The sequence below is a fragment of the Larkinella sp. C7 genome (assembly GCF_006149005.1).
Classification (GTDB): Bacteria; Bacteroidota; Bacteroidia; order Cytophagales; family Spirosomataceae; genus Larkinella.
Genome location: NZ_VBSL01000008.1, coordinates 230686 through 288356, shown reverse-complemented (window position 1 = coordinate 288356; position 57671 = coordinate 230686). Strand labels below are relative to the sequence as shown.

General features: G+C 52.1%; 45 protein-coding genes (2 of these 45 only partly in view). 33 read left to right on the top strand and 12 right to left on the bottom strand.

Annotation, left to right across the window (positions count from 1 at the left end; translation table 11 throughout):
• Nucleotides 1–790, bottom strand: partial view of a translocation/assembly module TamB domain-containing protein gene (locus FH871_RS21080; RefSeq protein WP_138993337.1) — the 5' portion only. 3854 nt of this gene lie to the left of the window's left edge; only the first 790 of its 4644 coding nucleotides appear in the window; the start codon lies at nucleotides 788–790; its stop codon lies off the left edge, out of view.
• A gap of 156 nt (nucleotides 791–946) precedes the next feature.
• On the opposite strand from FH871_RS21080, the gene tsaD reads away from it, so the two are divergent.
• Nucleotides 947–1942, top strand: coding sequence for a tRNA (adenosine(37)-N6)-threonylcarbamoyltransferase complex transferase subunit TsaD (gene tsaD, locus FH871_RS21075; protein ID WP_138993336.1), 996 nt, complete (start codon nucleotides 947–949; stop codon nucleotides 1940–1942).
• Between the two features lie 42 nt (nucleotides 1943–1984).
• Entirely contained in the window at nucleotides 1985–2824 is an 840-nt protein-coding gene (locus FH871_RS21070) for an MOSC domain-containing protein (protein ID WP_138993335.1), read from the top strand.
• An 18-nt stretch (nucleotides 2825–2842) separates the two neighbouring features.
• Here the strand turns inward: FH871_RS21070 and FH871_RS21065 are convergent, their stop codons facing one another.
• From FH871_RS21065 to FH871_RS21040, 6 genes are all read right to left on the bottom strand, one after another.
• The gene (locus FH871_RS21065; RefSeq protein WP_138993334.1) at nucleotides 2843–3649 is read right to left on the bottom strand and encodes an endonuclease/exonuclease/phosphatase family protein; all 807 of its coding nucleotides are present in this window, start codon (nucleotides 3647–3649) and stop codon (nucleotides 2843–2845) included.
• A 35-nt stretch (nucleotides 3650–3684) separates the two neighbouring features.
• Nucleotides 3685–4893 carry a metallophosphoesterase gene (locus FH871_RS21060; protein ID WP_229317450.1) on the bottom strand — a complete coding sequence of 403 codons (1209 nt, stop codon included), beginning with the start codon at nucleotides 4891–4893 and terminating at the stop codon, nucleotides 3685–3687.
• Nucleotides 4894–5044: 151 nt separating this feature from the next.
• Entirely contained in the window at nucleotides 5045–6775 is a 1731-nt protein-coding gene (locus FH871_RS21055; RefSeq protein WP_138993333.1) for a RagB/SusD family nutrient uptake outer membrane protein, read from the bottom strand.
• Between the two features lie 12 nt (nucleotides 6776–6787).
• Nucleotides 6788–10390: a TonB-dependent receptor gene (locus tag FH871_RS21050; RefSeq protein WP_138993332.1), complete on the bottom strand. Its 3603-nt coding sequence runs from the start codon at nucleotides 10388–10390 to the stop codon at nucleotides 6788–6790.
• 175 nt (nucleotides 10391–10565) lie between these two features.
• Nucleotides 10566–11609, bottom strand: coding sequence for a FecR family protein (locus FH871_RS21045; protein ID WP_138993331.1), 1044 nt, complete (start codon nucleotides 11607–11609; stop codon nucleotides 10566–10568).
• Nucleotides 11610–11680: 71 nt separating this feature from the next.
• Nucleotides 11681–12265: an RNA polymerase sigma-70 factor gene (locus FH871_RS21040; protein ID WP_138993330.1), complete on the bottom strand. Its 585-nt coding sequence runs from the start codon at nucleotides 12263–12265 to the stop codon at nucleotides 11681–11683.
• 366 nt (nucleotides 12266–12631) lie between these two features.
• Here FH871_RS21040 and FH871_RS21035 point away from each other — a divergent pair, with 366 nt between their 5' ends.
• From FH871_RS21035 to FH871_RS21000, 8 genes are all read left to right on the top strand, one after another.
• Nucleotides 12632–13486, top strand: a complete 855-nt coding sequence (locus FH871_RS21035; RefSeq protein ID WP_229317448.1) for a hypothetical protein — start codon at nucleotides 12632–12634, stop codon at nucleotides 13484–13486.
• A 39-nt stretch (nucleotides 13487–13525) separates the two neighbouring features.
• Entirely contained in the window at nucleotides 13526–14197 is a 672-nt protein-coding gene (locus FH871_RS21030) for a response regulator transcription factor (RefSeq protein WP_138993329.1), read from the top strand.
• Nucleotides 14198–14208: 11 nt separating this feature from the next.
• Nucleotides 14209–15564, top strand: coding sequence for an ATP-binding protein (locus FH871_RS21025; RefSeq protein WP_138993328.1), 1356 nt, complete (start codon nucleotides 14209–14211; stop codon nucleotides 15562–15564).
• A gap of 262 nt (nucleotides 15565–15826) precedes the next feature.
• Entirely contained in the window at nucleotides 15827–16132 is a 306-nt protein-coding gene (locus FH871_RS21020) for a hypothetical protein (protein ID WP_138993327.1), read from the top strand.
• Nucleotides 16133–16138: 6 nt separating this feature from the next.
• The gene (locus tag FH871_RS21015; protein WP_138993326.1) at nucleotides 16139–17221 is read left to right on the top strand and encodes an efflux RND transporter periplasmic adaptor subunit; all 1083 of its coding nucleotides are present in this window, start codon (nucleotides 16139–16141) and stop codon (nucleotides 17219–17221) included.
• Nucleotides 17222–17245: 24 nt separating this feature from the next.
• Entirely contained in the window at nucleotides 17246–20455 is a 3210-nt protein-coding gene (locus tag FH871_RS21010) for an efflux RND transporter permease subunit (protein WP_138993325.1), read from the top strand.
• Nucleotides 20445–21878 (top strand): TolC family protein, encoded by a 1434-nt coding sequence (locus tag FH871_RS21005; protein ID WP_138993324.1) that lies wholly within the window; start codon nucleotides 20445–20447, stop codon nucleotides 21876–21878. Before FH871_RS21010 ends, FH871_RS21005 begins: the two co-directional genes overlap by 11 nt.
• Nucleotides 21879–21999: 121 nt before the next feature.
• Nucleotides 22000–23757: a phospho-sugar mutase gene (locus FH871_RS21000; protein WP_138993323.1), complete on the top strand. Its 1758-nt coding sequence runs from the start codon at nucleotides 22000–22002 to the stop codon at nucleotides 23755–23757.
• Between the two features lie 100 nt (nucleotides 23758–23857).
• On the opposite strand, the gene FH871_RS20995 is transcribed toward FH871_RS21000, so the two are convergent.
• The gene (locus tag FH871_RS20995; RefSeq protein WP_138993322.1) at nucleotides 23858–24889 is read right to left on the bottom strand and encodes an oxidoreductase; all 1032 of its coding nucleotides are present in this window, start codon (nucleotides 24887–24889) and stop codon (nucleotides 23858–23860) included.
• A gap of 166 nt (nucleotides 24890–25055) precedes the next feature.
• On the opposite strand from FH871_RS20995, the gene tsaE reads away from it, so the two are divergent.
• The 3 genes from tsaE (at nucleotide 25056) to FH871_RS20980 (ending at nucleotide 27320) form a co-directional block, all read left to right on the top strand.
• Nucleotides 25056–25466 carry a tRNA (adenosine(37)-N6)-threonylcarbamoyltransferase complex ATPase subunit type 1 TsaE gene (tsaE, locus tag FH871_RS20990; protein WP_138993321.1) on the top strand — a complete coding sequence of 137 codons (411 nt, stop codon included), beginning with the start codon at nucleotides 25056–25058 and terminating at the stop codon, nucleotides 25464–25466.
• 115 nt (nucleotides 25467–25581) lie between these two features.
• Nucleotides 25582–26793: an alanine dehydrogenase gene (locus FH871_RS20985; RefSeq protein ID WP_138993320.1), complete on the top strand. Its 1212-nt coding sequence runs from the start codon at nucleotides 25582–25584 to the stop codon at nucleotides 26791–26793.
• Between the two features lie 119 nt (nucleotides 26794–26912).
• Complete coding sequence (locus tag FH871_RS20980) at nucleotides 26913–27320, top strand: hypothetical protein (protein ID WP_114409096.1); 408 nt, start codon at nucleotides 26913–26915, stop codon at nucleotides 27318–27320.
• A 79-nt stretch (nucleotides 27321–27399) separates the two neighbouring features.
• Here FH871_RS20980 and FH871_RS20975 read toward each other — a convergent pair whose 3' ends face one another.
• From FH871_RS20975 to thrA, 3 genes are all read right to left on the bottom strand, one after another.
• The gene (locus FH871_RS20975) at nucleotides 27400–28911 is read right to left on the bottom strand and encodes a capsule assembly Wzi family protein (RefSeq protein ID WP_138993319.1); all 1512 of its coding nucleotides are present in this window, start codon (nucleotides 28909–28911) and stop codon (nucleotides 27400–27402) included.
• Between the two features lie 206 nt (nucleotides 28912–29117).
• Nucleotides 29118–30047: a homoserine kinase gene (locus tag FH871_RS20970; protein WP_138993318.1), complete on the bottom strand. Its 930-nt coding sequence runs from the start codon at nucleotides 30045–30047 to the stop codon at nucleotides 29118–29120.
• 69 nt (nucleotides 30048–30116) lie between these two features.
• Complete coding sequence (gene thrA / locus FH871_RS20965; RefSeq protein WP_138993317.1) at nucleotides 30117–32579, bottom strand: bifunctional aspartate kinase/homoserine dehydrogenase I; 2463 nt, start codon at nucleotides 32577–32579, stop codon at nucleotides 30117–30119.
• 305 nt (nucleotides 32580–32884) lie between these two features.
• Here thrA and FH871_RS20960 point away from each other — a divergent pair, with 305 nt between their 5' ends.
• From FH871_RS20960 to FH871_RS20940, 5 genes are all read left to right on the top strand, one after another.
• Nucleotides 32885–33988, top strand: a complete 1104-nt coding sequence (locus FH871_RS20960; RefSeq protein ID WP_138993316.1) for a VWA domain-containing protein — start codon at nucleotides 32885–32887, stop codon at nucleotides 33986–33988.
• 15 nt (nucleotides 33989–34003) lie between these two features.
• On the top strand, nucleotides 34004–34228 hold the full coding sequence (locus tag FH871_RS20955; RefSeq protein WP_138993315.1) for a hypothetical protein: 225 nt from the start codon (nucleotides 34004–34006) through the stop codon (nucleotides 34226–34228).
• Nucleotides 34225–34554: a type II toxin-antitoxin system death-on-curing family toxin gene (locus FH871_RS20950; protein WP_138993314.1), complete on the top strand. Its 330-nt coding sequence runs from the start codon at nucleotides 34225–34227 to the stop codon at nucleotides 34552–34554. Before FH871_RS20955 ends, FH871_RS20950 begins: the two co-directional genes overlap by 4 nt.
• Nucleotides 34555–34667: 113 nt before the next feature.
• Entirely contained in the window at nucleotides 34668–36200 is a 1533-nt protein-coding gene (locus FH871_RS20945) for a magnesium chelatase (protein WP_138993313.1), read from the top strand.
• Between the two features lie 286 nt (nucleotides 36201–36486).
• On the top strand, nucleotides 36487–37533 hold the full coding sequence (locus FH871_RS20940) for a porin family protein (RefSeq protein ID WP_138993312.1): 1047 nt from the start codon (nucleotides 36487–36489) through the stop codon (nucleotides 37531–37533).
• Nucleotides 37534–37542: 9 nt separating this feature from the next.
• On the opposite strand, the gene FH871_RS20935 is transcribed toward FH871_RS20940, so the two are convergent.
• Nucleotides 37543–37863 carry a heavy metal-binding domain-containing protein gene (locus FH871_RS20935; RefSeq protein ID WP_138993311.1) on the bottom strand — a complete coding sequence of 107 codons (321 nt, stop codon included), beginning with the start codon at nucleotides 37861–37863 and terminating at the stop codon, nucleotides 37543–37545.
• A 365-nt stretch (nucleotides 37864–38228) separates the two neighbouring features.
• Here FH871_RS20935 and FH871_RS20930 point away from each other — a divergent pair, with 365 nt between their 5' ends.
• The 15 genes from FH871_RS20930 to FH871_RS20860 all read left to right on the top strand — a co-directional run.
• Complete coding sequence (locus tag FH871_RS20930; RefSeq protein ID WP_138993310.1) at nucleotides 38229–38783, top strand: lipocalin family protein; 555 nt, start codon at nucleotides 38229–38231, stop codon at nucleotides 38781–38783.
• A gap of 562 nt (nucleotides 38784–39345) precedes the next feature.
• Nucleotides 39346–40179, top strand: a complete 834-nt coding sequence (locus FH871_RS20925; protein ID WP_138993309.1) for a hypothetical protein — start codon at nucleotides 39346–39348, stop codon at nucleotides 40177–40179.
• Between the two features lie 551 nt (nucleotides 40180–40730).
• Nucleotides 40731–43823, top strand: a complete 3093-nt coding sequence (locus FH871_RS34125; protein WP_306439247.1) for an RICIN domain-containing protein — start codon at nucleotides 40731–40733, stop codon at nucleotides 43821–43823.
• A gap of 199 nt (nucleotides 43824–44022) precedes the next feature.
• Nucleotides 44023–44403: a glycine cleavage system protein GcvH gene (gene gcvH, locus FH871_RS20915; RefSeq protein ID WP_138993307.1), complete on the top strand. Its 381-nt coding sequence runs from the start codon at nucleotides 44023–44025 to the stop codon at nucleotides 44401–44403.
• A 51-nt stretch (nucleotides 44404–44454) separates the two neighbouring features.
• Complete coding sequence (locus FH871_RS20910; protein ID WP_138993306.1) at nucleotides 44455–45750, top strand: dihydroorotase family protein; 1296 nt, start codon at nucleotides 44455–44457, stop codon at nucleotides 45748–45750.
• A 6-nt stretch (nucleotides 45751–45756) separates the two neighbouring features.
• On the top strand, nucleotides 45757–46353 hold the full coding sequence (locus FH871_RS20905; protein ID WP_138993305.1) for a DUF4199 domain-containing protein: 597 nt from the start codon (nucleotides 45757–45759) through the stop codon (nucleotides 46351–46353).
• A 15-nt stretch (nucleotides 46354–46368) separates the two neighbouring features.
• Entirely contained in the window at nucleotides 46369–46896 is a 528-nt protein-coding gene (locus FH871_RS20900) for a DUF4199 domain-containing protein (protein ID WP_138993304.1), read from the top strand.
• 106 nt (nucleotides 46897–47002) lie between these two features.
• A complete protein-coding gene (gene gldF / locus FH871_RS20895) occupies nucleotides 47003–47731 on the top strand; it encodes a gliding motility-associated ABC transporter permease subunit GldF (protein ID WP_138993303.1) in 729 nt (242 codons plus the stop codon).
• Between the two features lies 1 nt (nucleotide 47732).
• Complete coding sequence (locus tag FH871_RS20890; RefSeq protein WP_138993302.1) at nucleotides 47733–48080, top strand: VanZ family protein; 348 nt, start codon at nucleotides 47733–47735, stop codon at nucleotides 48078–48080.
• 109 nt (nucleotides 48081–48189) lie between these two features.
• On the top strand, nucleotides 48190–49317 hold the full coding sequence (locus tag FH871_RS20885) for a mandelate racemase/muconate lactonizing enzyme family protein (RefSeq protein ID WP_138993301.1): 1128 nt from the start codon (nucleotides 48190–48192) through the stop codon (nucleotides 49315–49317).
• A 170-nt stretch (nucleotides 49318–49487) separates the two neighbouring features.
• Nucleotides 49488–52838 (top strand): SusC/RagA family TonB-linked outer membrane protein, encoded by a 3351-nt coding sequence (locus tag FH871_RS20880; RefSeq protein WP_138993300.1) that lies wholly within the window; start codon nucleotides 49488–49490, stop codon nucleotides 52836–52838.
• A 23-nt stretch (nucleotides 52839–52861) separates the two neighbouring features.
• Nucleotides 52862–54310, top strand: coding sequence for a RagB/SusD family nutrient uptake outer membrane protein (locus FH871_RS20875; protein WP_138993299.1), 1449 nt, complete (start codon nucleotides 52862–52864; stop codon nucleotides 54308–54310).
• 46 nt (nucleotides 54311–54356) lie between these two features.
• On the top strand, nucleotides 54357–55589 hold the full coding sequence (locus tag FH871_RS20870) for an exo-alpha-sialidase (protein ID WP_138993298.1): 1233 nt from the start codon (nucleotides 54357–54359) through the stop codon (nucleotides 55587–55589).
• Nucleotides 55590–55594: 5 nt separating this feature from the next.
• A complete protein-coding gene (locus FH871_RS20865) occupies nucleotides 55595–56716 on the top strand; it encodes a sialidase family protein (protein WP_138993297.1) in 1122 nt (373 codons plus the stop codon).
• A gap of 31 nt (nucleotides 56717–56747) precedes the next feature.
• On the top strand, nucleotides 56748–57671 hold the 5' portion of the coding sequence (locus tag FH871_RS20860; RefSeq protein ID WP_138993296.1) for a dihydrodipicolinate synthase family protein. Its footprint extends 45 nt past the window's final position; 924 of the gene's 969 nt are visible here — the first part of the coding sequence; its start codon is at nucleotides 56748–56750; its stop codon lies off the right edge, out of view.

Genomic DNA, 57671 nt, shown 5'->3' with positions numbered 1-57671 from the left:
GGCGATTGCGAACCGTTGACCCGTTGATGCGGGCAAACAAACTGTCCAGCCGCATTTCTTTGGCGCAATACAGGAACTTCGTATCGAGCCGGTGAATCCGTAGATTCGCCTGTTTTTCGAAGCCTTTCATGCGGCCGATGTTGACGGCAATGGTATCGCCCAGCAGCAGAAAACTGTTCAGGTTGGCGCTTAACCCACTGACCAGAAAATGATTGTAATCAAAAAGTCGTCCGCCCATCGTCGGTTTCCGCATGTCGTGGTACGTAAACTTTCCATCGACCAGGGTGGCTTTCCCGATGGTAAACGGGATATTCTGATTGGCGATGGACGGTTTGGTCGTATCGCGGGTCATCTCGTTGATCCGTTCCAGAAAGTCATCGATGTTCAGATTGCCGGTTTTGGCGTCTTTCACCAGATCGACCTGGGGCTGGTAGAGCAGCACTTCATCCAGGTGAATGTCGGTGGAGGAGTTGTTGATCAGCGTTTCGAGGGCGAGGGTAACTTCGAGTCGGCCAACGCGGATCATCGGTTTCAGATCGCGGTTACGGATCGTGACTTCCTCCAGCGTCACCGAATTGACCCAGACGTTGGGGAACGAAAAATTAATATCTATTTTTTGAATATCGACCGGGAACAGTAGCTTTTCGGAAACCCGTTGGGCTGCGTAGCGCACCAGTTTCGTCTGCACTGCCGGTATCTGCAGACTGACTCCCACAATTCCGACCACCAGCAATACGACCAGAACGGTGTAGAGCAGGGTTTTGAGAAGTATGGTGAAAAATGAACGCATTGGCTCTCAATGAACAATGAAAAATGAACAATGAATATTACCTACCGGTTCAGACATCCTGATTCTGGGTTTGATCAATCGAAATGAAAGACGGTTTCCCTATTCATTATACATTGTTCATTTTTCATTGCTTCTAATATTCAGTAATTTTGAAAAATGACAATTTTGGCAATTGAATCTTCGTGCGACGAGACGTCGGCTGCTGTATGTGTTAACGGAAAAATACAATCCAATGTTGTAGCCACGCAGTTAATCCACGAACAGTATGGCGGAGTCGTCCCCGAACTGGCTTCGCGCGTGCATCAACAACGGATTGTACCGGTCGTCGAACGCGCGCTGCATGAAGCAAATATAGAGAAAAACGCGCTAAATGCGGTAGCTTTTACACGGGGTCCGGGTTTATTAGGGTCACTTTTGGTCGGCACATCGTTTGCCAAAGCCCTGGCCCTGGCGCTGAACATTCCGCTCATCGAAGTCCACCACATGCAGGCCCACGTTCTGGCCCATTTCATTGACGAACAGACCATTCCGCAGTTTCCGTTCCTGTGTCTGACCGTCAGTGGTGGCCACACGCAAATTGTACTCATCCGGGATCATCTGGATATGGAAATTATCGGCCAGACCCAGGACGATGCCGTGGGGGAAGCCTTCGATAAAACCGCTAAACTGCTCAACTTGCCCTATCCGGGTGGTCCGCTCATCGACCGGTATGCACAGCAGGGCAATCCGCTGGCCTACCCGTTTCCGGAGGTTGAAATGCCGGGACTGGATTTTTCGTTTAGTGGCATCAAAACCGCTTTTCTGTACTTCCTGCGCGACCGCGTGAAGGCCAATCCGGATTTTATCGAACAGAATCTGCCGGATATTTGCGCCAGCATTCAGCACACGCTCATCAAAATTCTGCTGACCAAATTGCGGAAAGCCGCCCGGCAAACCGGCATTCGGGAAATTGCGCTGGCGGGTGGCGTTTCGGCCAATTCCGGCCTGCGGGCATCGCTGGCTGAACTGGGGCAGCAGGAGGGCTGGAACGTCTACATTCCGAAGTTCGAATACTGTACCGATAATGCGGCCATGATTGCGATGGCGGCCCATTTCAAGTATTTGAAAGGCGAATTTACATCGCAGGAAGTGAGTCCGCTGCCGCGTTGGTAAAACGGTTTTGCTACCCATCGAACACCGCCTTACCTTTGACGCATGAACACACCTGTTTTAAAAGAAATCCGGATTTATCCCATCAAATCGCTGGGCGGTATTTCGCTTTCCGAAGCGGTGGTCGAACCCAAAGGCTTTCGCTACGACCGGCGGTGGATGCTGGTGAAACCCGACGGAACGTTTTTGACGCAGCGGGAAAATGCCGTTATGGCGCTGGTCGAGGTCGAACTGACCGACCGGAATCTGCGGGTTTACCACCGCCATCGACCGGATGACGTGCTGGAAATTCCCCTGGAAAAAACGACGGCTGAGTCCCTGACGGCGTATGTGTGGGATAATCAGGCGGTTGATTCCCTGGTCGTTAGTCCGGAAGCGGACGATTGGTTTAGTCGGCTGCTCGGTTTTCCGTGCCGCCTGGTCTACATGCCCGATGAGTCGCTGCGGCCGGTCGATCCGAAATACGCCCAACCCGACGATGTGGTCAGTTTTGCCGACGGTTTTCCATATCTGGTCATTAGCACGGATTCGCTCAATGAACTGAACCGCCGGGTGGAACAACCGCTCGAGATGGTTCGTTTTCGGCCCAATCTGGTGGTGGAGGGCGTTTGGCCCCACGACGAAGATACCTGGTACCACTTCAAAATTGGCGAACTGACCTTCTTTGGCGTGAAACCCTGCGCCCGCTGTGTGCTGACAACCATCGACCCCGAATCGGGCCAAAAGGGGAAAGAACCGCTCAAAACACTGGCGACCTACCGGAAGCTGGACCACAAAATCCTGTTCGGCCAGAATGTGCTGGCTGAAACCACGGGACTTCTGCGCGTTGGCGACCCGGTGACGATCCTTGAACAACGACCGGCCCGACTGCCATTTTCCCGTTAACAATGGTCAGAATTCTGCTTATTTTACCTGTAACTTCACGATAACCGGTAAATGGTCGGAGGCATATTGTTCATCGATTACCGTCGTTGATACGGTTTTAAAAGCGCTTTCCGGTTTAAACAGAATAAAGTCGATGGCCCGGTTTGGATTTTTTACCGGAATCGTCGGTGCGCAATCCTGACAGCTCCGAACGAAATTCTGGTCCAGAAACCGGATTACTTTGCTGTCGGACAAGGCATTAAAATCACCACCCAGAATCAGGGGAAGACTGGATTTTTCGAAATGCCGGACAATCAGTTCCGATTGAGTAAGGCGGTTGGCTTCCTTCAAATCCAGGTGCGTACTGGCAAAGATGATTTTTTTTCCTTTCGCGATTTCTACCGTAACGGCTGCCAGGGTTCGGGGTTCTCCGCCAATGGTGGCATCAACCGGTAAGTCAAACCGGGTGGAGTCCAGAATTGGAAACCGGGAAAGAACCGCGACACCATAATCACCGCCCTGGTGGTCGATGGCCTTGGAAAAAAAGAAATTCATTCCGGTTAGCCGGGCTAACTCGCGGGCCTGGTTCAGGCCTTTCCCGGACCGTTCGGTATTGACATCGACTTCCTGCAGGGCAACGAAATCCGGTTTTTCCTTTTTGATCACGTTGGCGATGGCCTCCACATCGATTTTTGTCCCGGCGGAGGGGGGATTGCAGTGGTGAATGTTGTACGTCATTACCGTGAGGTTTTTGATCTTTTTCGCCGGTCGGTCTGCCGGTTTCACGGCACCTTCGTTGGCGTAAGCGGTAAGGGAAATGAAAACTAAGAACAGAAGGTTTTTCATGCAAGTGGTTTTACGAATGGATGCGTTTTACGGTTTTAGGTTCGGGCCTTTTTCGGAATGGTGTATTTGCCCACCACTTCACCGTCGTCACGAATCATTTTCAGGTTCAGCTCTTTCGACGTCGCGTGTAATTTGATCAGCGTGCGGTTTCCTTCCAGCGGTCCACCCCCGATAACGATGGGGTAATTGTGGCTGGCATCGGCGTCGTGGGTGCCATAGCGGTGTGTGTGTCCCGAAAGCTGAAGATCGATTTTGGCTTTATTCAGTAGCGGCCCAAAAACTTGCTGCCCATGCATCGGGCCGTGCCAGTCGCCCGAATGATAGGGCGAAATATGAATCAGCACAATCCGGAAAGGCGCTTTTTTAAACTCGGGGCTTTCAATTTCCTTTGCCAGCCATTGGGCCTGCGTTTCCCGGTAGCGATCAAAAGCCGACAAACCACCATATTCAACGCTGTCGTCGGTTTTGTCCTCGCCCGAATCCAGCACGACAAATCGTACCGGGCCGCGGGTGAAGGCATAGTAATATTTCCCGTCGGGATAGGCGTAATAATGGGGAATATGGCGGGAAAAACTGCCCCGGCACTCGTGATTTCCCTGCGTCAGAATGAAGGGGATTTCGGCCGCAAAAATATCGACTGCCGGTTTGATCAGGTGATCGATCATCTGCTGTTCTTCCGTCACCCAATCGAAGCAGTCACCGTTGAAAACCACAAAATCGTAATCGCGTTTATTGCCCGTATAGCCGTGCCGGTACAGAAGTTGCGGAATAATCTGCGGACGGTCGTGAATGTCGTTGAACACCACCATCCTGAATTCCTCTTCATTTTCCGGCGGGGTTTTAAAACCGTACAGTGGACTGCTGATGGTTTCGCCAAACTCTACCTTTGCGCCTTTATACCCCAGAATTTCGGTGGAGACGATCTTGTATTTGTGTTCCGTTCCCGGTTTGAGGCTGGTCAGCGTAATTTTATTGATGCGATTGTTGGCTTCGATCAAGCCGTTGGTATAGCCAAATTCCCGTTTGCTGGTGTAGGTTCCGGCACCGTATTCCACCCAGCTAAAACAGTTTTTGTGGGTAATCCACATGATGGTTACCTCGTGGTTGCCCAGGTTTTGCAGGTATGGGCCAGCCACAAAGTGATTTTTCTCCCCGCCTGGAGCGGCCACCGAGATGCCGGGCAACAAGCCCAGCACCCCGATCTGTGACATTTTTTCCAGAAACGAACGTCGGTCTGCAAGCATTTTTTGTGTCAAAATGTAGGAATAGACAAGGGTTATAATTTAAAATGTAAAATTTTAAATGTCGAATGTAAAAGTGAGGTGTCCGACCGAATCAGCCGTTCTACTTGTACATTCAGCATTTAGAATTTTACATTTTACATTCAATCGGGACTTACTCCCAATTCGGGTTTTGCGTTAGATTGGTGTTCAGCAATCGTTCCTGTTTGGGGATGGGGTAGAGGTAATCCCGGCTTTCGTTGAACTTCTTATTGATGTGGCCGTTGATCACGATGTTGCCGCCCTTGTTGCCGTTTTCAAGCAGGATTTCGCTGCCCAACTTCAGCAACTGCGCCCCCGGCACGGTCGGTTTGGTGCCTTCATAAATGACCAGATCGACTTTTCCGTTTTTGTCGAGATCATAACTACCCGGTCCTGGAAAATACATGCCCTTGTATTGCTTCGTGAGGGCTTGCCCTTCTTTCCAGCGAATGAGGTCGTCCCAGCGGAAAAAGTTCTCCATCACCAGCTCGATGCGCCGTTCGCGCCGGATTTCCAGCAATACGCCCGTATTCGCTCCTTTCAGTTGCGTGTACTGCTGCGCCTGGTAGGGGTCGGGTTTGGCGTTGGCGGCCGCGAGGTTGATGGTTGGCATACCCACCCGGTCGCGGATCAGCTTGATGGAAGCATCCAGATCGGCCTGGGTCAGCGTGCCGCGCTCGGCTTTGGCTTCGGCATAGTTCAGCAATACCTCGGCGTAGCGGAAAATCGGCATGTCGGTGATGTCCTTGTTGAACGTATCCCATTTCGGGGCCGAAACAAACTTGATCAACTGGTATCCCGTCACGGTTGCGCCGAATTCGGGCACCAGCGGGTTGTTTTCACCAATGCGGGTGTAGCCCGGCGTCCGGATGGTCTGGGCCAAACGCGGATCGCGGTTTTGTACTTCCTCCGCAAACTGCTTGGTTTCGTAGCCTTTGATATCCGTAAATGGCGTTCCATCGGCCATTAAATAACTGTTAACCAACCGCTTTTCCAACCCCGGCCGGCCATACGAAGCCGTCATCGTGTAGTAGTTCAGGTTGTGGTATACCTGGAGTTCGTCGCTGAAATCCCGGGCCAGAATCACCTCGTCGGGGATGGCGTTGTCCGACGAAAACAAACGGAGGTAAGCCGTTGTGGGCGTGGCTTTATAGATGGTATAGCCGCTGCTTTTCATCAGCTCCTCCGACGCCGTGATGCACTCATCGAGCCATTTGTCCGAATTGGGCAGGTTGAATTCCGTATGGTATTTCCGGAAGGTGCCTTCGTACAGTGCCATGCGTGATTTCAGGGCCAGCGCCGTCCACTTGGTCACGGTGTTCAGTTGACGGGAAGCGTCCAGGTTGGCGATGGCGTAGTTGAGGTCGGCCAACACCGAGTCCATCACCATCGCACGTGGGTCGCGGGCTTTGGTCAGAAGGTCCTGGTCCGTGGTTTCGATGGTGTGCGAATACCAGGGCACGTCGCCAAACCGTTTCACCATGCCATAGTAGAAATACGCCCGGAAAAACCGCGCCAGCCCATTGTATTTGGCCACGGCCCGTTTGTCGGGACACTTGTTGGAATTGGCCAGAAAATAATTGATGTTCCGCAGGTTGGTCCAGGTCCAGCCGCCCCCGCTCGTGGGCACCACGCGCGTCCCCTGCAACTCGTCGCGCAGGCTGTTTTTTACCACATTATCCACGTCCTCGTTGTACACGTCCTCGGCCGACGGCAGGGCGTTGTAAAACGAATTGGTATACAGCAGCAAATCGTTTTCGGTATTGAAAAATGTCTCGGGCGAGATGGCGTCCTGCGGCAGCAGGTCAAGATCGCAGGAACTCAGGCCCACGGCCAGAGCGATCAGACTGATTATTTTTTTCATCGAAAGTCGTGATTAGAAAGTAATGTTCAGACCGGCGGATACGGTTTTGGACAGCGGATACGTCCGGCCGTTCGTTGCGTCGCCGTCAAATTGTTCCGGGTCGATGTACTTGGTCCGCAGGGGCGTGTAGGTCAGCAGGTTTTCACCACTGACGTAAACCCGCGCCCGGGGGATCCGGATTTTACGCGTCAGCAGTTCCGGGATGGTGTAGCCGATGACCACGTTTTTCAGCCGCAGATAGCCGACGTTCTGAATGTAGCGGTCGTTGGGCAGTCGCAAATCATTGCCGTCGTCAAGAGCGGTATATCCTCTTAATAAAGGGAAATAGGCATCCGGGTTTTCGGGCGTCCAGACATCCTTTTCGAAGTCCTTCGGAATGAAGGAGTAATACGGACGTGAATACGGTCCCCAGAATTTGTCGGCATTGTTACCCGGGTACCAGTGTTTCCGCAGAATGCCCTGCGCCAGCATCGACAGGTCAAAACCGTTCCAGGACGCGCCGAGGTTAATTCCGTAGCGGTACCGCGCCCGGCTGTTACCGACGATTTTCAGATCTCCGTGATCGGCCAGCGTATTGGCACCCTGGTCAATCTTCCCGTTGCCGTCCAGATCGATGAATTTAATGTCGCCAGCCTGCAATTTACTCCAGTTGCCGGGGGCACTCAGGCGTCGCTTATTTACTTGTGACTGATCGACCGTATACGCCTGGGCTTCTTCGTCGGTTTTAAAGAAACCGTCGATGGAATACCCCCAGATTTCACCAATCACCTGGCCTACGTAACGGCTCGACAGAATCTTGTTCGGGTTGTCGAATTTCGTAATCGTTGATTTTGAATCGGACACAATAAAGGAAGCATTGTACGACAGCGTCTTGCCACCCACCTTAAACTGATCCCGCCAGCCCAGCGACAGCTCGAAGCCTTTGGTCTGCAAATCCCCGGCATTCTGGGTTGGCACGGTCGCGCCATATACCGCCGGAAGGACCTGACCCGGCACTAGCATATCCGTGGTGTTCCGGATGTAGGCATCGAACGTCAGATTCAGGCGGTTTTTCAATAGATCGGCATCCAGGCCGAGGTTCGAGGTGGTTGCTTTTTCCCAGGTCAGATCAGCCGAAATCGGGTTCGGACTATCGACGTAGTACAGTTTCTGGCCGTTGTTGATCCAACTCGACTGCGCCGTTGGCATGATCGACACATACGGATAAAAACTGGCCGACGCGGTATTGGACGGCAACTGGTTCCCCAGGGTTCCGTACGAAGCCCGGATTTTGAGGTTGTTCACCACGTTCCGCACGGGCTCGAAAAAGGATTCCTCGCTGATCCGCCAGCCCGCCGACACCGACGGGAAGAAACCGTACCGGCGACCTTCACCAAACCGGGAGGTTCCGTCGTAGCGCCCGTTTACTTCCAGCAGATACTTGCCCACGTAATCATAGTTCAGCCGGAAAAAAGCCCCGAACAGCGAATACCGGTACGAATCACCGGCCGATAATTGCTCGCCGGTTCCGAGATTCAGGTCGTTCAGGCTTTCGGAGAGCAGGTTTTTTCGCGCACCGAATAACCGCTGGTGTTTTTTCGATTCGTAGTTGATCCCGGCCGTTGCCGCCACGTAATGCTTGCCAATGGTGTGGTTAAAAGACGAATACAGGTTCGTGACATTCATCGGATCGAACCACATGGTTTGCCGGTATTGGTCGGTGTTGTAGTTCGGCACCGTGGTCAGTATACCGGGCTGGATCGAGTATTGCGCCACGGCAGAACGGTACCAGTCATCGGCGATATAGAACGAGTAAGAGTGGTTGGCGACCAGGTTCCAGGTTTTGGTGAAGTCAATCGTGACCGAGTTGATCGTCGTCAGTTCGTGGACCCCTTTTTTTCCGCCCGCAACCCCTTTCAGCAGGTTGGCAAACAAACCGTCACCAATGGAGTAATTGTTTTTCAGCGTGTTGTAGGTCGCCGTACCGTCCGGGTTGCGGGGCGCATAGGCCGGTAACGCATGTACCGTGATGGCGACGAAGTTGGCGTTGGCGCCCCCTTCCAGACCCGGATAGGTGTATTTTGAATCGAAATACTGCGTATTGTTGCTCACCCGCAGCCAGGGCGTCAGTTGGGCGTTGATCTTGCTGCGCAGCGTATACGAGGTAAACTTGTCAGTGTTGGTCCGCATGATCCCGTCTTTCTGAAAAATTGAGCCCGACAGGTAATAATTGATTTTGTCAGTACCACCCGACAGGTTCAGGTTATGCTGGGCAGACGGCTGCGACATGTTAAACACCGTGTTCCACCAGTCGTAGTTGCCGTAGTAATTGTAAATATCTTTTCCGTTGACGTTTTTGACGACGGTCCAGGGCCGGGCCGGATTTTCGGTTTTGTCGTACCGGCGCGCTTCCAGTTCCTTATAGTCTTCTTCCGAATACCGGGTATAGCTGTTGCCCGTCGCCCGGATAAACGCTTCGTCGTTCAGCCGGGTGTGTTCGTACCCGTTCGTCAGGAAGTCGGTGCTCACCGTGGGTTTCGACCAGCCAAAATTGTTGCTGTACGAAATGCTCGTTTTGCCATTTTTGGCGGTTTTGGTGGTCACCAGCACCACCCCGAACGCACCCCGCGCGCCATAAATCGCCGACGCTGCGGCATCTTTCAGCACCGACACCGATTCCACATCGTTCGGGTTGATGCGGTTGATGTCGCCCGGCACCCCGTCGATGAGCACCAGCGGCCCACCGCCGTTGATGGAGGTTTCTCCGCGCACGTTCAGGCTGCCGCCCTGCCCCGGCTGACCGGTGCTGAACGTGATGTTCAGGTTCGGAATCATCCCCTGCAAAATCTGCGACATGTTGTTCAGGGGACGGTTTTCCAGGTCCTTGGCCTGTACCTGCGACACGGCACCCGTCAGGTTCACTTTTTTCTGGGTTCCGTAGCCCACCACCACCAGTTCTTCCAGACTCTTGCTGTCCGGATTCAGCGTTACATTGATGACCGAGCGGTTGCCGGCCGTAATTTCCTGCGATGTGTAGCCAACAAAACTAAAAATCAGCACGGCCGACGAATTGGGCACCACCAGTTCGTAATTGCCGCTGCCATCGGTGGTCGTTCCGCGCGTGGTGCCTTTCAGCACGACCGTCACCCCGGCCAGCGCTTCGCCCTGCCCGTCGGACGCCCGCACGGTTCCTTTCAGCCGGATTTCCTGCCGACTCAGGTAAGTTTCCATTTTTTCGTCGAGGTTCGGCAGCACCGTCTCCGGTCTAAAGCCCCGTTCGCGGGCCAGCACAATCTGTTCGTTGATCACCTTGTAGGTAATGCCCCGCGGCATCAGCAGCTGGTCGAGAATCCGGGCCAGCTTCTGGTTTTTTACGTTTATTGAAACCTGTTCCCGCAGCGAGACCCGGCTGCTGTAAACAAACTTCGTATTGGCTTTCTCCTGGATGCGGTCCAGTGCTTCCTTGAGCGTAACATTCGTAAGCTGGAGCGTCATGTCCTTACTCAGGATCGACTGTGCCGCGATTTCCCGGGCATTGGCGATACCCGACAGCAATACGGCAAGAATCCAGTGCAGTAATCCGATACGCATGATTTTTCGCCAGTCGACGGACTTGTTAGGGATGAAAATTTGCATACTTTTGGTTGTCTGATAGTTGAGAACTGTTGGATACTGCCCCTTCGTTCGGTGGTACGAAGCCGAAGGGGTTACCTGAGCCGGGGGTGGTGGTACACTCCCGGTTTTTTGGCATCAGGGAGGAAGCGGGTAGCGGTTTTTCATAGCAATCTGTTTATAAGTGTTGGGATTGTGTTCATTCCGTACAGGGCGGACTATCGAGCAGGATCACGTTCCCGGTCATGGTGTACGTTGCTTCCAGCGCCGTACAGAGCATTTCCAGAATCAGCGGGAGCGGCTGGTTTTCAAAATCGGCGCTGAACAGACAGGAAGCCGCTTTCGGATTGACCAGCCGGATCTGAATGGCAAACCGCTTCTCAAGCTTCTTTACGACCTGATCCAGCGGAGTATCGGCAAAGGTGACTGTGACAGGCTCGTAAATGGGCTTTCTGGCCTGCACCGGAATGGCTGAGGACACCAACCGTTTCGAGGCTGTTTCGAAGATGGCCTGTTGCTGCGGTTTCAGAATCACCTGCTGCTCGTTCTGCTGGTGATCGGGGGCGCTGACCTGAACCCGGCCCGTTACGACCGAAATCTGAAAAACCGGGTGGGTTGCCGGAGCCTTCACGTTGAAACTGGTGCCCAAAACCTTAATCTGCATTTCCCCACTTTGAATCCGAAACGGGCGCGCCGGGTCTTTGCGCACGTCGAAAAAGCCTTCGCCGGCGAATGTGACCAGCCGCTGGTCTGCACTGAACTTTTCCGGGTAAGCAATCGACGCCCCCGGGTGCATCCAGACCGAACTGCGGTCAGGAAGCTGGTGCTTCACCGGCCGGGCTTCATGGTTGACAAAATGAATCGTGCGTTGCCGGTTGTTTTTCGTCGCTTGATGGGCAAGGGCAGTGGGTTCTGAAACGGATCGCTGCTGACGGGCGGAATAGTAGTAAATGAAATAGAAACCAATAACCAGAACGATCGATGCGGCCAATCCGGTGAGCCAGCCCAGGCCCAGGGAGAAGGTTTTAGCCACCGGTTTTTCGGCCTGATTCAGTTGGTTTTGAATACTTAAAAAGGTTTCCTGCTGCAAATTTTGCTGCTCGGGTTCGGGAAGCGAATCGATGTAGTCAGGATTTCCGCGCAACGAGGCATACCAGGCTTCTACCCATTCTTTTTCCTGTTCGGTACATTGATTTCGCAGGTATTTATCCAGCAAAAGAGGGGATATGTTCGGTGGCGGCATAGCATGGGAAATGGTTCAATGCCAAAGTCGCCCGCCGGAAGGTTAACCCTTAGTCGGTTTGAAAAAAAAGTTTAGAGAATCGGGAACAATAGGAATAGATATACAAAATGCTCTTTCAGATACGCTTTCAAGACACGCAGGGCTTTGGTGATGTGTTGTTCGACCGTTTTTTCCGAAATCATTAATTGAAGAGCAATCTCCCGGTTTGCATACCCTTTCCGGCTTAGCAGAAACACTTCCCGGCATTTCGGCGGGAGTTGATGAAGGCCCTTTTCATACTGGTGTTGCAGATCGGATGTCAGGATTTGCTGATCCGTCAACGCATTGGAGACGTCCGTTTGGGTTTCCCACCGGTTGTAGTGATATCGGCGGGTAAGTTCTTTCCGGTAATGGGATATGATGCGGTTTTTGACACAGGAAAATAAAAAAGACCGGGTACATTGAACCGGAGGACGCTCGCGTTGTTGCCACACGCTAACAAACAATTCCTGAATAATTTCCTGGGCGATAAACTGATCGTTTACCTTGCTGTACGCATAATTAAATAACGGCCGGAAATACCGGTTATAAAGTTCGGCAAACGCCCGTTCGTCGTCGTTGTCGCCCATTGACTTCAGGAGGGTTTCATCGGAACAGGTGCTGTAGGTTAGGTTCATATCCTGAATTTCCTCAGTCCATTTGAGGTGAACATAAAGGCTTTTTTACAAAATTCGGGCATTTTTTAGTTTAATCGACCTTTTGTCCATTAAGGAATCACACACTTTTGGAGTACATCATAACAGAAAGTTAACATAAATTCTACGATGTACCGAATGCGTTTTCGGTACGGTGTGGTTCTTGAAATGAATACACCCCAAAATAGCTTCTTTCAAAATTACACCATTTTTTAGGGCGTGCAAAGCCGACTTTAACCGGTAAAAGGTAGCTTTGCACCGGAATTGCCTTGCTTATGAAAGCGGGCACTATTCCAGTTTACCATTCATTTTCTGTTCCATTCAGAAAAATGGGATAGAAGTCCTTGTATGAAGTTCTTTTACTCGATTAAACGCTTGCTGCAACGCTTTCACTACCTCAGTCTCGATGTAGTGGCCGGCGCGGTGATTTCTCATATCATGGTGGCCCGTTTGCCCGACGGTCACCAGCCGGTTGGTTGGGCAACAACGGTTTTACTGGCGATTTGTGTGTTTGTTATTTATGCCGCCGACCGCCTGTACGATGTTCGCAAAAGCCTGCAAAACCAGGGTCAACTCACGATCCGTCACCGGTTTCATGCTGATAACCAGGCTATATTGCTTCGAGTTCTGGTGGGACTGGCTGCGATTTCCGTCGTTTTGTTGTTCTGGTTACCCCGGTCTGTGTTGTGGTTTGGGGCCGGGCTGGCGCTGGTTTCAGGGGCTTATGTCTGGGGCGTCTCGCGTTTGTCGGGTTCCAATGCCCGGCTGGCGTGGAAAGAACCGGCGGTGACGCTCGTCTATACCATCGGCGTCTGGGGCAGCTCGTGGGCGCAAAAACCGACCCTCGGCTGGTCCGAAATCGGGCTGGGCATATTGTTTCTGTTGATCGTTTTCCAGAATCTGCTGCTGTTTTCGGTGATGGAAGCCTACGAATTGCCGGACACGTCCTACTCGCTGGCGACCTTCTGGGGCTTCGACCGGAGCGACGTGGTGTTGCGGACGCTGACGGTGGTGATTACGGTGTTGGCACTCGTGATTTTTTTCATGGCCGACGACCGGTTTGCCCAGCGGGCGGCCATTATTCAGGGTATGATGAGCGCCGTCCTGTACACGATTCAGCGGTATCCGAACCGGTTTTTGACCAACGAACGCTACCGCTGGATCGGCGACGGCGTGTTTTGGCTACCGGGATTGATTCTTTGAAAGCCGGTGTCTTGTCTAGTACTCAACCGATAAACGCTGATGAAAATCCTGCTCGTTGAAGATGAAGAGCGGCTGGCTTCTTTTATTCGCAAAGGAATATCGGCCGAAGGTTACGAAGTGGAAGTGGCCTACGATGGACGGACCGGGCTGGCCCTGTTTCAGCGGGAGATTTATGATCTCATCATCCTGGATGTCAACCTTCCGCAACTCAACGGCTTTGAGTTGTGCCGCCTGATCCGCTCCGAAAATGAAGCTATCCCCGTGTTGATGCTCACCGCGCTCGACAGTCTGGCTGACAAGTCGGACGGTTTTAACGCCGGGGCCGACGACTACCTGGCCAAACCCTTTGAGTTTCAGGAACTGCTGCTGCGGCTGCGGGCATTGACGCGCCGGAGCGGCTCCCGACCGAAGCAAATCCTCCGGCTGGCCGATCTGGAACTGAACCTGGATACCAAAACCGTGACCCGGGCGGGCAAACGCATCGACCTGACCACCCGCGAATATGCCCTCATCGAATACCTCATGCTCAACAAAGGGAAAATCATCTCACGGGTAGACATCAGCGAACGGGTCTGGAGTCTGAATTTCGATACGAACAGCAACGTGATTGATGTGTATATCAGCTACCTGCGCAAAAAGATCGACAAAGATTTTTCGCCCCGATTGCTGCATACCATCGTTGGAATGGGATACATTCTCCGGGAAGATTAACGCGATACGGTATGCTGATTCGAAACCGCCTGACGATCGTCTTTACACTGCTGGCTACGGCCATCCAGCTCACGCTGTCGCTGCTGGTGTGGTACTTCTATTCGCTGTACCGACGCGAGGAATTTTACAGCCGACTGGAGTCGAAAGCCCGCGTGGCCGGACGTCTGCTGATTTCCCGGCGGCATCTCCACGATGACTTTTTTAAAAACATGGTGCGGACTGACTTGCTCACCATCGTGGAGGAGCAAATCAGCATTTACGATCAGCGGCACAATCTGGTCTTCACCAACCGGACGCTGAAAGAATCGGAGTATTACAAAGAAAAGATACCGCTCCTGACCACCGAATCGCTGTTTGAATTCAAAAGTGGTCACCTCGAATCGATCGTGATTCCGTACCGGCATGGCGGGCAGCTCTTTTACATTTTTGCTTCGGGCTATGACCGGATCGGCCTGGCCAAACTCGGTACGCTGCAACAAATCCTGTTGCTGGCCAATCTGCTGGGGTTTGCGCTGATCGTGCTGGCTGGCTGGTATTTTTCCGGTGGTGTGCTGAAACCGATCGCCCAGATTGTGGATGAGGTGGAGCAGATTACTGCCCGGCAATTGCACAAGCGGGTTCATGAGGGAAACCGCCGGGATGAAATTGCCCAGCTTGCCATGACGTTCAACCAGATGCTGTTTCGGCTCGAAGATGCGTTTGTTTCCCAGCGCAGCTTTGTCGCCCACGCGTCGCACGAACTGCGCACCCCGCTGACCAACACCCTGGGTACGCTGGAAACCTCCCTGCGGTATGACCAGAACCCCGCCGACTGGCGCGAGAGCATGGAAGTGGCGGTTGAAGAACTGAAAAAAGTGATTGCCCTGACCAATGGGTTGCTGGGCCTGGCCAAAGTGACCGATGGGCCCGTTGCTTTAACCGCCGTTCAGGTAGACGATTGCCTGCTCAACGCCATTGGGCACGTGCAGGCCAAGTATCCGGGCCGGAACCTCAACCTGCAATTCAGGATGGATGAGGAAGATTCGTTCACCGTAAAAGGCAACGCCACGCTGCTGATGACGGCTTTCCTGAACGTGTTGGATAACGCCTGCAAATATTCCAGTGAAGCGGTTACGGTGCATTTGCAAGTCACAAAAGACCAGATTACTGTGACCGTAGCCGATCAGGGGCGCGGCATTTCCGAAACCGATGCCGCTCACATTCTTGATCCGTTATACCGGGGCGGCAATGTCGATGACGTGCCGGGCTATGGCATTGGCCTGGCCGTCACGCAGAAAATCATTGACCTGCACCAGGGCGTTCTCCAGATCACCTCCGACGTAAACCGGGGGACTTCAGTGATGATTCAGTTGCCCGGCTTGGGGTAAGGCGATGAAATGAATTCAGAGCTACACCTTCTCTCTGCGTAAAATAGTACTTTTTTAATGCACAGCAATTCTGCGGGCGGGTTTGGTTTCTGGAAATAACCGCATAATTCCCCTGATTATTCTAGTTTTTGATGTAGAGTCGTGGGATTTCTCAAACTGCCTGATCGGTCATATTAAACTTTTCTACGATCTTTTAATTTCCTTCTCATACCGTTCTAATGTTACGGAGCGTGCTTTGTGTCAATAACTAGAGACACAAGCGATGCAGCGCCGGACTTTCCCCTCGATTTTGCTTTACGGCTTTGGACTGGCCCTGGCGCTCTCTCTGGTGTTCAATGGCTTTCTGCTGTATGAGCAAAGTCGCCAGCGAATGATTTATGAGTATGAATTAGGCAACTCGATTCCTCCGGTCGATCTGGTGGTTTGGCAACAGCAGCTTTTGGACTGCAAACGGACCAACCAGCAGAAAGACAGCCTGATTCGGCAATTGGCACAAGGCCCCAACGCACCGCCGGGTCAGATCCCCCCCCCTCAGCATCCCCTTCAAACCAGTAACGTGAAAAAATAGATCCTTATGAATAAATTATTGATGCTCGTGAGTTTGTGTGCCCTGGTGGGTGTGGCAGGCTGTTCCGAGAAAAAAGAAGAAAAGGAGGAAGAAACCAAGTATCTGGTGACCAGTCCTTTAAAAACCGATACGACCGTCACGAATGAATACGTCTCCCAGATTCATTCCATCCAGCACATCGAATTGCGGGCGTTGGAACGGGGTTATCTGCAAAAAATCTTTGTGGACGAAGGGCAGGCGGTTAAAAAAGGGCAGCTCATGTTTCAGATTCTGCCGATCCAATACCAGGCAGAACTCCAGAAAGCCCAGGCCGAAGCCAATTTCGTGGAGGTGGAATACAAAAATACCAAATCGCTGGCCGACAGCAACATCGTTTCGAAAAACGAGCTGGCCCTGGCCAAAGCCAAGTTAGACAAGGCCAAAGCAGAAGTCACCGTTGCGCAGATTCACCTCGGTTTTACGGAAGTGAGAGCGCCTTTTGATGGCATCATGGACCACTTCCAGGTGCGGCTGGGAAGCCTCGTCGACGAGGGTGATTTGCTCACAACGCTGTCTGACAACAGCAAAATGTGGGTGTATTTCAATGTGCCGGAAGCGGAATACCTGAATTACAAAACCCACGCCCAGCAGGAAAATCTGAAGAATGTGAACCTGTTAATGGCCAATCAGCAAGTGTTTGATTATCCCGGCGTGGTTCAAACCATCGAAGCGGATTTTAACAACGAAACGGGAAATATCGCTTTCCGGGCCACTTTCCCCAACCCAAAAGGGCTGCTTCGGCACGGCGAAACCGGGAACATCCAGATGACCTTGCCGCTTAAAAACGCCCTGATTATCCCGCAGAAAGCCACTTTCGAAGTTCTGGACAAGAAATATGTCTATCTGGTGGATAAAGAAGGCAAGATCCGGTCCCGGGAAATTACCATAGCTGCGGAAATGCCCCACATTTTTGTGGTTAAATCCGGTCTGACCAAAGACGATAAAATCCTGCTGGAAGGCTTGCGTCAGGTCAAAGAAAACGAAAAAATCCACTACACCTTCGTGCAGCCTGATTCGGTTTTGTCCAAGTTAAGCCTCTACGCCGAATAAACCGGTTTTTCAACCTGCAAAGATATGTTCAATCAATTCATCCGCAGACCCGTATTTGCGATTGTGATTTCGATCATGATCGTCTTCATCGGCATCCTGGCTATTGAGAAGTTACCGATTTCCCAATTCCCGGATATTGCCCCCACCACCGTCAATATCTTCATTGCGTATCCCGGTTCCAGTGCCGATGTCCTGGTGAAATCCACGCTGATTACGCTGGAACAGGCCATCAACGGTGTCCAGGATATGCGGTATATCGCGACCGACGCCACCAGTGCCGGGGAAGCGACGCTCCGGATTATTTTTGAACCGGGGACGGACCCCAACGTCGCCGTTATCCGGGTGAAAACCCGGGTGGATCAGGTCATGCCGCTTCTGCCCGAGCTGGTTCAGCGGGAAGGAGTTATTATTTCGCCGGTCCAGCCCAGTATGTTGATGTACGTTAACCTTTATTCCAAGGATAAAAGCATCGACGAGAAATTCCTGTTCAACTACGCGACCGTTAAAATGATCCCCGAAATTCAGCGGACCAAGGGGGTCGCCCGGGCGCAGATATTGGGGAGTCGGCGGTATGCAATGCGCATCTGGCTCAACCCGGACCGCATGCGGGCCTATAAGATTTCCACCGAAGAAGTGATGAAGGCCATCGGGGAGCAAAGCATCATCGGCCGACCGGGCCGGATCGGGCAGAGTTCCGGTATTGCGGCCCAGTCGCTGGAATACGTGCTCACGTATAAAGGACGGTATAGCGACCCCAAGGAGTACGAAGACATCATCATCCGGGCCAATTCAGCCGGTGAAAGCATCCACCTGAAGGACATCGCCAAGGTTGAATTGGGAAGTGAGTTCTTTGATATTTACTCCAACCTGGATGGCAAGCCATCGGCCGCCATTGTGTTGCGGCAAAACTACGGGAGCAATGCCAGTGAGGTTATTGAGGAGGTAAAAGAGAAGCTCGACGTCATGAAAGAATCCTTTCCGCCGGGTGTGGATTACAAAATCAGCTATGATGTGTCTAACTTTCTGGACGCGTCCATCGAGCAGGTCATCGATACGCTGCGGGACGCGTTTATTCTGGTTGCGCTGGTTGTTTTCATCTTTCTGGGTGACTGGCGTTCGACCCTGATCCCGATTCTGGCCGTTCCGGTTTCCCTGATCGGGGCGTTCTTTGTGATTCAGGCGTTTGGACTTTCCATCAACCTGATAACGCTCTTCGCCCTGGTGCTGGCCATCGGTATTGTGGTGGATGACGCGATTGTGGTGGTGGAAGCGGTTCACGCCAAAATGGAAGAAGAACCGCATCTATCCCCGTTTGCCGCAGTTAAAAAGGTGCTTGGTGAGATTAGCGGGGCGATTATCGCCATCACGGCGGTCATGGTGTCGGTATTCCTGCCCATCTCCTTCATGTCGGGTCCGGTGGGGACTTTTTACCGGCAGTTCTCCATCACGATGGCCAGTTCCATTGTCATTTCAGCCCTGATCGCCCTGACGCTTACCCCGGTTTTGTGCGCCATGTTGCTGAAAAACCATCACGGACAGCCCGCCCGGAAGAAAAATCTGCTCACCAAAGCCCTCGACAGTTTCAACCGGGGCTTTGATAAAGTGACCGGGCGATACGTGGGCCTGTTAAAATCAATCGTCGGCCGGAGAGTGGTTACCTGGGGCGTGTTATTGGCTTTCTGTTTTGGAATACTCTACGTAAATAAAATTCTGCCCGCCGGTTTTATTCCGAACGAAGACCAGAGTACGATTTACGCGATTATCCAGACACCACCCGGTTCGACCCTGGAAAAAACCAACGAGGTTTCCCGGCGGCTTCAGAAAATTTGCGAAGAAGTTCCGGGCATCGAATCGGTGTCTTCATTGGCCGGTTACGAGATTATGACCGAAGGACGCGGCTCCAACGCCGGAACCTGTCTGATCAACCTGAAACCGTGGTCGGACCGCGAGAAAAACGTGAAGGAAATCATGGAAGAACTGGAAGGGAAAACGAGGGGGCTTGGGGCCGTGGTCGAGTTCTTTGAACCACCGGCCATCCCCGGCTTCGGTACGTCCGGCGGTTTTTCCATGCGCTTACTGGACAAAACCACCGATACGGATTACCGTGAGTTTGATAAAATTAACAAGGAATTCATGGATAACCTGGGCAAGCGGAAAGAGCTGACCGGCTTGTTCACCTTCTTTGCCGCGAACTATCCGCAATACGAACTGGAGATCGACAACAAACTGGCCATGCAAAAAGGCGTGTCGATCGGCAAAGCGATGGACAACCTCAACATCATGATCGGCAGTACCTACGAGCAGGGGTTTATCAAGTTTAACCAGTTCTTCAAGGTTTATGTGCAGTCTGATCCGTTGTACCGACGGCTTCCAACCGATTTGTTGAAGCTTTTTGTCAAAAACGACGCGGGCGAAATGGTGCCTTACTCGGCCTTCATGAAGCTTAAAAAAGGCCAGGGCCCCAATGAAATTACCCGGTTCAATCTTTATAATTCAGCCGCCATTCAGGGTCTTCCGGCCAACGGCTACACCACCGCCGATGCCATTCAGGCCATCCGGGAAGTGGCCGCCAAGACCTTGCCCAGGGGGTATGACATTGCTTTTGAGGGTCTTTCCTACGATGAAGCGAGCCGGGGCAATGAGTCGCTGTACGTGTTCCTGATTGTGTTGGCCTTCGTCTATTTTGTGCTGGCCGCGCAGTACGAAAGTTTCATCATTCCGCTGGCTGTCGTGTTCTCGCTGCCGGTGGGGGTCTTCGGGTCGTTTTTGCTGCTCAAACTGATGGGGCTGGAAAACAACATCTACGCCCAGATCGGGCTCATCATGCTGGTCGGTCTGTTGGGTAAAAACGCCGTACTGATCGTCGAATTCGCCGTTCAGAAGCGGCAGCAGGGCGAAACCATTCTGAACGCAGCCATAGAAGGTGCCAGGGTTCGTTTCCGCCCGATTCTGATGACTTCCTTCGCCTTTGTGGCCGGCCTGATCCCGTTGATCAGCGCGACCGGTGCCGGAGCAATTGGAAACCGGACGATTGGAGCCTCAGCGATGGGTGGGATGTTATTCGGAACCATTTTCGGGGTCATCATCATCCCCGGACTGTACTTTATATTCGGCAATCTGGCCGATGGCCGGAAGCTGATTAAAGGGGAAGAAGAAGATTCGCTGACCGATGTATTCGTCCATTCCGTAGACCAGTTTCCACAACCTGAAGAAAGTGAAATCAATGAGAAATAGACAACGAGTAGCCTGCGTAGGAATAACGATTCTTACCCTGCTCACGAGCGGTTGTAGCGTTCCCCGCCTGGTTCCGAAAGCCGAAAATAAAACCGTACCGACGCGTTTTAATAACGCGTCGGACTCGACCAACACAGCAAAGACAAGCTGGAAGGCGTATTTTACCGACCCCAATCTGGCGGCTCTGATCGATACGGCCCTGTATAACAACCAGGAATTAAACATCACGCTTCAGGAAATTGCGGTGTCCAACAACGAAATCATGGCCCGCAAAGGAGAGTATCTGCCGTTCGTTACGGTGGGTGGGGGTTCCGGCGTCGAAAAGGTTTCCCGCTACACCAGCCAGGGGGCCGCTGATGCCGTAACCGATATAAAACCGGGTCGGCACACGCCCGATGTGTTACCAAATACCTACGTCGGTGCCTTTGCCAGTTGGGAAGTCGATATCTGGCATAAACTGCGGAACGCCCGGAAAGTAGCGGTTTTCAACTATCTGGCGTCCATTGAAGGCCGGAATTTCCAGGTGACCAATCTGGTGGCCGAGATCGCCAACTCGTATTATGAGCTGATGGCGTATGATAATCAGTTGGAAATCATCAAGCGAAACATCGATATTCTGACCAATGCCCTGTCGATCATCAAGCAGCAGAAAGAAGCGGCCAAGGTGACCGAACTGGCGGTTCGCCGGTTTGAGGCCGAGGTGTATAAAACGCAGAATCTTCAGTATGACGTTCAGCAAAAGATTGTTGAAACGGAAAACCGGATTAATTTCCTCGTGGGCCGGTTTCCGCAGCGGATTCAGCGAAGTTCTGTGAATTTTGGCGACTTAAACCCGACGAAAATGTATGCGGGCGCACCCTCGCAATTGCTGGAAAACCGGCCCGATATCAGACAGGCCGAACACCAGTTGGAGGCTGCCAAACTCGATGTCAGTGTGGCCCGGGCCAACTTTTATCCCTCCCTGCATCTTTCCGCTTCGCTGGGTCTGATGGCTTTCAATCCGATCTATCTGGTGAATACACCGGAATCATTGATTGCGTCGCTGATCGGGGATCTGGTGGGTCCGGTCATCAACAAGAATGCCATTACGGCGATGTACAAGAATGCGAATGCGAAGCAAATTCAGGCCGTTTATCAGTACGAAAAAACGGTTTTGAATGCCTACATCGAAGTCGCCAATCAGTTCTCGGCCATCGATAACCTGGAAAAAAGTTACAGTACCAAAAATAACCAGGTGCAGGCACTGACCCAGTCGACTAACATTTCTCTTCGGCTATTTACTTCAGCACGAGCTGATTACATGGAAGTGTTGCTGACGCAACGGGATGTGCTGGAATCCAGAATGGAGCTGATTGAAACGCGGATGCGGCAAATGAACGCCATGGTCAATGCGTACCGGGCCTTGGGTGGCGGCTGGAAATAGAGGAGGTCTGTTTCGGGCCTGTTTTGTCCAACCTTTTACGGTTTTAAAACCTTTTACCAAAAGGATTTGACTACGTCATTTAGAACTGTAAATTGGCAACCGATTCAAACACTCATTTTTTATGACAACTGCAATTGATTCTGCAACCCAGGCTACCATCGACCATTGGCTCAACGGCAATTATGACTCCGAAACCAAAGCGGCAATTCAAAAATTGCTGGACAACGGCGAATCGACCGAACTGACCGATTCGTTCTATAAAAACCTGGAATTTGGTACCGGCGGTTTGCGGGGCGTCATCGGCGTGGGTTCCAACCGCATGAACCGCTACACGGTCGGCGCGGCCACGCAGGGGCTGGCGAATTACCTGAATGCGGCTTTTCCCGACATTGACATTAAAGTAGCGATTGCCCACGACAGCCGCCGGATGAGCCCGGAGTTTGCCCGGATTGTGGCGGATATTTTCTCGGCCAACGGCATCGAAGTGTACTTATTCAGCGCGCTGCGCCCCACGCCGGAGCTGTCGTTTGCCATTCGCCAGTTGGGTTGTCAGAGCGGGATCGTTGTTACGGCGTCGCACAACCCGCCGGAATACAACGGCTACAAAGCGTACTGGAACGACGGCGGGCAGGTGGTGGCACCCCACGATAAAAACATCATCACCGAAGTCAATAAAATCACGTCGATTGACGATGTGAAATTTGAAGGGGTACCGGAGAAGATTCACCTGATCGACGAAGAAATCGACAGTGTGTACGTCGAACGGATCAAGTCGAACTCCATCAATCCGGATGTGATTGCGCGGCAGAAGGACCTGAATATCGTTTTTACGCCCATCCACGGGACGGGTATTACGCTGGTTCCGCGCGTGCTGAAAGCCCTCGGTTTTACCAACGTGAACATCGTGGAGGAGCAGGCCGAGCCGGATGGCAACTTCCCGACGGTGAAATCGCCGAACCCCGAAGAACGCGATGCCATGCGGCTGGCGCTGGAAAAAGCCGAAGCGATCAACGCGGATCTGATCATGGCCACCGACCCCGATGCCGACCGCGTGGGTTCGGGTGCCCGCAACCACCATGGTCAGTTCGAGTTGCTGAATGGCAACCAGATGGCCAGCCTGATCATCTATTATTTGCTCCAGGCCTGGAAAGACAACGGCAAACTGACCGGCAAAGAGTTTGTTGCCAAAACCATCGTAACGACCGACCTCATCGACAAGATGTGCGATCAATACGGCGTTTTCTGCTACAATACGCTGACCGGTTTTAAATACATCGCGCAGATTATCCGCGAACTGGAAGGCCAGCAGCAGTTTATCGGTGGGGGTGAAGAAAGCTACGGCTACCTGATCGGGGATTTTGTCCGGGATAAAGACGCCATTGCTTCCTGCGCCATGATTGCCGAGTTGACGGCTTATGCCAAAGACAAAGGGCTGAGTCTGTTCGACTTGCTGATGGAGATGTATCAGAAATTCGGTTTTTATTACGAAGGACTGATCTCGCTGACCAAAAAAGGAAAAACCGGGGCCGAAGAAATCCAGCAGATGATGGCCGACTTCCGGGCCAATCCGCCGAAACAGATTGCTGGGTCACCGGTTTTGCGCGTCGATGATTACGCGAGTCTGGAGCGAACCGATCTGACTACTGGCGAAAAAACCGCCATTGAAGCCGGGAAAATGGGTATCGAGTCGTCAAACGTGTTGCAGTTCTTCACCGCCGACGGAACGAAAGTGTCCGCCCGCCCATCGGGAACCGAGCCGAAAATTAAATTTTACGTGAGCGTCAACGAACCCCTGAAAAGCAAGGAAGAGTTCGATGCGGTGTACGACCAGTTGAAGAAGAAAGTCCAGTCGGTGATGACGGATTTGAATCTGGAGTGATCGGTTTATTTCGGGTATAACTGTCATCATGCGAAAAGAGCCAGAATCAAATCCTGGCTCTTTTTCATTTAAAGGTATCTTCGCGCCGTCTGTGGTTCTATTAAAATTCCAAAACCGCCTTCGTCCGGCTGCTTTCCCCGGCCAACTCGATAATCCGCATGACCGCAAGGGCTTGTTCCGGGGTTACTTCCTGCGGAATCTCACCGACGATGGCCCGGTACAGGTTGTCGTAAAAATGGTGGTAATTGCCCGGCTGGCTCGGGAACGTAAACCGACCGTTGGGGGTAGTGAGCGTGCCGTACTGGCTTTCGGGTTCGGCGCCCCAGTCCGGGGTGTCTGGCAGAATATTTTTGCGCTGGGTTTCTTCCTGAATGTCCAGGCCGTGTTTGATAAAAGAACCTTTGGTGCCGTGAATGATGTAACGCAGGCTGTTATCGACCGCCAGCATCGACGATTTCAGAATGACGCGTTTGTCGGCATAAAATAGCTTCACGTCAAAATAATCGTCCAGTATACCGCCTTTCCGAATGATGCGAACATCGCCCGAAACAGCTTGTGGCACACCAAACAGCGCCACGGCCTGGTCGATGAGGTGCGGGCCTAAATTGAAGAGGTTTCCACCGCCTTCGGGATCTTTTTCTTTCCAGCTATCCAGAATATCCGGCCGATACCGGTCGTAGCGGCATTCGTATTCTACCACGTCGCCCAGTTGATTTTCCCGCAGCACCTGCTGAATGGTCAGGAAATCGGCATCGTAGCGCCGGTTCTGGTACGGAATGGCCACGAGCCCTTTCTGTTTCGCCAGTTCCAGCAATTCGCGGGCCTGTTCGAGGCTGTTGGCAAACGGTTTTTCAATCAACACGTGTTTTCCGGCTTCGAGGGCAGCTTTGGCGTAGGGAAAGTGGGTGTCGTTGGGCGAGCCGACAATGATGAGGTCGATGGCCGGATCGGCCAGCAACTCCGCGTGGCTGCGGACGGTCTGAATGCTTGAGTCGAAAGCTTCGGCCTCATTGCGGTGACGTTCCACCACTTTGGCCAGTTTGAAGTGCGGGTTAACGGTTAGGAATGGGGCGTGAAAATACCGGCCCGATAGTCCGAAACCGATTAATCCAACCTGAATAGTACGGGACATACGAATGACAAATCAAGAGTTGAGGGCCGAAGATGACTAATTTTGTCCAGAAGGTCAACTACAGAAACTGAGCCAACGGTCAAATTTGTCCTGCCTACGTGCTTAATAACGGTCTGTAGGAGACCAAGAAAAGTATTATCTTTGAAATTGGAATTAGGTAAAAAGAATGATTCTCCGCTTTCAAAGCCTTGCTGAACTGGATGCCGTTGCCGGACAATTGATCGACGCCGGGCGATCGCATTCGGTCTGGCTGTTCGACGGTGAGATGGGTGCGGGAAAGACGACCTTGATTAAAGCGATCTGTCGGCGGCTGGGCGTTGAGACCACGGTTCAAAGTCCAACCTTTTCGATTGTGAATGAGTACGTTACCAATTCAGGTGAACCGGTCTATCATTTTGATTGTTACCGGCTTCGCAATGAAGAAGAAGCCCTGGACAGTGGTCTCGAAGAGTACATCGATTCGGGAGAACGCTGTTTCATCGAGTGGCCGGAACGAATTGCCGGTTTGTTACCCCCCGACGCCTGGACCCTTCACCTCCGGGTGGAAGAAGGCGAACGAATACTGGAAACCAATTGACAAAAATGACGGATTAAGAACAACGGGGCGCAACGCTTTCGGGCGGTTTTCGGTGAATCCATCTCCACCGGGGAACGCGTCATTGGCAGTTCATAATTCATAAATCCTGTTTATAGTGACTGGGTTTGAACAATTAGCAAAACAAACGGCACTTTATCCGCAGGAAGCACCTGCCGCTGTTAAGAAGCACAATGGCAGTCTCATGATTGGGATGCCCAAAGAGGTCTCCCTACAGGAAAACCGGATTGCCCTGACGCCCGAAGCGGTCACCATTCTGGTGCGCCACGGCCACGACGTTCTCATCGAAAAAGGCGCGGGCGCGGGCGCAAAATTCTCCGATAACGACTACAGCGAAGCCGGGGCGCAAATTATGCCGTCGGCCAAAGAGGTCTACGATGCGAACCTGATTCTGAAGGTGGAACCGCTGGTCGAGCAGGAATTTGACTACATCAAAACCGGCAGTACCCTCATCTCGGCGGTCAACCTGCCCAATCACGAGAAGAAATACTTCGAGCGGCTGAACAGCAAAAAAATCACTGCGCTGGGCTACGAATACATCGAGGATAAAGTGGGCGGGATGCCGGTGATCCGGGCGATGAGCGAGATTGCGGGCAGCACTGTCATGCTGATTGCCGGCGAATACCTCAGCAGTGCCAACAACGGACGGGGGGTAATTCTGGGCGGTATTACGGGCGTTCCGCCGACAAAGGTTGTTATTCTCGGAGCCGGAACCGTGGCCGAATACGCAGCCCGGACGGCGCTGGGGCTGGGTGCTGAAATCAAGATTTTCGACAAACACATTTACAAACTCCAGCGGTTGAAATACGCCATTGGGCAACATATTTACACCTCGATCATTGAAACCGATACGCTTTCGGAAGCCATTCAACGGGCCGATGTGGTGATTGGGGCCATGCGGGCGGAAGACGGTTTAAGTCCGATTGTGGTGACGCAGGAGATGGTTTCGCACATGAAACTCGACGCGGTGATTATCGACGTCTCCATCGATCAGGGCGGCAACTTTGAAACGTCTAAAATGACAACGCACAAAGAGCCGACGTATAAATACCAGAACGTCATTCATTATTGTGTGCCGAACATTGCTTCGCGGGTGGCTCATACGGCCAGTCTGGCCCTGAGTAATATTTTTCTGCCCTTTCTCCTGAAAACGGGGACCATCGGCGGCATTGAAGAAATGATGTTTGCCAATCGCTGGTTTATGAAGGGGGTTTACAGTCATAACGGTTTGTTAACCAACGCCTACATCGCCAAAAAATTCAACATGCGGTATAAAGACCTGAGTCTGTTGCTGGCGGCTAGAATTTAAGTTTAACGTTTTCGGTTTTCAATATACGGTTTGCCGACGCATTCTTTTATGCCCGCGTCAGCCAACCGTAGCGACGGCCCGGCGAAAACCGTATACTGAAAACCGAAAACCGTAAAAAGATGATAAACAACAGTAACGAAAACTTCCTGCTCGACGACGCCAATTCGCCGGATGTCAACCGGAAGCTGATGAGTGCGGTTTCGACGGATTTTGTGAAAGTGTCGGAAACCCTGCGTGAAGCGTCGTACGTCATTCGGAAACGCGGATTTACCGAAAATCCCATTTTTGTCGTATCCCGTCGGCCGGTCGATATTGGTCAGTTGCTGCTTGGGCCGAACGAACTGGCGGCCAATGCGTGGAGCTACCGGGCGTCGTTGCTCGATGAGTTTGTGCAGCGGAAACTGGTCGCGGAGGAGTCGGTTGATGTGTTCAAGGAGAGTTACAAAAATCCCGACGAATACTGCTGCCTCTTCGTCGTCGACGGCGACTTTGCGGGTTTCATCTTCATTCCCTTTCCGGAAGATTAGCCGGTTTACGGTTTATGCGGTATACGGTGGCTGACGCATACTTGGAGCGCGTCAGCCACCGTATACCGAAAACCGTATACTATTTCCGAACCCGGTATTTGTAATAATCCCACGTTTTTCGGATTCCGGCATAGACGCCACTGCGGTTTTCAAACAAATCGCCCTGATCGGCGGCTGCGGAAAACGTGACCAGCAGTCCCCGCTGGTTCACCGGCAGATCGAGTGACATGACGGACGAAAACTGCCGGAGGGTTTCAGGGAATGGAAAATCGTAGGTGCCGTAGTTTTCACTGTAGGAAAATTTGAACTGAAACTGGCAGTTTCGGGCGAAATTGCCCTGAATGCCAGTGTGGTATACCCGAACGCGGTTGTTACTGAAAAAACCGTAAGGAGACAGGTTCGGCCGGGTGTCGGTCACCGGCGTGATAAAAGGCGTGCCGATGCCGTAACCAAAATACGACCATCCGTCCTGGTACTGCGTGTGGTTGAAGTAATTGTCTTTTCCCCGAAATTTATTCCCATCGTCAAATACGCCCCCGCCCTGGCTTTTCGTGTACAATAACTCCACAACGGCACCGGTAATGCGTAGACCGAATGAAGCCGGTTTCAAATTCCGGAACCGGATGCCCGTTAAGCCATCTTCGAGGTTTGTCAGGTAATAGAGCGAACCGTCTTCGTAGACACTCTGGTGATACAGCAAAACAGACGTTCGGCGCGAACTGAATTCTATTCCTATATCAATGGTACCCAGGTGGTTGCCAACGCGGTTTTCCCGGTCGAATTTACTGTAATGGGTTGTGTCGACATCCGACAGGCGACCGAGGCTGTTGCCCACCGTCACGAAAAGGTAGTCCTGCAGGCTGGCGGGAAAATGACCATTTTTGACAATGGATTCCGGCAACTGGTCGGTGACGCCCCCCCATTGAGCCTGGTGATTGAAACCGGCGTAGAATTTGACGGGCCAGCGCGGTTTTCCCAACCGTCCATAGAACGATTTCTGGTGGAGAAAATAATGCTGAACCCTGCGCTGGCTACCAAACCAGCCGTGGGCGAAATTGCCCCGGAAAGAAAGCAGCCCTTTGGTAAAGCCAATGGGTGTATAGTGGGGCAGGCTGATCTGGATTTTGGGCAGGGGCAGGGCGTTCCCCGACCAGCTATACGAACCCGAACTGAGCGTTGAATCGACTAAACCGACCACTTCGCGACGACGTCCTGCCATGATTTCAAAGGCTCCGGCGCGAATTTTAACGTACGCTTCAGGGATTAATATTGTTTTTTTTGTTTGAGCATCCAAATTAGAAACAGCCTCAAAACCGTAGCCAATGCCAAAACGATCCCGACGGAGGGGCGAGGTAATGTCGGTCAGGGGGTAATACCGGTAGTCCTGACGAACGCCCGCCCGAACGGTGGCATACGGCAGGGTGGTGGGGACAATACCGTACTGATTGGTTCGTAGCCAGAATGGGGTTTGCCGGGAGGAGGAATAAAAACCGCCTATTTCTGCAAAGAAATGGCTGGGCCGGGTTTCAATAACGGGCTGGCTGAAAGCAAAAAGCGGAAGAAAAAGAATCAGCAGTAGCGCTCTTATCATGTCTCATTGAAAAAAGATTCCACGTTTCATTGAGCACTACAGGCGACAGGAAAGCCCTCTATACCCGGTTTGGGATAGCAGCGACTGACCCGTTAATCCTTGCGGATGTAGCCGGATCACGGATTCATAAAATCAACAATGACTGGCCCGGATGGTTGACCTGGAGTGATAAGGTTGTATGTGCAAATATTATTCCAATTTTGCAATTATCCAAGCACTTTAGGCCCTTCCTGATTGATTCCGGAAACATACAACTCGCTTCCGATTCCGACCGAATGAAAGGCGGCCTGCATGCTGTTGCCGACCCGCAACGCCGTGGGCTGGTCACGGCTGAGGGCAAACATGGACGGGCCGGAGCCGGAAATGCTGCAACCGAGGGCACCGGTATCGAGTGCGGCTTGCTTTACTTCGCTGAATTCGGGGATGAGGATGGCGCGAATCGGTTCGATAATGACGTCGACCATCGAACGGCCAATCAGATCGTAGTCGGGTTTCATCAGTCCGGCAATCAGCCCGGCGACGTTGCCCATCTGGATGATGGTGTTTTTCATCGACACCTCATTTTTTAGAATGTGCCGGGCGTCTTTCGTGTTGACTTCAATTTCCGGGTGAACGATGGTGGCGAAGAGTTGCGCCGGGGTGTTGATGGTGATGATATCCAGCGGATTATAGCTCCGGATGACCACAAAACCGCCCATCAGCGACGGTGCCACATTGTCGGCGTGGGCCGAACCACAGGCCAGGCGTTCGCCTTCCATGGCAAAGGGGAGGAGGTCGATTTGCTTGAGCGGACGGCCCAGCAACTCATTGATGGCAAACACGCCCGCAACGGCACTGGCCGCGCTGGAACCCAAACCGCTGCCAAGCGGCATTTTTTTATGCAGAATCAGTTCCAGTCCCTGGTCCGATTCGATGTGTTTCAGGTACGTCTGAATGGCAATACCGGCGGTGTTGCGTTCGGCCTCCTTCGGCAACCGGCCTTCATCGCCAACGATGGCTTTAATTCGAACGCCCGGTAAATTGCTTTTCCGGACAATGATTTCGTCGCCGGGACTATCGACGGCAAAACCGAAAATGTCAAAACCGCAGGCAACATTCGCGACGGTCGCAGGGGCAAATACTTTTATTGAATCCACAGTCTGTAAGGGATTGCCACGGCAACCCCAATCTTTTGTCTATCTATACAAATTCAATGGGCGTGTGGTTCACGCCAGGTAACTTCCGATGCTGACCACATCGGCAAACACGCCCGTGGCCGTTACTTCCGCGCCCGCACCGGGGCCTTTGATCACCAGCGGGCGTTCTTTGTACCGCTCCGTTGTAAACGAGATGATGTTGTCGGCACCCGAAAGCGAATAAAACGGATGATCGAATCCGACCGACCGCAGTTCAATGGTCACTTTTCCATTTTCAAACGTAGCGACATACCGCAGTTTTTCGTTGCGGCCTTCCGCTCCCAGCAGCAGGTTATCAAAATACGCATGGTTGCGTTCCAGCTCCTCGAAAAACGCCGGAATGCTCGGTGCCGTGATGCAGCTTTCGGGCAACAGGTTGTTGATCGTCACGTCGGACGGTTCCAGTTCAAAACCGGCTTCACGGGCCAGAATCAGGATTTTCCGGCCCACGTCCATGCCACTCAGGTCTTCGCGCGGATCGGGTTCGGTAAACCCTTTTTCCTTGGCTTCTTTTACGATGGTGGCAAAAGAAACGCCGGGTCTGAAATTGTTGAAAATATAGGATAAAGTCCCGGATAAAATGGCTTCGATTTTCAGAAACCGGTCGCCGGACGTCATCAGTCCCTGCAAGGTGTTGATGATCGGCAAGCCCGCGCCCACGTTGGTTTCATACAGGAATTTGACGCCCCGCCGAACGGCCGCCCGCTGCAACCGCTTGTATTCGGCATACGGCCCGGAATTGGCTACCTTGTTCGGGGTAACAATCGACACGTTGGCGTTGAGCAGCGGTTCGTAAAACAACGGAATGTCTTTATCCGCCGTACAGTCGATGAACACGCTGTTGGGCAGGTTATAATCTTTCAGCTTCTCGACAAAAGCGGGTAAGGAAGTGGTTACGCCCTCGTTGGCCAGCCGGTCCTGCCAGGTGGTCAGGTCGATGCCTTTGGGGTCGAGCAGCATTTTCTTCGTGTTCGACACGCCAACGAGGCAAATCCGGAGCAGCTTTTCGTTCCGCAGAAACGCGTATTGGGATTCAATCTGTTGCAGCAGCGTACGGCCGATCAGGCCCGCTCCAACCAGATAGAGGTTGAGAATCCGGGCTTCGGACTGGAAAAAGACGTTGTGCATCGCATTGAGCGCTTTCGAGAGGTTGTTCTTATTGATCACCACCGAAATGTTGATTTCCGACGACCCCTGCGCAATGGCAATGATGTTGACCCCGTTTTTGCCCAAAACTGAAAAGAGCTTTCCGGCAATCCCCGAACTCTTTTTCATGCCTTCGCCCACCGTGGCAATGATCGACAGGTCTTTTTCAATGCCGATGTAATCGACGTGGCCGTGGGCAATTTCGGTCGCAAATTCCGCTTCCAGAATGTCGCGGACGCGCTCGGCGTTGCGGGGTTCGATGGCAAAACAGATGGAGTGTTCCGACGAAGCCTGCGAAATCAGAATGACGCTGATTTTGTAATGCGCCAGCGTGCTGAACAGCTTGGCCGAAACCCCGGCGACGCCGATCATCCCACTGCCCTGGATATTAACCAGCACAATGTCGTCGATGGACGAAATGCCGGTAATCGTAAAATCGCGCCGGTCGGCAGTACGGCTGATCACCGTGCCTTCGTGACTGGCGTTGAAGGTATTCAGAATCCGGATCGGGATGTTTCTGGAAAATGCCGGTTGCAGCGTGGGCGGGTAAATCACTTTGGCCCCGAAGTGGCTCAGTTCCATCGCTTCCGCGTACGTAATGGTCGGAATGTTGAACGCATTCGGCACCTTGCGCGGATCGGCGGTCATCATGCCGTCGACGTCGGTCCATATGTCGATGAAATCGGCATTCAGGGCAGCCCCCAGAATCGACGCCGTGTAATCGGAACCGCCCCGGCCGAGCGTGGTGGTTTCGTTGTGGGCCGTGGAGCCGATAAAACCGGTAACAATCGGCAAGTCCGATCCAATGGTTGAAAAATACTCCCGAATCAACTGGTTGGTCGTCGTTTCATCAACCTCGGCCATGCTGAACTGGGCGTCGGTTTTGATAAGTTCGCGGGCGTCGCAAAACCGGGTCGGAACGCCTTTGCTTTTCAGGCATTCGCTGATGACCAGACACGAGAGCCGTTCGCCGAAGCTCATCACCAGGTCCATCGTCCGGTCCGACAATTCGCGGATGAGCGACACGCCCCGCAGCAAATCCTCCAGTTCGTTGACCGTGCCGCGAACTTTGCCGAACACCTTACTTTGTTCTTTAATCGGAATTAATCCCTTGATGACGTTGAAATGACGGTCTTCAATGCCCCGAATCAGTTCCAGGTAATCGGGGTTGTTGGTGGCAGCCATCCGGCCGATTTCAATCAACTGGTTGGTGACCCCGCTCATGGCCGACAACACGACGGCTCCGATGGTATCCCCGTTCTGGCGGTGGTTAAGAATGATGGCAATGACTTTTTTAATATTCTCAACGGACTTTACCGACGTTCCGCCAAATTTCAATACGTTCATACAGTGGGAAATTATTGAATTATTGAATTGTTGGTCGTAGTGAATCAACAATTCGGATGCTGTATTGGTGATGAAGGGAAAAGGAGCGCAAATATAGGGAAAAAGCAGGTTGTGTACAGCAAAGAAATCGAAACGAAAAACATAGGATTGCGGTCGTAAAGGCCCTAAAACCGGGCATAGAGGCCACTGGCGGTTGTTTGTCGTGGTGGAATTGCCGAAAATTTCGTATTTTCAGGAAGCGAACAAATCCGGCGGGCGCGCTGTTCTTTCATCAACGCCAACTGCTGACCTAACGACCGTATTTCATGAAAGGATTCCAATTCTCCAATTATATTCCGCCCGAAAAAAAAGAAGGCAGTAAATTCGACCAGTTGCTCAACATTTTCCAGCAATTGTTGCTGATGACGTCGGGCAATGTCGAGCAGGCGCTGGCCTATCTGAACGACCTCGACCGGCGGTATAACTTGACCGACGACAAATACGGAATTGGTAATTTTGTCGAGGAGATGAAAGAAAAAGGGTATCTGACCGAGCAGAACGAAGAAGGCACGCTCGCGATGACGGCCAAGAGTGAACAATCCATCCGCAAGTCGGCGCTGGAAGAAATTTTCGGAAAACTGAAACGCTCGAAATCCGGCGGCAACCACCACACCCCGTTTACCGGCGTGGGCGACGAACTGAGCAGCGATCTGCGCGATTTTCAGTTTGGCGACTCGCTCGAACAGATTTCCATGACCGAATCCATCCGCAACGCCCAGATCAACAGTGGCGTCAATGAGTTTACGCTGATGGAGCGCGATCTGGAGGTGGTGCAGAAAGAGCAGAAAACCCAGACCTCGACGGTGTTGATGATCGACGTGAGCCACTCGATGATTCTTTACGGCGAAGACCGCATTACGCCCGCCAAAAAGGTCGGCATGGCGCTGGTGGAGCTGGTGAAGCAGAAATACCCCAAAGACACGCTGGACATCATCGTATTTGGCAACGATGCCTGGCAGATTCAGGTGAAGGATTTACCGTATCTGGAAGTGGGGCCGTACCACACCAATACCGTGGCCGGGCTCGAACTGGCGATGGATCTGCTGCGCCGACGCAAGAACAAGAACAAACAGATTTTCATGATTACCGACGGCAAACCGACCTGTTTGAAAGAAGGCATTAAATATTACAAAAACAGTTTCGGGCTGGACCGCAAGATCGTGTCGAAAACCCTGACGCTGGCCGCCCAGTGCCGACGGCTCGACATTCCGATTACGACCTTTATGATTGCCTCTGATCCCTATCTGAAGCAGTTTGTTCACGAATTTACGAGAGTGAACAACGGCCGCGCCTATTACAGCGGTTTACAGGGATTGGGAAACATGATGTTTGAAGACTTCCAGCGCAACCGCCGGAAAAACATGAAATAACCGGAACGTATGACGATGATTAATATTTCGCTGGATGACAGCCGTTTAACCAAATTGCAGGAAAAGGCCCAGGCGATGAATCTGCCTTCGGCTAGTGCACTGGCTAAGCAGATCATTGAACAGGTGATTGACTCTGATGATTCTTTTCAAAAAGAAACGGCACTATTACCCGAACGCAGAGTGTTGCTTGAAGATATTATTAACGAAAACCGGGAATTACTTCAACGATTAGCTCAATGATTTCTACAGATGAAGTATTACTGATTCATCGTCGACTAATTGAGGATTTTGGAGGGAGTGACGGGGTTCGTGACGAAGGTATCATGCTTTCAGCTATTGCAAGGCCATACTCGGGTTTTGGTGATACTGAATTTTACAAGACGCCCCTGGAGAAAGCAGCAGCAATTATCGAAAGCATTGTAAAAAACCATCCCTTTATCGATGGGAACAAACGTACGGGTTATGTACTCATGGAGATCATACTCCGGATAAATAATTTGTTTATTAACGCCAGCCAGAGCGTTATAATTTATACTCCAAATAGCCGAGGGCAGTCTGGAGTATAACGGCATTTTAAGTTGGATTAAAAACCATACAGAGTCTCGATGATCCGAAGGACTCAAACTTAAGGGAACTCCGGTAAAGGCAACAATCATTTTTTTATATTCACAACGATTTCATGAGCTATTCATCCCTGAAGAGTAAAGAGTTAGTAAAAATAAAAACCCTCGGCGAACTGAAAGCTGCCGGTTACCAATCCAAGTCCATCAAACAAGAACTTCGTGACAACTTAATTGAGAAGATTAAGGCGAAAGAAACCGTTTTTCCGGGGATCTGGGGCTATGAAGATACCGTTATTCCGGATGTCGAACGGGCGATTCTGTCGATGCACCACATCAATCTGCTGGGGTTGCGCGGGCAGGCCAAAACCCGGATTGCCCGGCTGATGGTCAATCTGCTGGACGAATACATCCCGGTTGTGGAAGGGTCGGAACTGAACGATGATCCGCTGGTGCCGCTTTCCCGTTTTGCCCACGATCTGGTGGCGGAAAAGGGCGATGCGACGCCGGTTAGCTGGTTGCACCGGAACGATCGCTATACCGAAAAACTGGCGACGCCTGATGTTTCCGTAGCCGACCTCATCGGCGACGTCGATCCGATCAAAGCAGCAACCTTGAAGTTACCGTATTCGGACGAACGGACTATTCACTTCGGTCTGATTCCGCGCTCGCACCGGTGTATTTTTGTGATCAACGAATTACCGGATTTGCAGGCCCGGATTCAGGTGTCGCTCTTCAATATTTTGCAGGAAGGTGATATTCAGATTCGCGGTTTCAAACTGCGCTTACCGCTTGATATTCAGTTTGTGTTTACGGCCAATCCGGAAGATTATACCAACCGGGGCAGCATCGTGACGCCCCTGAAAGACCGGATCGACAGCCAGATTGTGACCCACTATCCGAAGTCGCTGGAGATCGGGAAGAAGATTACGCAGCAGGAAGCCATTGTCAAAACCGAGCAGAAAGGCATGGTGAAAACCAATGACCTGGTGGCGGATCTGATTGAGCAAATTGCCCTGGAAGCGCGTGACAGTGAGTATGTTGACTCGAAAAGTGGGGTTTCGGCGCGGTTGACCATTGCGGCTTTCGAAAACCTGCTGTCGGCCGCCGAACGCCGGGCGTTGTTGAATAGCGAGAAGGAAACCTACGTCCGGATTACGGATTTGTACGGTGTGATTCCGGCGATTTGCGGAAAGGTGGAACTGGTGTACGAAGGCGAAGTGGAAGGCCCGGTGATCGTGGCCCAGAACCTGATCGGGAAAGCCATTCGGACGCAATTCCTGAATTATTTCCCGAATCCCGAAAAAGCCAAAAAACAGAAGGGCGGTAATCCTTACAAAAAGATTACCGACTGGTTTGGCGACGGTAACGTGATGGATTTCCTGAACGACCTGCCAACCCGCGATTACGAGAACCGCCTGAAAGCCATCGACGGTCTGGACGATGTAGTCGATTCGTTGCATTCGCGTTTGGGCAAACAGGAGAAGTTGTTCATGATGGAGTTCGCCCTGCACGGTCTGGCGGAATATTCACTCGTGGGCAAGAAGGCGCTGGACACCGGTCAGCAGTTCAAAGACCTGTTGGGCAGCATGTTCAGCCCCGGCACAGCCTTCGGCGAAGACGATGATGATGACGACGAAGATCGGTTTTAATAGAATGATGAGTTATGAATGATGAACGATGAATGAGCCGATGCATTATATATATTAGCGCGTCAGCCCATTCATCGTTCATCATTCATAACTCATCATCACAAAATTTATAACTCATCATCACAAAAAAGGCAACCTGGCTAACGGGTTGCCTTTTTTTGTGTCGTGAAATGCTACAGGGAAACTACGCTCGAAAAACGCGTAGTTCTTCTCTTTCGGGGCGTTGTTCAAGGATCTAATTTTGCAGCATCAGTAACAACAGATACACATAAAGATTGAACACCCGATGAAAGCATCACTATTCACCATGTGCCTGGTGGCGGTTGGCCTGCTGGCGGAAGCGCAGACCCCCAAACCCAAACCGACGACGGCCGCCAAGCCGGTTGCCGCCGTACAAAAGAAACCGGTGGCAGCGGCCCCAAAGAAAACCACCACCGCTAAGCCGAAAACCACGGCCACGGCAGCGAAGAAACCGGCCCCGAAACCGGCAGTTGCAACGGCTCCAAAAGCCACGACCACGACGGTGGAATCCGCAACGGCGACGGCCGAAGCCGAACCGATGCTGGCGCAGCAAACCGTTGTGGAGACCAAACCGCAACCCGAGATGGCTTCGAAAGAAGCGACGAAACGTTCGAAAAAGGCGAAAGCCGAAAAACCGGCAAAGGCGCCAAAGGCTGAGAAAGTGGCCAAACCGGAGAAACCGGCCCGCGTCAAAATCGAATCGGCGTATTCGGGCCGGAGCTTGTCGATCGGTATTCGGGGGGGCGTCAATGCGCTGTTGAACGAATATGCGCCGGGCGGTGATCTGGACGGCGTTGGTGGGGCCTCCGAAACCGCTCCAGGTTTTACGGGTGGGCTGGTCATCAATTATGGGATTGGCAACGTCTTCTCAATTCAACCGGAGATCCTGTATACGCGCCGGTCGGCGAAATTTGCCGGGGAAGTGGAAGGCCAGAAATTCTCGCTTCAGGCTTCTGCCAACGCCATTGAAGTTCCGCTGCTGCTGAAACTTTCCTTCGGGCGCAAAACCCGGTTTTTCGTGAATGCGGGGCCGTATGTGACTTACGGCCTGGATGCTCGCTACAAGTTTGTCGTGGATGGCGAGACGCTGGCCGACGAAAAACAGAAGCTAACCAGCGACGATGCGCGGCTCGAATACGGTGTAACCGGTGGCCTGGGCGTATCCATTCCGGCCGGTCCGGGCCGGTTGCTGATCGAAGGACGGTACAATTATAGCCTCGGAACCGACGCCGATCCCCAACCGGTAGAATACGTCAGCCAGCAGGTGGCAACGTTCTCGCTGGGCTATGTATTCCCGCTGGGAAGACGCTAGGTCGCCCGACTACTCGATCACCACCGCCGTGCCGTTGGCACTGACCATGAGCAAGCCGCCGTTGTTTCCGATGGTTTGATAATCCAGGTCGACGCCGATAACGGCATTGGCACCCAGCCGCTGGGCCTGTTCGATCATTTCTTTCATGGCAATGCTTTTGGCTTCGCGCAGGGCCTGTTCATAAGCGCCTGAACGTCCGCCCGCTACGTCGCGCACGGTCGCAAAGAAATCTTTAATCAGGTTGGAGCCAATAATGGCTTCACCGTTGGCCAGGCCCAGGTATTTTGTGATCCGTTTGCCTTCGATATTCGAAGTAGTTGTTATCAGCATAGACTTGATCTCGGTGTAACCGTCGGACGGCTCCTGGTTTGAATGATGACTTGTTCCTCAAAATTAAATACTGGGAACATCCTAAATGACAGAGTTACACAGAAGATTATTTTTAATGGATGGGGTATTTGTTTTGCCTTACAGGCGGTAGTCCTATGATCCAGATTCGGACACAGAAAGGGTATCAACCTTTAAAAACAATCTCCGCAAAGCTGAAAAAAACGGTGAACACACTTCAGCAAACGGAAGTACCTGTTTAAACCTCAATATAGGCAATTCAGGCGTAATGCACTGGGTGGCCGCACCAATTTTGCCCACTTTTGAATCACAAATCAAACTTTTCTAACAATCAAATCAAACAACAAATGAAAAAGACAACCGTACTTTTGAACCGCGTGAATTTTCGTTATGGATGGACCATGGTCATGTTGCTGGCCCTACCGCTCTGGTTTGCAAGCTGTAGCAAAGATAAAGATGGCAATGGCGAACCGGATGTGAAACCATCGGCGGTGAGCGGAAGCTGGAAAATTTCGGGTATGAAAGTGAACCCGGGTTTTGATTTTGGTACCGGCCAAAAAATTACCGATTTGCTGGCTTTTTTTAAGGAATATGGTGGAGAGGAAGCCGTTGCGTGTTTGACGGATACCAAAATTACGTTTAACAGCAATGGTACGATTTCCGGTACGCCCTCACCCAATTGCAAATCGGATGATCTGGATGATTTCAATCCAGCTGAGGACAACTCCAAATGGTCGGTAAATGGTAACAAATTGACGATTATCGACAAAGAAGGCTCACAGGTTTACGATCTGGAAACGTCGGGCAACACGATGAAGTGGAGCATCACGGAAAAAGACGATCTGGACGGCGACGGAAAAGTGGACACCTACACCATGACGATTGAATTTAAGAAGGCGTAATCTTTTCAGAACCGTATACCACCGCCCGTCGACATTCGACGGGCGGTTTTTTTGTGTTGTGAAAATCTAGTTTTAAAAGTGCTACACCATCACCCAAGCAACTCCACAGAAAGGGCAGGAACAGCCAAAACTCGTTACTGGTCAGGTAATTGTGAAAACATGCTGTATGGTCTGTTCGGGATAACCTTTACAAGGTTAGTGTGACCAATTTTGAATATAAGTTTAGTTGAAATTTACTCCCCTCATTTTTAGCGATTTAGAATCATGTTACCGATTCTTCATAATAATAACTAATTGATTTACAGAGCGTAATTAGTGTAAACATGTACAAAAAATGTAAAGAAAGATTTGGTTGTTGTCTTACAAAAAGTAGGTTTGTCCCTCCATTTTAAAGCATTTGTGAAGGTGATTCATTTCCGAAATAGTCATTTGAAAAGTACCATTTACCTATTTCAGCCAATTCAGTAAATCAAAGTATCGGTCATGATAAAAGAATGAAGAAATGCTTTACTTGGTATGCAATACGATTTTATTGAACTGATGTAGTAAATATTGATAAACAATGAAAAGGTTATTTACACCCTACCTGATTTTGTTGGTTTCATTGGTGGTAATTCTCTGTTGCAGACAGCAAAAAGAAGAAGCCGCTCCAGTTCCCTTATGCCGGATTGTGAAGGCCGTATTGAAGTCTTCTTCTGTGAATGCCCGACCAATTCGCGATGAGGAAACAATAAGCGTAGGCGGCAAAAACGTAAAAGTGAGTTTCTACAAAGAAAGTTTTTACAATTATGATCCACAGGGGCGACTGATTCGGGAAAAAGACCGGGTGATAACCGGGGACTCTATGGTCGTCGAGTATGATTATTCGCCGGGATTAGTGCTTAAGCAGACTACTTCATACTCCCGCCAACTGGGTACGCATGTATTCATTGATAGTATAGTCTTAAACACACAAGGGTTGGCTGAATCCAAATTTTATCAGCAAAAAGTCAAATATGATACGGAAGGATATTTGACCGAACAGATGTTAAGTGGTTCGATTCAATTCGTAGGTCAGGTAGTGAATGGTAATTTGGTAAAAGAGTATAAATACCTGGATGGGTTGTATGTCTATAAATACGAATATGATTTAACCCGTTCTGGTCCGTCTCCAATTTACACTTTTTGGGGTTTTGAAAGTCGTAATCTGCTTAAAAAAGAATCGATTGAACGAGGAGACTCCTTTATTGGACAGGCTATCTTTGAAACTAATTATCAATATCGATTCGATTCTGATGGGCGCGTATATAGAAAAATTGTTCACGGTGAAGATGTTGGATTTGGGTGGTATGCAGATGAAGGAACAGCAGTGATTGATTACGAGTATGATTGTTCATCCACTCGGTTAAGTCGTTAAAACAATTATTCTTCAAAGTACAGCTTTAGGCACTTTCTAATCAAGCTTTTTCTGTTTCCGATTTATTCGCGTTGATTGACGTGATAAGGGAGTATAATGTTTATTAATTTTAATTAACTGTACAAACAATAATATGTAAAAGGTTTTTACTTCATTTTCTTTCTTGTGTCTTATGGACCACCAGTTATTCCCAATCTGTTGAAGACGCTCTACGCAGGTTGAGTGTAAGCAGATCTAATTTGGATGTCACATTGCCCATCCTGGAGGAGTATATCAGCGCAATAGTTTTAACCAGGGAAATATAACTGTGGCGGGAACTTTCAACTCCCAAAGATGGATTAATGGCGGATTTTATAAATTGATACTTAAATTAACCCCGCTAGATTTATATGGAATTGTAGATGTTTCAAAGCAAGTTTACCAAACTGAATTGACTGTACACTTTGGATAGTAAGGGTTCATTTTACCACAAATTTACGAATATCAAGGCAGGCTGGTATGAATTACGGATAGCACCTTTTGCTATATCTGAAAATCGGGAGCACAGTTCAATGCGTTTCAATGTAGGTGTAGGGGAGGTTTTTATTATTGCCGGGCAATCCAATGCTCAAGGACTACCTAATACTAGTGCTTGGGGCTATCCTAACGAAGTACATGTTGCCACTCCAGACCCAATACTAGATGCCGTTAGAGTTCAGCCCAACATATTTAATGAAGCTCAATTTTTGGGAGCAGAGAATCCTAACTCACCGTTGTATACAAATGAATCCTACCGAATAGCCAGTTTCACTTTTCCAATAAAAAGACCCGTCCTATCCTATTTAAAATCCGGCAGGGAAGCTAAGGATAATCCAAATTCGGGCATATCCCCTTTAGGTAGCTCATTGTGGTTCTGGGCTTTATTGGGCGAAAAGCTTGCCGAACGGTATAAAATTCCTATTGCCTTTTTTAATGCTGCATGGGGAGGAACTACTATTACGCAATGGGCCGAGTCGACCGATCCAAATGCTCGTCCTTATGGTCATCCTGCCGCTCCGAAAGAAAGCGATGGAAATCCGGGGCGCTATCAGCCAGGGGCTCCATATGGTTATTTAAGGAATACGTTAAAGTTTTATACATCCATCTATGGAGCTCGGGCTATTCTATGGGAACAGGGGGAAACAGATACAGAGGCACTCAATAGTTCAAATTGGAACGGAGGTGGAATTAACCGTAGCGTGTCGAGTCAAGATGATTACCGTAACAAATTATTGAAAATCATCGACCAGTCGCGTTCGGAGTTATCAAGTAATATCTCTTGGGTAATTGCTCGGACTTCTAAGAATGACATAATTACGTCAGATTTAGTAAAAAATGCACAGAATGCTGCTATTCAATCTAGAACTGGCTTATACTACGGTCCAGAGACAGATAATATCGATCCTTCCAGACGCTCTTTTGCTAATGATAAAACCCACTTCTCTAGATCGGGTTTAGCCGATTTAGCCCAAGCGTGGTTCAACTCAATTGATCAATCTGGAATTTTAAATTCGGGAGGTTCCATACCCGTAACGCCGAGCAGTTTGAATACGGAACCGCAAATGGTACAATTTAATGCGAATGGTACAACGTCAGCTCCCGGTGGGGGTTCGCAATATATGTGGGTGTACGATAATGGTACGGCTGACCTCAATTCACCAATTTGTTATGACCAATCTATACCGACCAATTGTACAGGGACGCGTCGAGCAATTATACAGAATTCTCAGGGTAATTATATCCTTACACAAGCGGTTAGTTTTCCGTACAATGTTGTAAATGACACTAACGATGGCTCCACGGGTTCAGCCCCCCTCGCCACCGGCTGTTACACCCTCAAAGCCAAGCATTCCAACAAGTTCCTGCAGGTGGCCGATGGAAATGCCGGTACCCGCATCCGTCAGCAGGACGGCAACGGTTCTACCAACCAGATTTTCAAACTCGAAGTAGTCGATGGCTCCCTCTATCGCATCATCTCCCAATTCAGCAACAAAGTCATGGATGCGAATGGGGCCGGTACGGGCAGTGGTACCACGGTCAACCAGCATGACTGGGCCAACAGCGCGCAACAGAAATGGCGCCTGGAAGCCTACGGTGACGGCACCTACAAACTCGTGCCCTCGTATTCCAATGCCCTGGCCGCCGATGTGGAGGGACCCAGTCAGGACAATGGCGCGGGCCTGCATTTGTGGAGCCCATACGGCGGTGATAGTCAGCGGTTTTACGTCCAGACTTCCGGCTGTTCCGGCGGTACGACCCCTCCGCCCACCAATCCGACTACCGGCTCCTTAAGTGGCTGTTATGTGATTCGCTCCGTCCAGACCAATCAGCTCATGGAGGCCATTTCAGGCAACACCGTTGAGCAACGGGGAGCAAACGGAGCGAACAATCAGATTTGGAAAGCTGAAACGACATCCGCCAATCAGTACCGCTTCGTAACGCAGAATGGCAGTGGCCTGGCCATGAGTGTCAACGCCCTGAACAATGGCGAACTCCTGCGCCTGAGTGCCTCTTCCGGGGATACCCGGCAACTGTGGACGCTTCAGGACAATGGCAGTGGAGCCTACCGCATCAATGGGGGTAATGGCGTGACCTGGGACATGAAAAATTACGGCAACGACCCCCAATTGCAACTCTGGGGATCGACCAGTGAAGGCTTCCAGAATCAACGCTTGTTCCGTTTCGAGTCGACGGGCTGTCCGAGCGGCACCACCAATCCGCCGGCGAACCCGACAAATCCACCAACTGGCGGTTGTACGCCCTTTGCCGACGTCTGTGCCGGCAATAGTTCAGAGATTCGAAATGTCACTATTTCAGTGGCTGCCGAAGGCGATTATACCATGACCATGAGTTATAAAGCCTGGGAAAGAGCAGTTAACGCCATCGTCCGCATTAACGGTGTAGCCCGAACCGTTACTTGTCCGCAGACCAGCAGCAGTGCTTACCAGACACAGTCTGTTGGTACGGTTCACCTGACAGCGGGGAACAATACAATTGGCCTGAGCAGTGGAACCGATGGCGGTATTATCTGCTTCAATAGTCTTTGCGTAACAGGGCAAGGAGGAACGCCCAATCCCCCCACGAACCCACCGACGGGTGGTGGTAACTTGGCGATTGTCACCCCGGCTTATAACTGTAATACGGGTAATTTGACGGTTGCTACTTCGGGGGGGAACGGCACGACCATTGAATACCAGGTTCCGGGTTTAGGCACATGGACGACGAATCCCACATTTACTGTACCTTCCTGGCAGCGAACGGGTACAACCTTTACGCTGCAAGTACGGCAGTCGGGCACCGAAGCATCTCCTTATTCATTCCAGACGGCCTGTAGTGGTGGGCGGTTATCGGCCATTTCCAGTTCAGAACCTGCGGAGCGTTTGTGGGTCAACCCCAATCCGACCGATGGATTGACCCGTGTTCGTTTCACGTTGGATAAAGGCAAAGAAGCGACGCTTTCCGTCGTGGCAGTCGATGGCAGAACGGTTTATGCAAAACCGGTTGCCGGAACGGGGGACGAACAGGCGGTAAGCATCGACCTAAGCCAGCAAGCCGATGGTCTGTATTTGATCCGCTTATCGAATGGCACCATAAACCAAACCGCCAAATTACTACTGCAGCATTGAGTCTAGCCCTCCATCGCCGTACGGAAACACCCGGTTTTCGTACGGCGATGGAGGAGAGGGGGTTCGTATGCAGGCGTCGGCGAAATCCGCCGGACGCTTCCCGACCCCTCACGGGCAGCAATGGTCGGGAAACGCCGACGTGAAGGTTTGTAAAACCGTTTTACCTGTGTAAATTGCAGCGTTAAACGAAACGTCACGTATGAATTTTCCCGGAGAACTAAAGTATACGCAAGATCACGAGTGGATTCGCATCGAAGGTGATACGGCCATCGTCGGTATCACGGATTTTGCCCAGAGTGAATTAGGTGATATTGTCTTTGTGGACATCACCAGTGTCGGACAGAGTTTGGCAAAAGGCGACATCTTCGGTTCGATTGAAGCCGTCAAGACGGTTTCGGACCTTTTTCTGCCCGTTGCCGGTGAAGTACTTGAAATTAATCCGGAAGTTGAAAAAACACCCGAACTGGTCAACGACGACCCGTATGGCCGGGGCTGGATCGTAAAACTGAAATTGACCGACGGTGCCGAATCCGACGATTTGATGTCGGCCGAAGCCTATAAAGAGTTGGTGGGGGCCTGAGTCCCCAATTGAATCAGGAAGCTCCAGCCGGGGCTTTTTTTTTGCATTTCCATGAAACTACTCATCCGTGCCGCCCGAATCATAGACCCGCAGTCGCCCTTTCATGGACTGGTTCGTGACGTACTCCTTGAAAATGGTCTCATCCGCCAGATTGGCGAATCCCTCCCGGTCGATGAGGACGATTCCTCCATACAACGCATTGAACCCGCCGGTTTGTGCCTGTCTCCGGGTTGGGTCGACCTCCGGGTTTCGGCCAAAGATCCGGGCTATGAACACAAAGAAGACCTGACCACGGTTTGCCGGGCCGCCATGCTGGGCGGTTTTACGGACATTGCCGTGTTGCCCAATACCAAACCGGTTCTTGATTCAAAAGACACGCTCGGCTATGTCCGGCAGGCCACCCAGGGGCAAGCCGTCAGTGTGCACCCGATTGCCGCCATTACGAAGCGAGCAGAAGGGCAGGACTTTACGGACATGATCGACCTGCACCACGCCGGGGCGGTGGCATTTTCGGATGGCGAACAGCCGCTGACGCATCCCGATCTGTTGCTGAAAACGCTGCAATATTTGCGGCCATTCAACGGTTTGCTCATGAACCGCCCCGAAGAGCAGAACCTGACGCATTTCGGACAGATGAACGAGGGCCTTTCCAGTACCTTGCTGGGATTGAAGGGGATGCCCGCCATGGCCGAGGAAATGATGATCGAGCGGGATTTGCGGCTTCTGGAATACCTGTATCCGCAATCTGCCGGGCGGCCCGCCGAAACCGTCCTGCATTTCTCCACGATTTCAACGGCGCGTTCGGTCGGATTGATTCGGCAGGCCAAGCAGCAGGGTTTGCCGGTGAGTTGCGATGTGGCCGCTCACCAATTGGCGTTCACCGATTCAGATTTGATGGGGTTCGACACCAATTTAAAAGTAAACCCGCCGTTTCGACTGCCCGCCGACCGCGAAGCCCTGAAGCAGGGGCTGGCCGACGGCACCATCGACGCCGTCGTGTCGGACCACAATCCGCAGGACGACGAAAGCAAGAACATCGAATTTGACCACGCCGATTTTGGCATCATTGGGTTGGAAACCGCTTTTGCCGTGGTCCGCACGCATTTCCCGGAATGGCCGCTGGCGTCGTTGGTCGAAGCATTGACCCACCGTCCGCGCCAGATTCTGCGATTACCGGCTGCGACCATCGACGAAAACCAGCCGGCTACGCTGACGGTTTTCGATCCGGACCTGGAATGGACGTATGAGCGGACGGCATCCCGGTCAAAAAACTCGCCGTTTTTTGGCAAGACCTTACGGGGAAAGGCGTTATGGATTATTAACAAAGGCTTTGTTGAATCTTTATAACACGCAGTGAAACAACTTATTTCGTTTTTTAACCACCCGCTTTTGAAGCTGCCGGTATTTTTCGGGCTGTTGGCGGGGGTATTGTGTTTCGGGTATTTCCTGGCGCTTTACGCGCTGGGCATCATGCCGCTGGGGAATCATAAAGTGCTGGATTTTGGTTTTCAGATCATCATGATGGTAGCGGCAGTCTGGTATTACCGCAAGCACATCGGGAAAGGATTTTTGCACCTGTGGGAAGCCCTGAGCATCTGTTACGTGGTCAATACGGTGGGCGCGATGCTGACGGCCTGGCTGATTTATCTCTTCCTGAAATACATCGATCCAACGATTTTTACCCAGTATCTCGGTGAGATGCGGCAGTTGATCGTCTCCACCAAAGGACGGCTTGTGGAAACACTGGGCCAGGCGGAATATGTGAAAATGCTGAAAAATGTCGATTTGATTACACTGGAAACCCTGGTTGGTGACGAAATCAGCAAGAAAACCGTGCTGGCGATTTTACCTGTCCTGATTATTTCGTTACTTTTCAGGAGACAGGACTACAGCCTCTACAATCCAACCCCCGACTTGCCGAATCCTTCCGAATCCCCTAAATCAAACTGATAAACATACACTGAAATGGAAGAAAAGCCCTCTACCGCTCGTCTGGCCCTGAAATGGGGATTAATCTCCGGGGTTATTTTTATGGTGTACACCACGGCCATCAACGTAACCGGCCAATTTGCCAACACGGCGTTGCCCTGGCTTAGTCTGGTAATTTCCATTGTCATTACGGTGATGGCGATGCGCGAATTTCGCACGCTGAACGGCGGTTTTATGAGTTTTGGGGAAGGCGTTGGTTTGGGTACGCTGGTGTCGGTCATTTCCGGCTTGATCTCCGTGACCTATAACCTGATCTACACCTCGTTCATCGATCCAACCATTCGTCAGCAAATTCTGGACAATGCCCGGGAGCAGATGGAAAACCGGGGGATGCCCGACGACCAGATCGAACAGGCGATGGAATTTACCGAAAAACTCCAGGGACCCGGTTTGCAGTTTCTGATCGGTATTCTGGTTGCCGCCATTTTTGGGGCGCTCATCTCGTTGGTCGCAGCCGCTTTCATCCGCCGGAATCGCCCGCCTTTTTCAGATTTTCAAAATTGATGGAGAGAAAAGACGTTAGACAAGAGAAATGAGATAAAAATATACCGATACCTGATAAAGCGTACGTCTTTTCTCTCTTGTCTAACCCCTCTCGCCTGATCAAACCATGCTCCCTGTTTTTCGGAAAGAAATCAACGGTTTTTTTAGCTCGCCGGTCGCCTATGTCATCATGGTCGTCTTTCTGACGGCGGTGGGACTGATGTTGTGGGTTTTTCCGGACACCAGCCTGCTGGACTACGGCTATGCCGACCTGGGGGTTTTCTTCAACCTGACGCCCTACGTCATGCTGTTTCTGATTCCGGCCATCACCATGCGGTCCATCGCCGAAGAAGTTCGGGCCGGCACCATCGAATGGCTGCTGACCAAACCGCTGACCCGCTGGCAGTTGGTTCTGGCTAAATTTGGGGCCAACTGGCTGGTCGTCGTACTGTTGTTGCTTCCCACGTTACTATACTATTATTCAGTCTATCAACTGGGTAATCCGGTGGGTAATCTGGATTCGGCTTCGGTTTTCGGTTCCTACGTCGGACTATTACTGCTGGGGGGCGTCTTTGTAGCGGTGGGTTTGTTTGCGTCTTCCATCAATGAAAATCAGGTGGTTGCATTTGTGGTTGGCGTGTTTCTGTGTTTTTTGCTGTACGTCGGAATCAGTTCGGTGGCCGGTTTGTCGTTCTGGGGTACGCTCTCGTATCCACTCACCTGGCTGGCGCTCGATGAGCAGTACCAGGCGCTGGGGCGCGGTTTGATCGATTCCCGGAATGTACTTTATCTGCTCAGTGTGATTACGGTTTTTTTGTTTCTGACCGAGTGGCGGATGACCGCCCTCACCCGCTGATATGCGACTTGAAGCGCTGGTAAAATGGGCCGCCATCGGCTGGACCATCATCATTTTTATTGGCTGTGCCTGGCCGAGTGATTATCCTTCACCGGGATTAACAGTGAATGATAAGTTTCTGCACGTCAGTATCTTTGGCCTCTGGGGTTTCCTCTGGGGAACCGTTTATCGGCTTCCGCTTCGTCTTTTCGTAATTGGAGTGATATACGGTTTTTTGATTGAGATCTATCAGCTGGTCATGCCCATCAACCGCGATTTTGAATGGCTCGATCTGGCGGCTGACGCCGTTGGTGTTGCAGGCGGACTGCTGATCAGTACGGTCCTGATGCGAAGGATTATGAAGGGTTGATCGGTTCCTTAATTTTCATTTTTCAATAAATTTGTTGTGAGATAGTAGGAAATAAATCAGCTTTCTTTTTTATTTGTCCGTATATGTACCACATAAGTACATTAAATTGATGAAGATCACGGACATTACCACCCACCGGATTCGCCTGAGTGCCGAAGCCTGGTTTCATCCCCGGCCCATTCCGCCCGGCCATGTTCCCTACTGGGAATTTCCGCTGACGACCCTTCACACCGACGACGGCATTGAAGGTTACACCATGGATTATGGGCCGCTGGGGCAGGGGCGGGCATCAGCCTATGCCGTCCATGACGTCTATTACCACGAGCTGGTGGGGAAAGATCCGTTGAATCACGAAGCCATCTGGCAGGCAATGCGGTCGAAACAGCGGCATTTGTATAACCTCCGGGAAGCTATCTGGGGTAATCTGGATGTGGCGTTGTGGGACATCAAAGGCAAGGCCGCCGGAATGTCGATTGCCAAATTGCTGGGTCAATACCGGGATAAAGTACCCACCTATGCCACCTGCCCACCCCAAACCATTCTGACGGTTGACGAAGTGGAACAGGAAGTCAGCCAAAAAATCAGGCAGGGTTTTCGGGGAATCAAGCTGCAATTGTCGGGTGGTTCGGCGCTGGACATACCCCGTCTGCGGAAAGCGCGGGAGGTGGCGGGTGACGGTTTTCCACTGATGCTCGACTCGTCGGCGGTTTTAACGTTTGAAGACGCGCTCAAAATTGGGTATGAATTGGACGAACTTCGGTATGAATGGTTTGAAGAACCGTTTCCGGATGCGCACCTCGTGCTGCTAAAAAAACTGTCGGAGGCCATTCGGACCCCGGTTCTGGCCGCCGAAACCGTTGGCCTGTTCGAACTGCCGCACTACATGACCGAAGGTGCCATTGACCTCATTCGGGCGGATGTTCACCACAAAAGTGGCGTCACCGGGCTGATGAAAGCCATGGGCATGTGCGAGATGATGGGCTACGGACTGGAAATTCACACCGCCGGTGCCCCGCTGCTGGATGTGGCGAACCTGCATGTGGGCTGCGCTACGAAGCTCTCGCGCTTTCTGGAAAGCCACCATCCTATGTTCCGCTTTGGACTGAAAACCGATCCGCTGGAAATTCGCGAAGACGGTTGTCAACACTGTCCCACCGGCCCGGGTCTGGGCGTCGACCTGGATTGGGATTGGCTGGATAACCATACCGTAGACGTGCTCCGGGGATGCGGGTATTGAATCAGTCCTGCGTAGTCCTTAACCCGTATTATTTTTTCTGATAGAAATACAAAAAACAGGGACTGCTCTTGGAATTTTCTTTCTTTCTTTTCAATATTGTGTAATTATGTACTACTTATTTACATAACAACAAAAGTCCTTTCCTAACACAACCTTACCTTATTTCGATTATGATCAATCCTCTATTTCGAGCCATCAGCTTGATTGGAATGCTGGCATTGCTGTTCAGCGGACCGGTCGCGTTGGCACAGGCCCGGCTTCAGGTGCAGGGGCGCATCGTCGGCGGAGATGGCGACGGCCTGCCGGGTGTTAGCGTCGTCATCAAAGGAACGTCGACCGGCACGGTTACGGACACCGAGGGCAACTATACCGTTAGCGTTCCCGATCCGAAAAGCACGCTGGTCGTGTCGTTCATCGGCTACGTCAGTCAGGAGCTCGCTGTCAACGGCCGGACACGGCTGGACGTGAAACTGCTGGAAGACGTAAAAGCGCTGAATGAAGTGGTCATTGTGGGCTACGCCGAACAGTCGCGGGCCAAAACCACGGCTTCGGTATCGAAAATCGACGTGCAGGAACTCCGCAACATTCCGTCGGCGAGCCCGGTTCAGGCCTTGCAGGGCAAACTGGCCGGGGTTTCGGTACCGGTTTTGTCCGGACAACCGGGTGCTGCCGCCAGCATTGTCATCCGGGGTGGCACGACCCTGAATCCCTACGGAACCGGCTCGACCGGCAGTGGCACCAATCCGGTTTCCAGCATCCAGGCCAGCAATCCCCTGGTCATCGTCGACGGCGTTTTTCGGAGCTTCAACGATGTCAATCCCGACGACATCGAGTCGCTTCAGGTGCTGAAGGACGCGGCTTCGACCGCTGCCTACGGTGCGCGCGGGGCCAATGGTGTGATCATCATCAAAACCAAAACCGGTAAGTTCAACGGTGGAAAAAGCAACGTGACTTTCCGGTATCAGCACGGGGTTGAAACCCAGGCCCGCAATTACAATTATCTGAATGCCAGAGAATACCTGAATCTGGCCCGCCGGACCTGGGCGCGTGGTCTCGACATTTTCGACATCAACCAGAAGCTGTATTCCGCCGGTAATTCGGCCACGACGCCTACTTACACGCAAAAAGGTCAGTATGGCAACGCGGTTTTTACGACCGCTTACCGGGACAACCTGGTGGCGGTTGAAGGACAGCCCTACGTCGATAACCTGCTGGCCAACGGCTGGGAAACGATGGACGATCCGGTCAATCCGGGCCGAACGATTATTTTTAAAGACAGTCAGTACCAGGATGTGGTCTGGAATACGGCCGCAACCAACAACTACAACATCGGAATCGATGGCGGCACCGAACGTGCCAGTTACAACGTATCGCTGGGCTACATCGACCAGGGTGGGGTTTTTCTGGGTACGAATTACAAACGCTTCAGTTCGCTGGCCAACGCCAATTTCAAAGTGAGCGACCGGTTTCGGCTGGAAACCAACGTCTCCTACCTCTGGAACGACAATAAATTTTTGTCCAACAACCAGGTTCAGTTGACGCGCAGCGTGCGGGTGCCACCGCTGAACCGCCTGTATTACGACAACGGTTTACCGGCATTAGGCGAAAGCGTTTCGGTTCGGAACCGGCTCCACGAGTTGTATTACCAAGATTTAAGCTCTAACAACGACCAGACGACATTCCGGCTGGCGGGTGATCTGGAAATCGCCAAAGGACTGCATTTCCGCCCCTCGGCTTCGCTCTATATCGTTCAAAACCGCTATCTATTTTTTGAACGGGCTTTTCCCGGACAACAACGCCAGCGCGACAAGGCAGAAGAACTCACGCAGGACAAGCAGTTTATGACCGACCAGATTTTGCAATATGACAACACCTTTGGCGGAAAACACAACCTGACCGCCCTGGCCGGTTTCAACTTCACCCGCCGGGTTGAGTACAATTTGCGAGGAACGGGGCAGCGGTCTACGGATGATTACCAGACCACTTTTAACGGCAATCCGCCGACGACGGTGATCAATGGCGTTCAGCAACCGAATTTTGGGTTAACGTCGGGCTATTATGAAACCAAAACCGCCAGCCTTTTCGGGCAGGTCAACTACGATTACGATGGCCGGTATCTGGTGGGCGCTTCCTTGCGGTACGACGGTTTTTCGAGCTTCGCGCCCAACAACCAGTATGCGTTCTTTCCCTCGGTGTCGGCAGGCTGGAATGTTCACCGGGAAAACTTCTGGAAAGTGCAGGCAATCAACCAGTTGAAATTCCGGGCGAGCTACGGGCAGACCGGTTTGTCCGGATTGAGTTACACGGACACCTACGGCGGCTACGGTTCCGCTCCGTACGGCGGCAACGGCGGTATTGTGCGGACCACACTCGCCAACCCGAACTTGCTCTGGGAAACCACCGAAACCATCGACGGCGGTGTTGATCTGAATCTGTTCAACCGGGTGACGCTGATCGTCGATGTGTATAACAAACTGACCAAAAACCGCCTGGATAACCTGCCGTTGCCCACTGAAACCGGGTTTAACAGCATTCGCTACAACGTCGGCAAACTCCGCAACCGGGGCGTCGAGGTCGAGTTGGGAGCTACCGTCCTGAAAAAAGGCAACTTTGCCTGGAACACCAATTTTTCATTTGCGTTCAACCGAACCGCTATTGTTGAATTACCCGACAACGGCCGTGATAAAAACCGCATCAACGGCGGCTTGATTTATGACCCGGCCACGGGCAAAGATATTGAAGTCGGTGGCTACGCCGAGGGCGAGCGTCCCGGCGGTCTGTGGGCTTTTCAGTCGAACGGTATTTTTGCCACCGACGAAGAGGCCAAGAGCGCACCGAAAGATTTGCTCGTTACCAGCGTCGCGCTCGGCAAACCCAAACACGGCGGTGATGTCAACTGGGCCGATCTGAACGGCGACGGGCAAATCGACGGCAAAGACCTGGTATTCATCGGGTATCGGGTTCCGGACAAGATTGGCGGGATGCAGAATACCTTCACCTGGAAAGGCTTATCGGCCCGGTTTACGATGGATTACGCGCTCGGACACGTCATCAGCGATGGCGCACTGGCCCGGGCGATGGGGCAGGCCAGAGCCTCCAACGAAGGGGCACCCCGCGAAGCCCTCAGTGACGATACCTGGCAGAATCCGGGCGAAACCGGGAAATACTACCCCCGTTTCAGCTTCGGCGATGCCGACTTTGGCTACCGGAACCACCTGCGGCAGGTGACGCAGGTCGGCTACAACCAGGTGGGTCTGGACGACAGTTACGGCAGCGACAACTCCATTTATTACTCGAAAGGCGACTGGCTGGCCCTGCGGGAGCTTTCGTTTTCCTATCAATTGCCGACCAGTATTGCCCGCCGGATTTTTGCGGGCTCGGTCCAGCTCAATGCGGGCGTCTATAACATCGGATACCTGACGAAATACAAAGGACTGAATCCGGAAGTCTACAAGGGATACGATGAAGGCGGTTATCCGCGTCCGCGTCAGTTTACGTTCGGAGCTACCATCCGGTTTTAATCAGGCATTCAATCGCTGCACTCATGAAAAAGACATTCATTCAATTCCTTTTGTTGACGGCGACGGGCTGGCTCGGCTCTTCCTGTCAGGATATTCTGGAGGTAAAACCGCGTTCACAGATCACCAACCAGGTTTTCTGGCAGAGCGAAGGCGACTTCACCACCTACATGACCGGTATTTACCAGCGGTTTCGGGGTCACATGAACGAACAGGCTTTTGGCGAAGACCGGAGCGAGCTGTACGTTCAGGGATCATTGCCCCGGTTTTCGGCTTATTGGTCGCAGGTCATCAACGCCGGTAACTCGCGCGACTGGACGGCATTTTACGGCACCATCGGACACGTCAATCTGCTGTTGCGGCAGATTGACGGTTTTCCGTTCACCAACGAGGTGGTCAAAAAACGGACGCAGGCCGAAGCCCTGTGCGTTCGGGCGTACCTATATTATTACATGGCTAAAATCTGGGGCGATGTGCCGCTGGTGCTCGAACCCGTGGTCGATGAGAACGTGCCGCTGGTGGCCCGAACCCCCGTTGCCGACGTATTCAAGCAGGTCTTTGCGGATCTGGACCAGGCCCTTTTGCTCTTCCCCGAAGCCGGTTATCCGGACAAAAACCGGTTTTCGAAACCGGCGGCTTATGCCTTCAAAGCCGATGCGAAGCTGTGGACGGCCAAAGTGCTGGGGGGCGGCAATGCGGATCTCAACGAGGCTCTGGCGGCCATTGCGGAGGTTGAAAAATCGGGTGTGAGTCTGTTGCCGGTTTTTCGGAATGTCTTTTTGTCTACCAATAAAAAGAATGCCGAAGTGATCTTTTCGCTGTATTTCAACCGCAACGAAACGGGTAGCGATATGTACGCCCGGTCGGCCCTGCCGCTGGCAAACTACTCGGGTACAGCCGCCAATGCCGCCGAGTTGCCGCTGGTGAAAGAGCCGGGCAATGCCCAGGCCGGTTATGCCGCCAGTCCGGAAGCCCTGGCGTTGCTGGACACCTATCCGGGGGATGTTCGCCGGGATGTGAGCTACATCTGGGAATTGCAGGGCACCAAAAAACTCATTGCCTGGCCCAATAAGTTCCGGGGGACGTTGTACGCAGAAGACCGGCTGGCCGACGATGACGTGATTCTGTACCGCTTCGCCGACCTGTTGCTGCTGAAAGCCGAAGCCCTGGCGGCTCTGGGGCAGTCGGCTCCGGCCCTGGTTGAACTGAACAAAGTCCGGAAACGGGCCGGTGTGGCCGACTTCACCGCGACCGATAAAAAGACGCTGGAAAAGGAAATGCTGGACGAGCGCGGCCGGGAGTTTTTCCACGAAAACAAGCGCTGGTGGGATCTGGTCCGCTTCCACAAAGGCGGCACCATCAATGTCTACGAACTCGTGCCGAACCTGCGGGGAAAAACCACACCTTTGTACTGGCCGGTAGCCACACGCGTGCTTTCGCTGAATAATCTGATCAAGCAGACCGAAGGCTACTGATCAATATCCTGAAACCACAGATTTCCTAAACCCTTACTTTTAAAACATGCGTATCTTCGTTTATTTTCTGTTTCTGAGTGTGTTATTGGCGAATTGTCGTACCGCCAGTCGCCCCGCTCAGGTGAGTGAGCAGCCGGTTTTTGAAACCACGGCCACGGTTTTTGATCCGGGAACGTCCTACGCGACGACCCGCATTCCGGCTCTGGTGATGACCACCAAAGGCTCGCTGCTGGCATTTTGTGAAGCCCGCGTCAACAATTCCGGCGACTGGGCCGACATCGACATGATCATGCGCCGGAGTACGGACGGTGGGAAGACCTGGGAAGAGAACGTGGTCATTGCCGCCCGTGAAACCAAACGGCCGACATCCAATTGCACGCCCATTGTCGACCGCGACGGCAAGACGATTCATGTGCTCTATCATCGGAACTACAGCAATTGCTATTACGTCCGCTCGACCGATGACGGCAAAACCTGGTCGGCACCGAAAGAAATCACCTACGCTTTTGACCAGTTTCGGCCCGAATACAACTGGAAAGTGCTGGCACCCGGCCCCGGACACGCCATTCAGCTTCAGAACGGGCAGCACAAGGGGCGGCTGGTGGTGCCGGTCTGGCTCTGCGAACCGAATCCGAAAATTCCGGGTGGTGACCACCGGCCTTCGTGCGTGGCCACGATTTACAGCGACGATTTTGGCCAGAACTGGAAACGGGGCGCCATCGTGGCCAACACCACCCCGGAAATCAAAAATCCGAGCGAGCACGTGGCCGTCGAAACCGCCGACGGGCGGGTGATGCTCAACATTCGCACCGAATCCGCACCGCACCAGCGGATGATTGCCTACAGCCCGGACGGTGCTACGAACTGGACAAAGCCGGTTTTTGATGAGGAGCTGTTCGACCCGGTTTGTATGGCGAGCCTGATTCGGGTGAGCAGCCCCGGCAAGGGCGGCAAAAACCGCATTCTGTTCGTGAATCCAGACAGCCGGAACGATCCGGAATACCTCAACAAGCGCAATGATTTTCGCAAACGGCAGAACCTGACGGCGAAGCTGAGTTACGACGATGGACAGTCGTGGCCGGTGCAGAAAGTGATCGATGCGGGCAAGGCGGGCTATTCCGATCTGGCCGTTGGTCCGGATGGCATGATGTACTGTCTCTACGAAACCAACGAAGGATCCACCGAAACCTGGCGGTATCGCATTGTGCTCAAACGCTTCAACCTGGCTTGGCTCACGGATCAGAAAGATCAGGTTAACATGGTGTCTTCTACCCGCTAAATCCTATGAATTATTTTCTGAAACAATCGGTAAAGTGTTGTATAGTAACGGTTTTGCTGGCTTTTGAGACTTTATCCGCTGTAGCCCAGCCATACCATCCAAACCTCCCGATTCTGGATGTGTCCGGCGAAAAAAACCGACACACGGTTATTGCCCGGGGAACGGAGGAAGTCTACCAGGGGCACCCCACAACGGTCTTGATGCCCGACGGCAAGACGCTGTTTTGTGCCTGGTCGTTCGATCACGGGGGCAAATGCGGTCCGCTGGCGAAGAGTACGGACGGGGGAATCCAATGGGAAATGATCCCGACACCCGCCGACTGGAGCACCACCTATAATTGCCCCAGCATTTACCTTTTAACGGACAAAACCGGGAAGGCGCGTCTGATGGTTTTTGCGGCTCGTCCGGGCATGTCCCAGACCTGGAGCGAAGACGGCGGCAAAACCTGGACACCCGTCAAAAGTCTGGGAAAACCGTGTGTGATGGCCTTTTCGAGCATCGTCAAACTACAGAACGGCGATTATCTGGGACTATACCACCGGGGGCCGGACGACAAGGATAAATCTCCGCTGAAAATCTGGCAGTCGATCTCGACCGACGGCGGAGTGACCTGGGGCGAATCGGTGATGGTGGGCGAAATGGAAGGCCGCTCGCCCTGCGAACCCGCCGTGTTTCGGTCGCCCAACGGCAAGCAATTGCTGTGTCTGATGCGGGAAAACCAGCGGAAAGGCCGGGCGTTGATGATGACGTCGGAGGACGAGGGGAAAACCTGGTCGAAGCCGGTCGAAACGCCCTGGGGGCTGACCGGCGACCGCCACATGGTGCGGTATACGCCGGACGGTCGGATTGTGTCGGTTTTTCGGGATATGGCCCCCAACAGCCCCACCAAAGGGCATTTTGTGGCCTGGGTGGGGACGTACAACGACATTGTCAACGGGCTTTCGGGGCAATACCGGGTGAAACTGCTGCACAATTACGCCGGAACCGATTGCGGGTATCCCGGTCTGGAACTGCTGCCCGACGGCACGCTCGTGGCGACGACCTACATCAAATATGAACCCGGAACGAAAAAGCATTCGGTCGTCTCCGTGCGGTTCAAGCTCGACGACTTCGACAAAAAGCTATAAATAGAAAGCGCGTAGAATTGACCAAAACACCATGAACATACCAAAAACCGAAGGACTGTTGTCCGCACCATTTACCCCTTTTCACGAAGACGGTTCCCTCAACCTGGAATTAATACCGGTTATACTTGACAAAATGGTTGCCGATGGGCTGAGTGGTGCCTTCATCTGTGGCAGCAACGGCGAAGGCCCCAACATGACGACGCAGGAACGCATGACCGTGGCCGAAGCCTTCGTGCAGGCTTCGGCGGGGCGGTTGCCCATCTGGGTACACGTCGGGCATTCGAGCATTCGCGAATCGCAGGCACTGTTGCAACATGCACATTCGATCGGGGCCGATGCGGCTTCGTCGGTCGCTGCGTTTTACTTCAAGCCCACGTCGGTTCAGAATCTGGTCAATAGCATGGCCGAAATCGCGTCGGCAGCACCCGAAATGCCGTTTTATTATTACCACATTCCGACCCTGACCGGCGTAGGCATGGACATGGTTGAATTTCTCCGGCTGAGTGAAAAACAGATTCCGAACCTGCGCGGAATTAAGTATACAGCCACGACACTCTGGGAGTATCAGGTGTGCCTGCGTTATGCCAACAGCCGGTTTGACGTCCTGTACGGCTACGACGAAATGTTGCTGCCTGCCCTGAGCATTGGGGCAAAAGCAGCCATTGGCAGTACGTACAATTTTGCCGCCCCGCTGTATCGGGAAGTCCAGCGGCACTACAAGGCCGGGCAGATGGAGCAGGCGCAGGAGGGCATGGCCCACCTGATCGAGATGATCCGGGTGATGACCCAATTTCCGCCCATTCCGGCCCAGAAAGCCATCATGCACATGCTGGGTTACAACGTAGGGCCGTGCCGTCTGCCGTTGACCCGGCTTTCGGAGAATCAATACGACGAGTTGTACACCGAACTGGAGACAATTGGCTTCTGGCAACGGCTCCGCGCGGCTTCGGAAATT

Coding starts and splice junctions, on each gene's coding strand:
- tsaD (WP_138993336.1), top strand. CDS start 947: ATGACAATTTTGGCAATTGAATCTTCGTGCGACGAGACGTCGGCTGCT.
- FH871_RS21070 (WP_138993335.1), top strand. CDS start 1,985: ATGAACACACCTGTTTTAAAAGAAATCCGGATTTATCCCATCAAATCG.
- FH871_RS21065 (WP_138993334.1), bottom strand. CDS start 3,649: ATGAAAAACCTTCTGTTCTTAGTTTTCATTTCCCTTACCGCTTACGCC.
- FH871_RS21060 (WP_229317450.1), bottom strand. CDS start 4,893: ATGCTTGCAGACCGACGTTCGTTTCTGGAAAAAATGTCACAGATCGGG.
- FH871_RS21055 (WP_138993333.1), bottom strand. CDS start 6,775: ATGAAAAAAATAATCAGTCTGATCGCTCTGGCCGTGGGCCTGAGTTCC.
- FH871_RS21050 (WP_138993332.1), bottom strand. CDS start 10,390: ATGCAAATTTTCATCCCTAACAAGTCCGTCGACTGGCGAAAAATCATG.
- FH871_RS21045 (WP_138993331.1), bottom strand. CDS start 11,609: ATGCCGCCACCGAACATATCCCCTCTTTTGCTGGATAAATACCTGCGA.
- FH871_RS21040 (WP_138993330.1), bottom strand. CDS start 12,265: ATGAACCTAACCTACAGCACCTGTTCCGATGAAACCCTCCTGAAGTCA.
- FH871_RS21035 (WP_229317448.1), top strand. CDS start 12,632: ATGAAGTTCTTTTACTCGATTAAACGCTTGCTGCAACGCTTTCACTAC.
- FH871_RS21030 (WP_138993329.1), top strand. CDS start 13,526: ATGAAAATCCTGCTCGTTGAAGATGAAGAGCGGCTGGCTTCTTTTATT.
- FH871_RS21025 (WP_138993328.1), top strand. CDS start 14,209: ATGCTGATTCGAAACCGCCTGACGATCGTCTTTACACTGCTGGCTACG.
- FH871_RS21020 (WP_138993327.1), top strand. CDS start 15,827: ATGCAGCGCCGGACTTTCCCCTCGATTTTGCTTTACGGCTTTGGACTG.
- FH871_RS21015 (WP_138993326.1), top strand. CDS start 16,139: ATGAATAAATTATTGATGCTCGTGAGTTTGTGTGCCCTGGTGGGTGTG.
- FH871_RS21010 (WP_138993325.1), top strand. CDS start 17,246: ATGTTCAATCAATTCATCCGCAGACCCGTATTTGCGATTGTGATTTCG.
- FH871_RS21005 (WP_138993324.1), top strand. CDS start 20,445: ATGAGAAATAGACAACGAGTAGCCTGCGTAGGAATAACGATTCTTACC.
- FH871_RS21000 (WP_138993323.1), top strand. CDS start 22,000: ATGACAACTGCAATTGATTCTGCAACCCAGGCTACCATCGACCATTGG.
- FH871_RS20995 (WP_138993322.1), bottom strand. CDS start 24,889: ATGTCCCGTACTATTCAGGTTGGATTAATCGGTTTCGGACTATCGGGC.
- tsaE (WP_138993321.1), top strand. CDS start 25,056: ATGATTCTCCGCTTTCAAAGCCTTGCTGAACTGGATGCCGTTGCCGGA.
- FH871_RS20980 (WP_114409096.1), top strand. CDS start 26,913: ATGATAAACAACAGTAACGAAAACTTCCTGCTCGACGACGCCAATTCG.
- FH871_RS20975 (WP_138993319.1), bottom strand. CDS start 28,911: ATGATAAGAGCGCTACTGCTGATTCTTTTTCTTCCGCTTTTTGCTTTC.
- thrA (WP_138993317.1), bottom strand. CDS start 32,579: ATGAACGTATTGAAATTTGGCGGAACGTCGGTAAAGTCCGTTGAGAAT.
- FH871_RS20960 (WP_138993316.1), top strand. CDS start 32,885: ATGAAAGGATTCCAATTCTCCAATTATATTCCGCCCGAAAAAAAAGAA.
- FH871_RS20955 (WP_138993315.1), top strand. CDS start 34,004: ATGATTAATATTTCGCTGGATGACAGCCGTTTAACCAAATTGCAGGAA.
- FH871_RS20950 (WP_138993314.1), top strand. CDS start 34,225: ATGATTTCTACAGATGAAGTATTACTGATTCATCGTCGACTAATTGAG.
- FH871_RS20945 (WP_138993313.1), top strand. CDS start 34,668: ATGAGCTATTCATCCCTGAAGAGTAAAGAGTTAGTAAAAATAAAAACC.
- FH871_RS20940 (WP_138993312.1), top strand. CDS start 36,487: ATGAAAGCATCACTATTCACCATGTGCCTGGTGGCGGTTGGCCTGCTG.
- FH871_RS20935 (WP_138993311.1), bottom strand. CDS start 37,863: ATGCTGATAACAACTACTTCGAATATCGAAGGCAAACGGATCACAAAA.
- FH871_RS20930 (WP_138993310.1), top strand. CDS start 38,229: ATGAAAAAGACAACCGTACTTTTGAACCGCGTGAATTTTCGTTATGGA.
- FH871_RS20925 (WP_138993309.1), top strand. CDS start 39,346: ATGAAAAGGTTATTTACACCCTACCTGATTTTGTTGGTTTCATTGGTG.
- FH871_RS34125 (WP_306439247.1), top strand. CDS start 40,731: ATGCGTTTCAATGTAGGTGTAGGGGAGGTTTTTATTATTGCCGGGCAA.
- gcvH (WP_138993307.1), top strand. CDS start 44,023: ATGAATTTTCCCGGAGAACTAAAGTATACGCAAGATCACGAGTGGATT.
- FH871_RS20910 (WP_138993306.1), top strand. CDS start 44,455: ATGAAACTACTCATCCGTGCCGCCCGAATCATAGACCCGCAGTCGCCC.
- FH871_RS20900 (WP_138993304.1), top strand. CDS start 46,369: ATGGAAGAAAAGCCCTCTACCGCTCGTCTGGCCCTGAAATGGGGATTA.
- gldF (WP_138993303.1), top strand. CDS start 47,003: ATGCTCCCTGTTTTTCGGAAAGAAATCAACGGTTTTTTTAGCTCGCCG.
- FH871_RS20890 (WP_138993302.1), top strand. CDS start 47,733: ATGCGACTTGAAGCGCTGGTAAAATGGGCCGCCATCGGCTGGACCATC.
- FH871_RS20885 (WP_138993301.1), top strand. CDS start 48,190: ATGAAGATCACGGACATTACCACCCACCGGATTCGCCTGAGTGCCGAA.
- FH871_RS20880 (WP_138993300.1), top strand. CDS start 49,488: ATGATCAATCCTCTATTTCGAGCCATCAGCTTGATTGGAATGCTGGCA.
- FH871_RS20875 (WP_138993299.1), top strand. CDS start 52,862: ATGAAAAAGACATTCATTCAATTCCTTTTGTTGACGGCGACGGGCTGG.
- FH871_RS20870 (WP_138993298.1), top strand. CDS start 54,357: ATGCGTATCTTCGTTTATTTTCTGTTTCTGAGTGTGTTATTGGCGAAT.
- FH871_RS20865 (WP_138993297.1), top strand. CDS start 55,595: ATGAATTATTTTCTGAAACAATCGGTAAAGTGTTGTATAGTAACGGTT.